This is a genomic window from Nonomuraea longicatena (assembly GCF_039525605.1).
Lineage (GTDB): Bacteria > Actinomycetota > Actinomycetes > Streptosporangiales > Streptosporangiaceae > Nonomuraea > Nonomuraea longicatena.
In genome coordinates this window covers 858-57,209 of sequence record NZ_BAAAHQ010000036.1, presented here as the reverse complement: position 1 = coordinate 57,209, position 56,352 = coordinate 858, and the positions used below count along the sequence as shown (strand labels likewise).

Annotated in this window: 50 protein-coding genes, 1 pseudogene and 1 riboswitch (1 of these 52 cut by a window edge); of the genes and pseudogenes, 31 read left to right on the top strand and 20 right to left on the bottom strand. The window is 72.4% G+C overall.

Features of this window, described 5'->3' with window-relative positions; genetic code table 11:
• Positions 1-158: the end of a glucokinase gene (glk, locus tag ABD120_RS28920; protein ID WP_343953305.1), read on the top strand. Its footprint begins 820 nt before the window's first position; 158 of the gene's 978 nt are visible here — the last part of the coding sequence; the start codon falls outside the window, past its left edge; the stop codon is at positions 156-158.
• A complete protein-coding gene (gene eda, locus ABD120_RS28915; protein ID WP_343953304.1) occupies positions 145-759 on the top strand; it encodes a bifunctional 4-hydroxy-2-oxoglutarate aldolase/2-dehydro-3-deoxy-phosphogluconate aldolase in 615 nt (204 codons plus the stop codon). Before glk ends, eda begins: the two co-directional genes overlap by 14 nt.
• Positions 760-829: 70 nt before the next feature.
• Here eda and ABD120_RS28910 read toward each other — a convergent pair whose 3' ends face one another.
• Complete coding sequence (locus ABD120_RS28910; RefSeq protein WP_343953303.1) at positions 830-1,612, bottom strand: IclR family transcriptional regulator; 783 nt, start codon at positions 1,610-1,612, stop codon at positions 830-832.
• 442 nt (positions 1,613-2,054) lie between these two features.
• Between ABD120_RS28910 and ABD120_RS28905 the strand changes: the two genes are divergently transcribed.
• The 7 genes from ABD120_RS28905 (at position 2,055) to ABD120_RS28875 (ending at position 13,030) form a co-directional block, all read left to right on the top strand.
• On the top strand, positions 2,055-3,806 hold the full coding sequence (locus ABD120_RS28905) for a peroxidase family protein (RefSeq protein WP_343953302.1): 1,752 nt from the start codon (positions 2,055-2,057) through the stop codon (positions 3,804-3,806).
• Positions 3,803-5,389: a benzoylformate decarboxylase gene (gene mdlC / locus ABD120_RS28900; protein WP_343953301.1), complete on the top strand. Its 1,587-nt coding sequence runs from the start codon at positions 3,803-3,805 to the stop codon at positions 5,387-5,389. The genes ABD120_RS28905 and mdlC overlap by 4 nt, the downstream gene beginning before the upstream one ends.
• An 11-nt stretch (positions 5,390-5,400) precedes the next feature.
• Positions 5,401-6,819: an FAD-binding oxidoreductase gene (locus ABD120_RS28895; RefSeq protein WP_343953300.1), complete on the top strand. Its 1,419-nt coding sequence runs from the start codon at positions 5,401-5,403 to the stop codon at positions 6,817-6,819.
• Positions 6,812-8,125, top strand: a complete 1,314-nt coding sequence (locus ABD120_RS28890) for a cytochrome P450 (protein WP_343953299.1) — start codon at positions 6,812-6,814, stop codon at positions 8,123-8,125. Before ABD120_RS28895 ends, ABD120_RS28890 begins: the two co-directional genes overlap by 8 nt.
• A gap of 4 nt (positions 8,126-8,129) precedes the next feature.
• Entirely contained in the window at positions 8,130-10,310 is a 2,181-nt protein-coding gene (locus ABD120_RS28885) for an acetoacetate decarboxylase family protein (RefSeq protein ID WP_343953298.1), read from the top strand.
• Positions 10,307-10,570: a hypothetical protein gene (locus ABD120_RS28880; protein WP_343953297.1), complete on the top strand. Its 264-nt coding sequence runs from the start codon at positions 10,307-10,309 to the stop codon at positions 10,568-10,570. The genes ABD120_RS28885 and ABD120_RS28880 overlap by 4 nt, the downstream gene beginning before the upstream one ends.
• 399 nt (positions 10,571-10,969) lie before the next feature.
• Positions 10,970-13,030 (top strand): protein kinase domain-containing protein, encoded by a 2,061-nt coding sequence (locus tag ABD120_RS28875; RefSeq protein WP_343953296.1) that lies wholly within the window; start codon positions 10,970-10,972, stop codon positions 13,028-13,030.
• A gap of 18 nt (positions 13,031-13,048) precedes the next feature.
• Here the strand turns inward: ABD120_RS28875 and ABD120_RS28870 are convergent, their stop codons facing one another.
• Both ABD120_RS28870 and ABD120_RS28865 read right to left on the bottom strand, forming a co-directional pair.
• Entirely contained in the window at positions 13,049-14,065 is a 1,017-nt protein-coding gene (locus ABD120_RS28870) for a LacI family DNA-binding transcriptional regulator (RefSeq protein ID WP_343953295.1), read from the bottom strand.
• A gap of 5 nt (positions 14,066-14,070) precedes the next feature.
• Positions 14,071-15,531, bottom strand: a complete 1,461-nt coding sequence (locus ABD120_RS28865; protein ID WP_343953294.1) for a glycoside hydrolase family 13 protein — start codon at positions 15,529-15,531, stop codon at positions 14,071-14,073.
• A gap of 200 nt (positions 15,532-15,731) precedes the next feature.
• Here ABD120_RS28865 and ABD120_RS28860 point away from each other — a divergent pair, with 200 nt between their 5' ends.
• Together ABD120_RS28860 and ABD120_RS28855 are read left to right on the top strand one after the other, a co-directional pair.
• Positions 15,732-17,018: an ABC transporter ATP-binding protein gene (locus ABD120_RS28860; RefSeq protein ID WP_343953293.1), complete on the top strand. Its 1,287-nt coding sequence runs from the start codon at positions 15,732-15,734 to the stop codon at positions 17,016-17,018.
• A gap of 528 nt (positions 17,019-17,546) precedes the next feature.
• A complete protein-coding gene (locus ABD120_RS28855) occupies positions 17,547-18,521 on the top strand; it encodes a LacI family DNA-binding transcriptional regulator (protein WP_343953292.1) in 975 nt (324 codons plus the stop codon).
• A gap of 4 nt (positions 18,522-18,525) precedes the next feature.
• On the opposite strand, the gene ABD120_RS28850 is transcribed toward ABD120_RS28855, so the two are convergent.
• Positions 18,526-19,989: an arylsulfatase gene (locus ABD120_RS28850; protein WP_343953291.1), complete on the bottom strand. Its 1,464-nt coding sequence runs from the start codon at positions 19,987-19,989 to the stop codon at positions 18,526-18,528.
• Positions 19,990-20,105: 116 nt separating this feature from the next.
• On the opposite strand from ABD120_RS28850, the gene ABD120_RS28845 reads away from it, so the two are divergent.
• Positions 20,106-21,134 carry an FAD-dependent oxidoreductase gene (locus tag ABD120_RS28845; protein WP_343953290.1) on the top strand — a complete coding sequence of 343 codons (1,029 nt, stop codon included), beginning with the start codon at positions 20,106-20,108 and terminating at the stop codon, positions 21,132-21,134.
• Positions 21,135-21,147: 13 nt separating this feature from the next.
• Positions 21,148-21,705, top strand: a complete 558-nt coding sequence (locus ABD120_RS28840) for a GrpB family protein (protein ID WP_343953289.1) — start codon at positions 21,148-21,150, stop codon at positions 21,703-21,705.
• A 73-nt stretch (positions 21,706-21,778) separates the two neighbouring features.
• On the opposite strand, the gene ABD120_RS28835 is transcribed toward ABD120_RS28840, so the two are convergent.
• Positions 21,779-22,369, bottom strand: coding sequence for an ACT domain-containing protein (locus ABD120_RS28835; protein WP_343953288.1), 591 nt, complete (start codon positions 22,367-22,369; stop codon positions 21,779-21,781).
• A gap of 321 nt (positions 22,370-22,690) precedes the next feature.
• Here ABD120_RS28835 and ABD120_RS28830 point away from each other — a divergent pair, with 321 nt between their 5' ends.
• From ABD120_RS28830 to ABD120_RS28820, 3 genes are read left to right on the top strand one after another with little or no spacing between them, the layout of a single operon-like run.
• The gene (locus ABD120_RS28830) at positions 22,691-23,029 is read left to right on the top strand and encodes an ArsR/SmtB family transcription factor (RefSeq protein ID WP_425564054.1); all 339 of its coding nucleotides are present in this window, start codon (positions 22,691-22,693) and stop codon (positions 23,027-23,029) included.
• Positions 23,026-23,529 (top strand): SRPBCC family protein, encoded by a 504-nt coding sequence (locus tag ABD120_RS28825; protein WP_343953284.1) that lies wholly within the window; start codon positions 23,026-23,028, stop codon positions 23,527-23,529. The genes ABD120_RS28830 and ABD120_RS28825 overlap by 4 nt, the downstream gene beginning before the upstream one ends.
• Complete coding sequence (locus ABD120_RS28820) at positions 23,526-23,936, top strand: VOC family protein (RefSeq protein ID WP_343953283.1); 411 nt, start codon at positions 23,526-23,528, stop codon at positions 23,934-23,936. Before ABD120_RS28825 ends, ABD120_RS28820 begins: the two co-directional genes overlap by 4 nt.
• Here ABD120_RS28820 and ABD120_RS28815 read toward each other — a convergent pair.
• Positions 23,920-25,074: an MFS transporter gene (locus ABD120_RS28815; RefSeq protein WP_343953282.1), complete on the bottom strand. Its 1,155-nt coding sequence runs from the start codon at positions 25,072-25,074 to the stop codon at positions 23,920-23,922. The genes ABD120_RS28820 and ABD120_RS28815 overlap by 17 nt on opposite strands.
• A gap of 74 nt (positions 25,075-25,148) precedes the next feature.
• On the opposite strand from ABD120_RS28815, the gene ABD120_RS28810 reads away from it, so the two are divergent.
• The gene (locus ABD120_RS28810; protein ID WP_343953281.1) at positions 25,149-26,159 is read left to right on the top strand and encodes an ROK family transcriptional regulator; all 1,011 of its coding nucleotides are present in this window, start codon (positions 25,149-25,151) and stop codon (positions 26,157-26,159) included.
• Positions 26,160-26,205: 46 nt separating this feature from the next.
• Here ABD120_RS28810 and ligA read toward each other — a convergent pair whose 3' ends face one another.
• The 8 genes from ligA to ABD120_RS28770 form a co-directional block, all read right to left on the bottom strand.
• Positions 26,206-28,293: an NAD-dependent DNA ligase LigA gene (ligA, locus tag ABD120_RS28805; protein WP_343953280.1), complete on the bottom strand. Its 2,088-nt coding sequence runs from the start codon at positions 28,291-28,293 to the stop codon at positions 26,206-26,208.
• Positions 28,294-28,329: 36 nt separating this feature from the next.
• Positions 28,330-28,959 (bottom strand): TetR/AcrR family transcriptional regulator, encoded by a 630-nt coding sequence (locus tag ABD120_RS28800; RefSeq protein ID WP_343953279.1) that lies wholly within the window; start codon positions 28,957-28,959, stop codon positions 28,330-28,332.
• A gap of 377 nt (positions 28,960-29,336) precedes the next feature.
• Positions 29,337-30,185: a sugar ABC transporter permease gene (locus ABD120_RS28795; RefSeq protein WP_343953278.1), complete on the bottom strand. Its 849-nt coding sequence runs from the start codon at positions 30,183-30,185 to the stop codon at positions 29,337-29,339.
• On the bottom strand, positions 30,182-31,096 hold the full coding sequence (locus tag ABD120_RS28790; RefSeq protein ID WP_343953277.1) for a carbohydrate ABC transporter permease: 915 nt from the start codon (positions 31,094-31,096) through the stop codon (positions 30,182-30,184). The genes ABD120_RS28795 and ABD120_RS28790 overlap by 4 nt, the downstream gene beginning before the upstream one ends.
• Before the next feature lie 7 nt (positions 31,097-31,103).
• On the bottom strand, positions 31,104-32,390 hold the full coding sequence (locus tag ABD120_RS28785) for an extracellular solute-binding protein (RefSeq protein WP_343953276.1): 1,287 nt from the start codon (positions 32,388-32,390) through the stop codon (positions 31,104-31,106).
• A gap of 87 nt (positions 32,391-32,477) precedes the next feature.
• Positions 32,478-33,395 carry an NAD(P)/FAD-dependent oxidoreductase gene (locus ABD120_RS28780; protein WP_343953275.1) on the bottom strand — a complete coding sequence of 306 codons (918 nt, stop codon included), beginning with the start codon at positions 33,393-33,395 and terminating at the stop codon, positions 32,478-32,480.
• 83 nt (positions 33,396-33,478) lie between these two features.
• On the bottom strand, positions 33,479-34,804 hold the full coding sequence (locus ABD120_RS28775) for a sensor histidine kinase (RefSeq protein WP_343953274.1): 1,326 nt from the start codon (positions 34,802-34,804) through the stop codon (positions 33,479-33,481).
• Positions 34,805-34,914: 110 nt separating this feature from the next.
• A complete protein-coding gene (locus tag ABD120_RS28770) occupies positions 34,915-36,237 on the bottom strand; it encodes a cation:dicarboxylate symporter family transporter (protein ID WP_343953273.1) in 1,323 nt (440 codons plus the stop codon).
• A gap of 100 nt (positions 36,238-36,337) precedes the next feature.
• Here ABD120_RS28770 and ABD120_RS28765 point away from each other — a divergent pair, with 100 nt between their 5' ends.
• The 6 genes from ABD120_RS28765 (at position 36,338) to ABD120_RS28740 (ending at position 42,493) form a co-directional block, all read left to right on the top strand.
• Positions 36,338-37,786 (top strand): sensor histidine kinase, encoded by a 1,449-nt coding sequence (locus ABD120_RS28765; RefSeq protein ID WP_343953271.1) that lies wholly within the window; start codon positions 36,338-36,340, stop codon positions 37,784-37,786.
• On the top strand, positions 37,783-38,451 hold the full coding sequence (locus ABD120_RS28760) for a response regulator (RefSeq protein ID WP_343953270.1): 669 nt from the start codon (positions 37,783-37,785) through the stop codon (positions 38,449-38,451). The genes ABD120_RS28765 and ABD120_RS28760 overlap by 4 nt, the downstream gene beginning before the upstream one ends.
• 145 nt (positions 38,452-38,596) lie before the next feature.
• Positions 38,597-39,412 carry an aldo/keto reductase gene (locus ABD120_RS28755; RefSeq protein WP_343953269.1) on the top strand — a complete coding sequence of 272 codons (816 nt, stop codon included), beginning with the start codon at positions 38,597-38,599 and terminating at the stop codon, positions 39,410-39,412.
• A 162-nt stretch (positions 39,413-39,574) separates the two neighbouring features.
• Positions 39,575-39,710, top strand: a riboswitch (cyclic di-AMP (ydaO/yuaA leader).
• 13 nt (positions 39,711-39,723) lie between these two features.
• Complete coding sequence (locus ABD120_RS28750; protein ID WP_343953268.1) at positions 39,724-40,413, top strand: CHAP domain-containing protein; 690 nt, start codon at positions 39,724-39,726, stop codon at positions 40,411-40,413.
• Between the two features lie 252 nt (positions 40,414-40,665).
• Positions 40,666-41,517, top strand: coding sequence for an aldose epimerase family protein (locus ABD120_RS28745; RefSeq protein WP_343953267.1), 852 nt, complete (start codon positions 40,666-40,668; stop codon positions 41,515-41,517).
• Positions 41,507-42,493, top strand: a complete 987-nt coding sequence (locus ABD120_RS28740; protein WP_343953266.1) for a phosphotransferase family protein — start codon at positions 41,507-41,509, stop codon at positions 42,491-42,493. The genes ABD120_RS28745 and ABD120_RS28740 overlap by 11 nt, the downstream gene beginning before the upstream one ends.
• Before the next feature lie 7 nt (positions 42,494-42,500).
• On the opposite strand, the gene ABD120_RS28735 is transcribed toward ABD120_RS28740, so the two are convergent.
• Positions 42,501-44,243, bottom strand: a complete 1,743-nt coding sequence (locus tag ABD120_RS28735) for an ABC transporter ATP-binding protein (RefSeq protein ID WP_343953265.1) — start codon at positions 44,241-44,243, stop codon at positions 42,501-42,503.
• 65 nt (positions 44,244-44,308) lie between these two features.
• On the opposite strand from ABD120_RS28735, the gene ABD120_RS28730 reads away from it, so the two are divergent.
• Genes ABD120_RS28730 through ABD120_RS28720 form a run of 3 tightly spaced genes read left to right on the top strand, consistent with a single transcriptional unit; the run spans position 44,309 to position 47,489 of the window.
• Positions 44,309-44,866 (top strand): TetR/AcrR family transcriptional regulator, encoded by a 558-nt coding sequence (locus ABD120_RS28730; RefSeq protein ID WP_343953264.1) that lies wholly within the window; start codon positions 44,309-44,311, stop codon positions 44,864-44,866.
• Between the two features lie 53 nt (positions 44,867-44,919).
• Entirely contained in the window at positions 44,920-46,149 is a 1,230-nt protein-coding gene (locus ABD120_RS28725) for an FAD-dependent oxidoreductase (protein ID WP_343953263.1), read from the top strand.
• Between the two features lie 2 nt (positions 46,150-46,151).
• A complete protein-coding gene (locus ABD120_RS28720) occupies positions 46,152-47,489 on the top strand; it encodes a class II 3-deoxy-7-phosphoheptulonate synthase (RefSeq protein WP_343953262.1) in 1,338 nt (445 codons plus the stop codon).
• Between the two features lie 60 nt (positions 47,490-47,549).
• On the opposite strand, the gene ABD120_RS28715 is transcribed toward ABD120_RS28720, so the two are convergent.
• Both ABD120_RS28715 and ABD120_RS28710 read right to left on the bottom strand, forming a co-directional pair.
• The gene (locus ABD120_RS28715; protein ID WP_343953261.1) at positions 47,550-47,924 is read right to left on the bottom strand and encodes a thioredoxin family protein; all 375 of its coding nucleotides are present in this window, start codon (positions 47,922-47,924) and stop codon (positions 47,550-47,552) included.
• A gap of 117 nt (positions 47,925-48,041) precedes the next feature.
• Positions 48,042-49,721, bottom strand: a complete 1,680-nt coding sequence (locus ABD120_RS28710) for an ExeM/NucH family extracellular endonuclease (protein WP_343953260.1) — start codon at positions 49,719-49,721, stop codon at positions 48,042-48,044.
• A 106-nt stretch (positions 49,722-49,827) separates the two neighbouring features.
• On the opposite strand from ABD120_RS28710, the gene ABD120_RS28705 reads away from it, so the two are divergent.
• Complete coding sequence (locus ABD120_RS28705) at positions 49,828-51,231, top strand: pentapeptide repeat-containing protein (RefSeq protein ID WP_343953259.1); 1,404 nt, start codon at positions 49,828-49,830, stop codon at positions 51,229-51,231.
• Here ABD120_RS28705 and ABD120_RS28700 read toward each other — a convergent pair.
• Positions 51,214-51,651, bottom strand: coding sequence for an SRPBCC family protein (locus ABD120_RS28700; RefSeq protein WP_343953258.1), 438 nt, complete (start codon positions 51,649-51,651; stop codon positions 51,214-51,216). The two genes, ABD120_RS28705 and ABD120_RS28700, sit on opposite strands and share 18 nt — an antisense overlap.
• Positions 51,644-51,961, bottom strand: a complete 318-nt coding sequence (locus ABD120_RS28695) for an ArsR/SmtB family transcription factor (protein WP_343953257.1) — start codon at positions 51,959-51,961, stop codon at positions 51,644-51,646. Before ABD120_RS28695 ends, ABD120_RS28700 begins: the two co-directional genes overlap by 8 nt.
• A 91-nt stretch (positions 51,962-52,052) precedes the next feature.
• Between ABD120_RS28695 and ABD120_RS28690 the strand changes: the two genes are divergently transcribed.
• Entirely contained in the window at positions 52,053-52,724 is a 672-nt protein-coding gene (locus ABD120_RS28690; RefSeq protein ID WP_343953256.1) for a permease prefix domain 1-containing protein, read from the top strand.
• Here the strand turns inward: ABD120_RS28690 and ABD120_RS28685 are convergent.
• The gene (locus ABD120_RS28685; RefSeq protein ID WP_343953255.1) at positions 52,696-53,031 is read right to left on the bottom strand and encodes a helix-turn-helix transcriptional regulator; all 336 of its coding nucleotides are present in this window, start codon (positions 53,029-53,031) and stop codon (positions 52,696-52,698) included. The two genes, ABD120_RS28690 and ABD120_RS28685, sit on opposite strands and share 29 nt — an antisense overlap.
• A gap of 94 nt (positions 53,032-53,125) precedes the next feature.
• On the opposite strand from ABD120_RS28685, the gene ABD120_RS28680 reads away from it, so the two are divergent.
• The 3 genes and pseudogenes from ABD120_RS28680 to cydD form a co-directional block, all read left to right on the top strand.
• The gene (locus tag ABD120_RS28680; RefSeq protein WP_343953254.1) at positions 53,126-54,295 is read left to right on the top strand and encodes a cytochrome ubiquinol oxidase subunit I; all 1,170 of its coding nucleotides are present in this window, start codon (positions 53,126-53,128) and stop codon (positions 54,293-54,295) included.
• 8 nt (positions 54,296-54,303) lie between these two features.
• Positions 54,304-55,035, top strand: coding sequence for a cytochrome d ubiquinol oxidase subunit II (locus ABD120_RS28675; protein ID WP_343953253.1), 732 nt, complete (start codon positions 54,304-54,306; stop codon positions 55,033-55,035).
• 6 nt (positions 55,036-55,041) lie between these two features.
• A pseudogene (gene cydD / locus ABD120_RS28670) lies at positions 55,042-56,352 on the top strand (thiol reductant ABC exporter subunit CydD); the annotation flags it as partial.

Here is a 56,352-nt window from a genome sequence, read left to right as displayed (position 1 = left end):
GCGACTTCCGCGCGCGCTTCGAGACCGGGCCGAACCTGCCCGGCTACCTGTCGGCCATCTCCACCACGCTGATCGTGGCGCCGCAACCGGCGCTCACGGGCGCGGCGGCGTGGCTGACCCAGCGGCTTTCCAGGAGAGGTGTCTATGAGCCTGCTTGATCTGGCCCCCGTGGTCCCCGTCGTCGTGATCGACGAGGCGGACTCCGCCGTCCCTCTGGCGCGGGCGCTCGTGTCGGGCGGGCTGCCCGTCATCGAGGTCACCTTGCGTACGGCGGCGGCGCTGGAGGCCGTCGCACGGATCGCGGCCGAGGTGCCCGACGCGGTGATCGGCACCGGGACGGTGCGGACACCGCAGGACGTGACCGCCTCCGTCGGCGCGGGCGCGCGTTTCCTCGTCTCGCCCGGCACGACGCCGTCCCTGGTGGCGGCGATGCTGACGTCCGGGGTGCCGTTCCTGCCCGGGGCGGCGACCGCGTCCGAGGCGATGGCGCTGGCCGAGCGGGGTGTCAAGGAGCTGAAGTTCTTCCCCGCCGAGGCCGCGGGCGGGCTGCCGTACCTGAAGAGCCTGGCCGGGCCGCTGCCGGACGTGCGGTTCTGCCCGACCGGCGGGATCCGGCCGGAGACCGCGGCCGCCTACCTGGCGCTGCCGAACGTCGGCTGTGTCGGCGGCACCTGGCTCACCCCGGCCGACGCGGTGGCGGCGGGCGACTGGGCGCGGGTGGAGAAGCTCGCCGCCGAGGCGGCGGCGCTGCGCCCCTGAGTGCCCTGAGGACTCTGAAAGCTCTGGACGGCCTGCGGCCCGCGCGACGACGCGGGCCGCAGGCCGTCGGTCAGGCGGCCCGGAGCAGGGCGGAGGAGATCGCCTGGGCGGCGCCTCTCACCGAGATGCCGAGGCGGGCCAGTGGGAGGGCCTGCGCGGGTCCGGCCACGGAGACGGCCATGACCAGGCGGCCGCCCGGCCCGAAGACCGGCGCGGCCACGCACGCCACCCCTTCGGCGAACTCCTCCTGCGAGTAGGCGACGCCGTAGTGGCGCACCCGGGCGAGTTCGCGATCCAGCCCGGTGAGGCTGGTGATCGTCCGGCGGGTGAGCCGCGCCGGGCTGCCCCGGTCGGCGAGCGCCTGCCGCAGCGACGGGTCGAAGGCGAGCATGGTCTTGCCCAGCGCCGTGCAGTGCATCGGCGCCCGGTCGACGCCGTCGGAGGGCGAGCTGACCCGGTTGTGCCCGTACACCCGCTCGACGTACTCGGCCTCCAGCCCGGAGGGGACCGCGAGGTTCACGGTCTGGCGGGTGGTCTCGTACAGATACAGCAGGTACGGCAGGACCGCCCGGCGGGTGCCGGGGATGCGCCCCCGGACGTCGCCGAGGCGGGCCAGCAGGTCGCCTGCCTGGTAGTCGGTTCCCACGCGCTTGGCCAGCGAGCGCGAGCAGAGCACCGCGAGGATGCGGTGGGCGGTGGACTTCGGCAGTCCGGTGATCCGGCACAGCTGCGACAGCCCGATGGGCTGGGTCGCCGCGCTGAGCGAGAACAGGATGTCGATACCCTTCTCCAGGCTTCCTGGCTGCGCTGTGTGGGTGTGATGCTTCCGGTGCGTGATCGTGTACCCCGGCATGGCCGACTACCCCTTTCCTCGCCGAGGAGAAGGAGGGGGCTCCCCGCACGTGATCGTCTTGGTTCCCGGTTTACCCGAAGGAAAGATCTAGCACACCCTCGGGGGAAACGTTTGCCAAACGTTCTGACCTGGCCGTTTGATGGCGCCGTAGCGGGGAAACACATGATTTTTCCCCTATCTGGCGGTTGACGGCCATCGCGCCCGACCCTCCGCCGTCCCACTCGTGGGATGCCGCTGTCGTACGACGCAGTCCGTCCACGCGTCGGCCACGGTGGCGGCCCTCGCGGCGATCGGGGCGCCGCGGTCCGTCCACGCGTCGGCCGACCTGGGGCACCCGGCGCAGCGCCTCTAGCGGAACACTCTGAAAGTTCTTCACGAAAGCGTTCCACCAGCCGAAACACCCGATTGACCAGTCGAGGCCAGGACCGATGCGATCGGGGCCATGAACCCCAGGCAGTGGCATGAACTCCCCGCGCCCTTGCAGCTGCTGAGACTCAGCGGCTTTCGCAGACAGTTGCGCGAGCAGAACCTGCACGACACGTTCGAGGCGGGCGGCGAGCAGCCGCGCCGCCCCGCGAAGAACCGGCCCGCGTACCGCACGTACGACGGGTCCGGTTACGATCCCGACGACACCGACATGGGGGCGGCGGGCACCCGCTTCGACCGCAACGTCCCCGTCGAGACGACCCACCCCGATCCGATGCCCGACCTGATGACACCGAGCCCGCGCGAGGTCAGCCGCCATCTGCTCGCGCGCGACTCCTTCATCCCGGCCAGGTCGCTCAACCTGCTGGCCGCGGCCTGGATCCACTTCCAGAACCACGACTGGTTCAGCCACGGCCGCAACCCGGTCTCCGCACCGCTGGAGGTGCCGCTGGCCGGCGACGACCCCTGGCCGGAACGCACGATGCTGGTGCGCCGCACCAGGCCGGACCCGGTGCCGCACGAAGGGGCGGCGGCGCCGACGTACCAGAACACCGTCACCCACTGGTGGGACGGCTCGCAGCTGTACGGCAGCAGCGAGAGCGTCGCGCGCAGGCTGCGCGCGGGCGAGGGCGGCCGCCTGGCGATGGACGGCGACCGGCTGCCGGAGGAGACCGACGACCACGCCAGCGGCGGCCTGCCCGGCATCGACATGACCGGGTTCGCCGACAACTACTGGGTGGGGCTGTCGCTGCTGCACACCCTGTTCGCCCGCGAGCACAACGCGATCTGCGCGATGCTCGCCCGCGCCCACCCGAGCTGGGACGACGAGCGCCTGTTCCAGACGGCCCGGCTGGTCAACGCCGCCGTCATGGCCAAGATCCACACGATCGAGTGGACCCCCGCGCTGCTCGACTCCCCCGGCCTGCGTCTGGCGATGCGGACCAACTGGCACGGCGTGGTCGGCTCGGTGCTGCGGCGGCGCACACCGTGGCGGTTCGGCGAGAACGAGGTGCTGTCGGGCATCCTCGGCTCGCCGATGAACCACCACGGCAGCCCGTACGCGATCACCGAGGAGTTCGTGAGCTGCTACCGGATGCACCCGCTGATCGCCGACGAGTGGCGGATCCACTCGCACCTGCGCGGCGAGTACATCGACACGACCGACTTCGAGCCGCTGCAGGGCCACTCCACGAGGACCGCCGTCGACAAGTACGGGATGTCGGACCTGTTCTACAGCTTCGGCATCGGCCACCCCGGCGCGATCACCCTGCACAACCACCCGGACGCGCTGCGCAACCTGCGGAACATGTTCGGCGAGCACATCGACCTCGGCGCGGTGGACGTGCTGCGCGACCGCGAGCGCGGCGTGCCCCGCTACGCGGCCTTCCGCGAGATGCTCGGCCGCGAGCCGGTCACATCCTTCCAGGACATCACCCCGGACCAGCGGATCGCCGCCGAGCTCGCCGAGGTGTACGACGGGCGCGTGGACCGGGTGGACACGATGGTCGGCATGTACGCCGAGCGCCCGCCCGCCGGCTTCGCCTTCTCCGACACGGCCTTCCGCGTCTTCATCCTGATGGCCTCGCGGCGGCTGAAGAGCGACCCGTTCTTCACCGACCTGTACAACGCCGAGGTCTACAGCCCCGAGGGCCTGGCCTGGATCGAGCGGGCCACGATGACCGGCGTCCTGCTGCGCCACCATCCCGAGCTCGCACCCGCGCTCGCCGGGACACGGGGCGCCTTCGGCCCCTGGCGGAGGCTGTCATGACGACGGTGCGCGAGGTCGTGCACGACTGGATGCGGCGGCGCGGCCTGACGACGGTCTTCGGCAACCCGGGCTCGACCGAGCTGACGCTGCTGAAGCAGTTCCCCTCGGACTTCCGTTACGTGCTGGGCCTCCAGGAGGCCGTGGTGGTCGGCATGGCCGACGGGTACGCGGCGGTGACCGGGCGTCCCGCACTGGTCAACCTGCACACGGCGCCGGGCGTCGGCAACGCGATGGGGGCGATCCTGTCGGCCGCCGCCAACCGCAGCCCGCTGATCGTGACGGCCGGCCAGCAGGTGCGGGCCATGCAGACGATGGAGGCGCTGCTCACGAACGTGGCCGCGACGACGCTGCCGCAGCCCGCGGTGAAGTGGTCGTTCGAGCCGCCGCGCCCGCAGGACGTGCCCGCCGCCCTGGAGCGCGCCTACCACGTGGCGATGGCGCCCCCGCGCGGCCCGGTGTTCGTGTCGCTGCCGATGGACGACCTGGACGCCCCCGCGGAGGGCCCCCAGCCGATCCGCGCGGTCGCCTCCGCCCCCGCGCCCGACCCGGCCGCGCTCGCCGAGGTGGCCGCCCGCATCGGCCAGGCCCGCTCCCCCGTCCTGGTCGTCGGCGGCGACGTGGACGCCTCCGGCGGCTGGATGGCCGCCGTCGAGCTGGCCGAGCGCTGCGGGCTGCCGGTCTGGGAGGCGCCGCTGGAGGGCCGGGTCGCCTTCCCGCAGACCCACCCCCACTACCGGGGCGCGCTGCTGCCCGGCATCGCGCTGGTCTCCCAGCAGCTCGCCGGCCACGACCTGGTGATCGTCGCGGGCGCCCCCGTGTTCCGCTACTACCCGTACGTCCCCGGCGCGTTCCTGCCGGACGGCGCGGACCTCGTGCACCTGACCGCCGACCCGGCCGAGGCGGCGCGGGCGCCCGTCGGCGACGCCGTCGTCGGGGACGTCAGGCTGGCACTGGAGGGCCTGGCCGAGCTGACGAAGTCCCGCGAGCAGCCGCCGCCCGGCCGCTGGCCCGCCCCCGGGCCGGTGCCGCCCGAGGGCGACGGGCCGATGAGCCCCGTGACCGCGCTGGCCGCCATCGCGGCAGGTGCGCCCGCCGACGCCGTCTGGGTCAACGAGTCGCCCTCCAACCGGCCGTCCTTCCACGACCGGATCCGCCTCGACCAGCCCGGCTCGTTCCTGTTCACGACGGGCGGCGGGCTCGGGTACGGGCTGCCCGCCGCCGTCGGCGCGCAGCTCGGCAAGCCGTCCAGGCCGGTCATCGCGGTGATCGGCGACGGCTCGCTGCAGTACGCCGTCCCGGCGCTCTGGAGCGCCGCCGCCTACCGCATCCCCCTCACCGTCGTCGTGCTGTCCAACGGCGGGTACGCGATCCTCAAGTGGTTCAGCCGCTTCGAGGACGCCCCCGGCGTGCCCGGCCTCGACATCGCCGGGATCGACGCCGTCTCCCTCGCCAAGGGGTACGGCCTGGCCGCCACCCGCGCCGACACCGCCGCGGCGCTCACGCTGGCCGTCTCCCTGTCCACGACCTCCGACCTCCCCATGCTCATCGAGGTGCCGGTGAGCACCGAACTGCCCTCCCTCTGAAAGGGTCCGTGATGGATCTACACTCCGCCCTGCGCGCGGGACTGCCACGAGACGCCGTGCTCGTGGACCGGGACCTGCTGGAGCCGTACTCCCGCGACAGCGCGCCCTTCTGCCCTGCCGGACGGCCCTCCGCCGTCGTGCTGCCTCGCACGGCCGAGCAGGTGCAGCACGTCATGCGGGTCGCGCACGCGCGCGGCGCCGCCGTCGTCCCCCAGGGGGCCCGCACCGGCCTGGCCGGTGCCGCCAACGCCGCCGACGGCTGCGTGGTGCTGTCGACGACGGCCATGGACCGCATCCTGGAGATCGACCAGGCCAACCGGCTGGTGCGCTGCCAGCCCGGGGTCGTCACCCATGACCTGGCCGAGTCCGTGGCGCAGTACGGCCTGTGCTACCCGCCCGACCCGGTCTCGCGCGAGGTGTGCACGATCGGCGGCAACATCGCGACCGGTGCGGGCGGGGTGTGCTGCGTGAAGTACGGCGTGACCGGCGACTACGTGCTCGGCCTCAGTGTGGTGCTGGCCGACGGCACGCTCATGCGGACCGGACGGCGCACCGTCAAGGGCGTCGCGGGCTACGACCTGACCCGGCTGTTCGTCGGCTCGGAGGGCACGCTCGGCGTGATCGTGGAGGCCACGCTGTCGCTGCGCCCGGCCAGGCGGGCGGCGCTGGCGATGCTGGCGCAGTTCCGGGGGGCGCGGGAGGCGGGCGACGCCGTGGCCGCCATCGTCGCCGCCGGGCACACGCCGTCCGCGCTGGAGCTGATGGACCGCACGACCACGCGGGCGATCGCCGACCTCGGGCATCCGCTGCTGGCGCGCGCCGACGCCGCCACGCTCATCGTCGAGTGCGACTCGGCGGACCCGGCGGGCGAGCTGGCCGAGATGGCGCGGCTGTGCGCGGAGGCGGGGGCCGTGCACGTGGAGACGGCCCGCGACGGCGCGCGCAGCGAGCAGATCCTGCAGGCGCGCTGGCTCATCGCGGCGGCGATGGGCCAGGTGATGTCCACGATGGACGGCAACCCGACCGCCTTCATCGAGGACGTCGCGGTGCCCCGCAGCAGGGTGGCCGCCCTCGTCGACGAGATCGAGGCGGTCTCGGCCCGCTACGGCCTGTACATCAGCGCGACCGGGCACGCCGGCGACGGCAACCTGCACCCTGTCGTGCTGTTCGACCAGGACGACCCCGGCCAGGTCCGGCGGGCGCAGGATGCCTACGACGCGATCATGGCGGCGGGCGCCAGGCTCGGCGGCACCATCACCGGCGAGCACGGCGTCGGCCTGCTCAAGCGCGACTGGCTGCGCAGGGAACTCGACCCGGCGGCCTTCGCCCTGCAGCAGGGGCTGAAGCGGCTGTTCGACCCGGCCGGGATCCTCAACCCGGGCAAGGTCGTCGATCTGTCCCCCGCGCTGGCGGAGGCGGCGCATGCGTGACGGGCTGCCGCGCGCGTCCGCGTCGGAGAACCTCCGCCTCGCGGGCACCCTGTTCGCCTCCGGGTTCGTGCGCGGCACCTTCATCCTGTCGGGGCCCGGGTGCGCGCTCACCGACCGCCTGGACACCCAGCGGCGCGCGCACGAGCTGCTCACCGAGCTGATCCGCAGGTACGGCGGGCGGCCCGTCCTCGCGCGCGGCCCCGGCGGGCCCACCCTGCTGCCGCTGTCCCGCGAGGACGTCACCCGGGTGCTGGCCGAGTCCGACGACGTGTACGCGGTCTCCACCAAGGACAAGCGCGCGGCCGTCTCCCCGTTCCTCGGCGGCAGCCTGCTGGTCTCCACCGGGGCGATGCGCCCGGTGCGGCGGGCCTACGTCGGCTCGGTCCTCGAACACGCCGCCCACCAGCTCGACCTCGGGCGGATCGCCGAGGAGGAGGCGCGGGCGGTGCGCGGCCTGGTCGACTACGACCGGCTCGAACAGGTCTGGCAGCGGGTCGCCCGCCGCTGCGTGTTCGGCTCCGGCGCCCGCGACGACACCGAGCTGACCGCGCTGCTGCGGCGGCTGCGCCGCGACGCCAACTGGCTCGGGCTCAACCCGCGCGCCACCCTGCGCCAGCGGGTCCTGTCACGGCGCCACGACGCCCGCGTCCGCGACCACCTCACCCGGGCCGAACCCGGCAGCCTGGCCGCGATCCTGGCCGCCTGCCCCGGCCCGCCCGAGGTGAACCTGATCAGGCAGGCGGCGTTCTGGCTGATGGGCATGTCCGTGACCGTCACCGGCCTGATCCAGACGCTGGCGCTGCTGGCCGCCCACCCCGCCCACTGCACGCGGGCCGCCGAGGACACCGGCTACCTGCGCGCCTGCCTGATGGAGGGGCTGCGGCTGTGGGCCCCGGTGCCGATGCTGGCCCGGGTGACGACGCGGGAGACGTCCTGGTATGGGCACGAGTTGCCGGCGGGCACCTCCGTCGTGGTGCCGGTCGGCGCGCTGCAACGCCACCCGGCGCTGCCGTACGCCGACCGGTTCTGCCCCGAGGCGTGGCCGGTGCCGGCGGCGGACGACTCCTGCCCGGCCGCCGCCGGGGCGGCACCCGCGCCGGACGAGCCGTGGATCGCGCCGTTCAGCCGGGGACAGGGCCAGTGCAAGGGCATGGAGATCGCACTGCAGACCGGCACCGCCTTCCTCGCGCAGATCCTCGCCACCCGCCAGCCCGAGGCCGTCGCCTCCCCGCTGCGGCCGCCCGGACCCCTGCCCCGCACCCTCAACCCGCTGCGACTGCGCGTCGCCCTGCACCCGAGGAGGTGAGCCCATGACCGTCACCACGACCACCGAACCCCGCGACCGCGAACTCCGCGCGGCCGCGGCCGAGGTCGCCGAGGTCGCCGAACGCGTCAAGGCGATCGGCGACCGGCTGACCGCCACCTTGCTCGACCCCGCGCTCACCGCGTCCGCGTTGCGCTCCCCCGTCACCGGGCTGCCCGCGCTGCGGGCGCTCGCGCGCGCGCTCACGCACGCGCGCGGGCTCGGGTTCGCCTTCGGCGGCGGCCTGGCCGGGGGGACGGCGTCCAGGATCGCCGGGTTCCTCGGCACCGACAGCCTGGCCGTCCTGATCGCCATCACCTCGCTGCGGCTGCGCATCTCGGCCGTCGGCGAACGGCACCCCGCGCTGTTCGGCGACCCGGTCACGCGCGGGCTCATCGACGCCGTCACCCGTGACCGCGACATCGAGACCGCCCGGCTGCTGCGTACGATGCTCAACCGGCGCGGCGTCTCCCAGACGCTGGCCACGCTCGCGCCCATCGCCATGGAGGTCATGGCGCTGAAGGCGCTGCTCGACGGCAACCCCTTCAACGACGGCGCGGCCTGGGCGCTGGTCACCGGGCGGCTGCCCGACACCGAGCCGCTGCTGGGCGTCCCCACCCGGGCGATCACCGCGTGGGACAGGGGCGAGGGCGCCGCCGAGCGGGCCGAGGACGACCCGGGGCTCGGCCGGACCGGGGGGCTGCTGGAGTTCCTCGCCGACCTCGCCGTGCTCGGCAACAACGGTCGGGCCGTGGTCCAGCAGGTACGGGGCCCGGACGGGGTGTGCCGCTACGTCGTGCTCGCCCCCGGCATGCAGGTGGGGCGGCCGATCACGCCGACGCCGCAGGACCTCGTCGGCGCCTGGCGCAACACCGTGCAGGGCAGTTCGCCGTACGTCGGGGCGCTCATGCGGGCCGTCGCCGACTTCGGCGTCCCGGACGGGGCCGAACTCACCCTCGTCGGGCACAGCGAGGGCGGCGCGGCCGTCATGAACCTGGCCCAGCATCCCGGCTTCTGCCGCCGCTACCGGGTACGGCACGTGCTGGCCGTCGGCGCGCCGGTCGACTTCAAGACCTGCGCCGACCCCAGGACGCGGGTGGCCTCGATCACCAACCAGAACGACCTGGTGCCCGCGCTCGACGGGCTCGGCGCCGGCAGCCCCTTCGCCCGCGACCCGTCGTGGTACGTCGTCGACTACACCGACACCAGGCGGCCGTTCCCGCAGTGCCACAACATCCGCGCCTACCTGGCCAACCTGCGCGACGACCTGCCGGAGGCGCGGGCGGAGCTGACCAGGCGGCTGGCGCCGTTCACGGGCCGGGCGGTACGGACGCAGGTGTACCGGCTGTGGGACCGGGCGCGGCCGCCGTCGGGGTTCCCGTTCCTGACCGTGCCGACTCACCCCGTCCCCACCTCCGCCGGGGAGATCCCCATGCCGGTGAAGCTCCTGGACGGGGCGGGGCTCGTGTGCGTCTTCGCCGTACCCGAGGAACTGGTGCCGGGCGGGCTGCCCGGCAGCGTGGTGCGGGTCGGAGGGCGGGCGCTGGTCGCGCTGTCGGTCTTCGAGCACCGCGACGGGACGCTCGGGGCGTTCAAGGAGATCTCGTGCTCGGTCGTCCTCCACGACCCGTGGCGGGAGCGGCCCCTGCGGGTCTGGCCGGACCTGCTCGCCCGCGCGGGCGGGCGCAGATCCGGCGTGTACGTCCTCGAACGAGCGCTGACCAGTGACAAGGCCATGGTCGTCGGGCGGGAGGTGTGGGGCCTTTCGTGTTCGCGGGCGTCGGTGACGCTGCGGATGGCCGGCGGCCGCGCCGCCGTCGCCGTCCACCCGCCCGATCGGCACCTGCAAGTGGTTCCGGCGGGCAGCGAGCGGGCCAAGGGCATGCTCGCCGTCCTCACGGGCACGCTCGGGCCCGGGGTGCCGCTGCCCCATCTGGACAGCGTGGTCTACTCCGAGCTCGCGGGGAGCACGCTCAGGTCGCACGTGGAGATCCACGGGACCGTGCGCGCCCACCCCCTGTCCGCGCTGCGCCTGCGCGTGGGGGGATCTCCGCACCCGTTCGCCGCGCTGCTGCGGGGGCTCCGCCTCGACGGCGCCCGGCCGTTGATCACCGTCGGCACGACGGCCTGCCAGGCCCGCCTCGGCGCGGGCACACCCATCGCCATACCGGACAAGGAGTTGCCATGATCCCCGAGGCCGTGCCTCAACCACCCGCCCTCCCCGCGCCGCCGCCGGTGCGGGAACACCGCACGCCGGAGGCGCTGAGCAGGGACGCGAAGGAGCTCGCCGCGCTGGCGCTGCGCCTGCGCGACCTCGCCACGCGGCTGCGCCGCAGCGGCGCCTCGCCCGCGTGGCTGGACCCGGTGCTCACCAACCAGGTCGTCCGGTGCGCCCACGCGGCCGAGCACCTCGACGACGCCGCCCGCCTGCTCGCGCTCCACCGCTAGTCCCTCTTCCGGTTCCTCCTCGGGGCCGCCGTGGCGGCTCCTCTCGCGCCTCGCGCGCCCGCCACCGCCCCGACAGCGCTCCCGCCCTGTTCACGGCCCTGTTCACGGCCCTGTTCACGGCCCTGTTCACGGCACTGTCACGGCGCAGCCGCTCCACCCCCACTCGCCGCACCAGGCCGAGGACCTCCAGGGAGACGCTCCTCGCCGATGCCGCCCCCCGCCGCGACGCCGCCCGGTCATCCTGTTCTCCGGCCTCCCGCCGAGGGCCACGAGAATGCGCCTGTCCGGGGCGGCGCCGAAGGCGCGGGCACCCGTTAGAGTCTTGGGGAAAGGGGCCTGCCGGGCGGAATCCGGCCGGTTTCGAGGCGACGGGACGACGAGGGCGAGAGGGCGGCGAGGTTGACACAGCGCGGTCCGCTGACCTCCGAGGACCCGGCTGCGATCGGCCCGTACGAGCTGGTCAGGCGGATCGGGTCGGGCGGCATGGGCCGCGTCTACCTCGCCCGCTCGCCCGACGGCGCGAAGGTGGCGCTCAAGGCGATCCGGCGCGACTTCGCGGCCGACCCCGTCTACCGGTCGCGCTTTCACGAAGAGGTGTCCAACGCCCGCAAGGTCGCCTCCTTCTGCACCGCCCGCGTGCTCGACCACGGCGAGCACGACGGGCTGCTCTACCTCGTCACCGAGTACATCGACGGGGTCTCCCTGGAGGAGCACCTCATCGAGCACGGCGCGCTGGAGCCGTCGGTGCTGCACTCCGCGGCCGTCGGGGTCGCCGCCGCGCTGACCGCCATCCACGCGGCCGGGCTGGTGCACCGCGACCTGAAGCCCGCCAACGTGATGCTGTCGCTGGCCGGGCCCCGGGTGATCGACTTCGGGCTGGCCAGGTCCTCCCACATGAGCTCACGGCACACGAACGCCGGGATGGTCATGGGCACGCCCGGGTGGATCGCGCCCGAGCAGGTCTTCGAGGGGCGCACCAGCCCGGCCGGCGACGTGTTCGCGTGGGGTTCGCTGGTCGCCTACGCGGGCCTCGGCGGGCATCCGTTCGGTGAGGGCGACGCCTACGTCATGGCCGCGCGGGCGCGGACCGCGCCGCCCGACCTGCGGGGGCTGCCCGCGCCGCTCGACCGGCTGGTGGCGGCGGCGATCCATCCCGATCCGGCGCGGCGGCCGGCGTCGCGTCAGTTGCTGCTCGAACTCGTGGGGGCGGCCGACGAGCCCGCCGCCCAGTTGGCGGCCACCCGTCATCTGACGTCCATGTGGAACCCGGCGGACCTGCCGCCGCTGGCGCGGCGTCCGGGACCGGCGTCCCCGCCGGGGTCCCCGCAGCCGTCCGGCCGCCGGGAGTCCGGGCGTCCGCCGGGCGATCCCGGTTACGGGTCGCAGCCGCCGGGCGGCCTGGCCATGCCTCCTCCGGTGGCCGGTCCCGGCCCGCACGCACCGCAGACAGGGCACGCCGCACCAGCAGGACCCGCATCCCAGGGAGGGCAGGCGGGGCGCGGGGCGCAGGGTTCGCGGGGCGCCGCTCAGGGCCCGCCGCCCAGCCACTCGGCAACCGGTCAAGGGCCACTCGCCGACCCCGGGGCCAGTCAGGGCCCGCCGCCCGGCCTGGGGGCAGGTCAAGGGCCTGGGGCGAGTCAAGGGCCGCCGCCCGGCCTTGGGGTGACCGGTCAGGGCCCGCTGCCCGGTGGGGGTGGTGCGGGGCGGGGGCCGATGCCGGGTGCGCCGTCCTCCGGCCGTGGGCCCAGCGCGTCCACGACCGGCCAGGTGCCGCTGCCCGGTCATTCCTCGACCGCGCAAGGGCCGCTTCCCGGCCGGGGAGCGCGCGGCCAGGCGCCCCCGGGGGCGGCGGGCCAGGGGCTGCCGGGCCAGGCTCCGCCGCCGGGCCGTCCTGTCAAGGGTCAGGGGCCGATGCCCGCGCGTGGGCCGATGCCCGCGCAGGTGCCGCCCGGTGTGGCGGGCGGGCCATCCGGTGTGGCGGGCGGGCCGCCCGCGCGGCGCATGTCCGGCTGCGCGATCGTGCTCGTCGTCCTCGTGGCGCTGTTCCTGCTGCTCGTCGGGCTGCTGATGTGGCTCCTGCGCGGGCCGTCCGCCGCCGGGGCCGACAGTCCGGTGCAGGACGGGCGGCTGCGGTTCACCGTGGCCGCCGCCAAGTGCGCCAAGGCCGCCAAAGGCGGGCCCACGCGGGTGTGCCGCCTGTCGGTGAAGGTCAAGAACGTCGGCGCGGAGGCCAGAGTTTTGTACCCGGGGCAGCAGAAGCTGCTCGGCGAGGACGACGACCCCCACCCCGGTCTCAGGCTGCTGGACGCCTCGGGCAAGGAGGTCACGCCGGTCCGCATCGACCCGGACGCCTCGTTCGCCGGGGCGCTGGAGTTCGAGGTGCCGAAGTCGGTCGAGCCGCAGCTCGTCGAACTCCACGACTCCGCGCTGAGCCGGGGCGTCCGCGTCGAACTGCCCTGATCGCGAGGTTTCAGCGGGTCAGGAGGGGCCGGGGCCGGTCGAGCCTCTGACGACCAGTTCGGGGCGGAACATCAGCTCGACGTGCCTGGCCGGGACGCCGTTGATCTCCTCCAGCAGCGCCTGGGCGGCGGCGGAGGCCATCGCGCCGATGGGTTTGCGCACGGTGGTGAGCGGCGGGTCGGTGAAGGCGATCAGCGGCGAGTCGTCGAAGCCGACGACCGACACCTTGCCGGGCACGCTCAGCCCGCGCTCGCGGCAGGCGCGGATCGCGCCGAGCGCCATGAGGTCGCTGGCGCAGACCAGTCCGGTGCAGCCCCGGTCGAGCAGTTGGGCGGCGGCGGCCTGACCGCCCTCGACGGAGAACAGCGAGTGGGCGACGAGAGAGTCGGTGTCGGTGACGCCGAGCAGGTCGGCCATGGCCTGCCGGTAGCCCTCGATCTTGCGGATGACGGGGACGAACCGGCGGGGGCCGAGGGCCAGGCCGATGCGCTCGTGGCCGAGGTCGGCCAGGTGCCGGACGGCGAGGCGCGCGGCGAGCCGGTCGTCGGGGGAGATGAACGGCGCGCAGATGTGCGGGCTGTAGCCGTCCACCAGCACGATCGGCAGGCCGCGCTCGACCAGGCGGGAGTAGCGGTCGACGCGGGCGGTGGTGTCGGCGTGCAGTCCTGAGACGAACACGATGCCGTCGACGCCCCGGTCGACCAGCAGTTCGGTGAACTCGTCCTCCGGCGCCCCGCCCGGGATGCGGGTGCACAGCACCGGCGTGTAGCCGTGCTGGGTGAGCGCCCGCTCGACGGCCTGGGCGAAGGCGGGGAAGATCGGGTTGTCGAGTTCGGGGGTGACCAGGCCGACCAGTCCGTTGCTGCGTTGCCGCAGGCGGGCGGGACGTTCGTAGCCCATGAGGTCGAGCGCCGTCATCACGGTCTGCCGGGTGGTGGCCGAGACCCCCGGCCGGCCGTTGAGCACCCGGCTGACCGTCGCCTCGCTGACTCCGGCCTGTGCGGCGACGTCGGCGAGGCGAGCGTGTCCGTTCATGGTGGTTACTCTACTTTCCACCACACTGCGGAATCGGCGGCGCCGGGCGTCGCGGAGGCGATCAGAACCTCGCCCGTGACACCGAAGTCGACGGGCGAACCGGTCAGGTTGACGCCGACGGCGTACCGGCCGCGCCGGAAGAGCAGGGTGCCCTCGGGGGAGGGCAGCCAGCGCAGGTCTCCGGACAGGTGGTGGCGCAGGGCGAGCGCGGCGCGGTAGAGCTCCAGGGTGGAGCCGGGTGCGCCCTGCTGGGCCTCGACGGACAGCTCCGACCAGTGCTCGGGGATGGGCAGCCAGGGCTGGTTCCAGCCGAGCGTCCGCGTCCACGGCAGGGGCACGCGGCAGCCGTCGCGGCCGCTGTCGGGGTCGCGCAGCCGCTGCGGGTCGCGCTGGACCTCCTCCGGCAGGTCGAGCACCTCGGGCAGGCCGAGTTCCTCGCCTTGGTAGACGTAGGCGGAGCCGGGCAGCGCGAGCGTGAGCAGGGCGGCGGCGCGGGCGCGGGCGAGGCTGCCGTACCTGGTGACGTGCCGTTTGACGTCGTGGTTCGACAGCACCCAGGTACAGGGGGCGCCGACGGAGGAGGCGGTGGCCAGCGAGGAGTCGATCGCCTCACGCAGGCGACCCGCCTCCCACGGGGTGCTCAGGTAGTGGAAGTTGAACGCCTGGTGCAGTTCGTCGGGCCTGATGTACAGGGCCAGGCGCTCGGGGGTGGGCGCCCACGCCTCGGCGACGCCGATGCGCTCGCCGGGGTAGGAGTCGAGGATGCGCCGCCAGTGCCGGTGGATGTCGTGGACGCCGTCGTTGTCGAAGTACGGCACGACGTCGCTGCCGATCATCCGGATCTGGTCGGCGTGGCCGATGTCGGGCAGGTCGCGCGGCTTGACCATGCCGTGGGCGACGTCGATGCGGAAACCGTCGACGCCGAGGTCGAGCCAGAAGCGCAGCACGGAGTCGAACTCGGCGCGCACCTCGGGGTTGTCCCAGTCGAGGTCGGGCTGCTCCTTGTCGAACAGGTGGAGGTACCACTGGCCGTCCTCGACCTGGGTCCAGGCCGGGCCGCCGAAGATCGACTCCCAGTCGTTGGGCCGGTCGCGGAAGATGTAGCGCTCGCGGCCGACGCCGCGCAGCGCCTCCTGGAACCAGGGGTGGGCGGAGGAGGTGTGGTTGGGGACGACGTCGACGATGATCCGCAGGCCGAGGCCGTGGGCCTCGTCGATCATCGCCTTGGCGTCGGCGAGGGTGCCGAACAGCGGGTCGACGTCGCGGTAGTCGGCCACGTCGTAGCCGAAGTCGGCCATGGGCGAGGTGTAGAAGGGGGTCAGCCAGACGGCGTCGACACCCAGGTCGCGAAGGTACGGCAACCGGTCGCGGACCCCTCGCAGGTCGCCGACCCCGTCGCCGTCGCCGTCGGCGAAACTGCGCACGTACACCTGGTAGATCACAGCGTCGCGCCACCAGCCGGTCATCCGACCCCCGTTTTGGTCTCGATCCTGACAGAACTTTCCGCAAGTTTACGCAAAGGCTTCCATGGATGGGGAGTGGAGATCCCTACTTGACCGAAGGTCTACACGGCTCGACGTTTTTCGCTGCCAAGGGTGGACATGGAGCTATAACCGCGATGTACTACCTCATCAATCACAGCGGAACCTGGTGCAAGGTGCTGCCCATGAGCTCGGTCGTCCTCGACAACGTCACCAAGATCTACCCCGGTCACCACTTGGCGGTGGATCGCATGAACTTGCAGGCGGGCGACGGCGAGTTCCTCGTGCTGTTAGGTCCGTCGGGTTGCGGCAAGTCCACGCTGCTGCGCATGATCGCGGGCCTGGAGGAGGTCACGAGCGGCGACCTGTGGCTCGACGGCAAGCTCGCCAACCACCTTCCGCCGCGCGAGCGCGACGTCGCCATGGTCTTCCAGAACGGTGCCCTGTACCCACACCGCAGTGTGCGCGGCAACCTGTCGTTCCCGCTGGAGATCGCCAAGACCGACCCGAACGTGGTCAACGACCGGGTCACCGAGCTGTCGCGGGCGCTGCACATCGACGAGACGCTCGACCGCCGCCCCGGCACCCTGTCCGGCGGGCAGCGGCAGCGCGTGGCCATGGGGCGGGCCATCGTCCGCCAGCCCAAGATCTTCCTGATGGACGAGCCGCTGTCGAACCTCGACGCGGGCATGCGCACCGAGTTGCGCATGGAGATCTCGGCGCTGGTGCGCTCGGTCGGCGTGACCACGATCTACGTCACGCACGACCAGGTCGAGGCGCTCACGCTCGCCGACCGCATCGCCATCATGAACAGGGGCGTGCTGCAGGACGTGGGCACGCCCGCGCAGATCTACAACGACCCGGCGACCGCGTTCGTGGCCGCGTTCCTCAACTCGCAGCAGCTCAACCTGCTGGCGGCGACCGTGCGGACGCCGCAGAACCAGTACGTGATGCTCGACTTCGGGCCGCACCAGCTGACGGTCCCGTGGAGCGATCCCAGGGCGTACGCGATCTCGCAGTACACCGGGACGCAGGTGCTGGTCGGGCTGCGGCCGGACGGGCTGGCGCCGGTTCCGGAGAGTTACGACGGGCCGTCCTTCCTCGGGCGGGTGCGGGCGCTGGAGTACCACGGGCACGAGTGGCTCGCCTACGTGGAGTGCGGGGCGCCGGGCATGCCGGTGCCGGAGCCGCCGGATCCGCGCGCCGCGTTCAACGGGAACGGGCGGGAGCGGGGCGGGCTGGGCGGGCTGGTGAAGCGGCTGTTCACGACGCGGGCGCAGGCGGAGGAGCGGCCGGAGCCGGAGCAGCCGGGCAGCGGCATCCACCGGCGCACGGACCTGATCGTGCGGCTGGGGGTGCGGCCGGCGTGGCGGGTCAACGACGCGGCCAAGGTGGCGGTGGATCTGGCGCGTCTCATGATCTTCACGATGGACGGCACCCGCATCGACTCCACCCGCCGCGCGGGGAAGTAGATCCGGTTCGTCTCCACTCACCGGGCGGGGAAGTAGATCCGGTTCGTCTCCACCGACCGGGCGGGGGAACAGATCAGCTCCGCCTGTCACGGCGAAGCCGCCCCACGGCCTCCCGCCGTCCTCGGCGAGGGCCTCTTCGAGCGCCACTCCCCTGACCCGGCATCGCGCCGCGACGCCGCCCGGTCACGCGCGGCCTCGGCTGCCCTTTCCCGCCGTCCGAGTGCGCCGGACTCCACCACCCGGCTCCTCACCGTCCCGGCGCCGACAACCCACCCGGTAGGAAGCCAGTGCAGGGCATCCCGCTCACTTCAGGAACTGCGCGGCCCAAGCCGCCTCCGGCTCGTGTCCGCAAGCCACGGAGTCGGCCGGCGGGGCGGCGTCGCGGTGGGGTGGGGTCGGAGGAGTGGCGCTCGGAGAGGCCGCGAGGGGGCGGCGGCGGGCGGCGGCGGGGCGGCCTCGCCGTAACAGGGGACAGACAGGGGGTTGGGTTTGGAGAGGGCGGGGCGGAGCCGCTAGCGTCCTGGGACTGTGACGGGGCGGGCGACGATACGGATGGTGGCCGAGCGGGCCGAGGTGTCCGTGGCCACGGTCTCCTACGTGCTCAGCGGGCGCGCGGGCGGCAACACGCGGATCAGCGCGGCCACGCGGCGGCGGGTCGTCGCCGCCGCCGACGCACTCGGGTACGTCCCCAACCGGCAGGCGCAGAGCATGCGCACCGGCCGTACCCATCAGGTCTGCCTGGTGCTGCGCCACCCGCACACCCCCTGGAGCCGGGCCATGGCCCAGGAGGTGTCCGGGACGCTCGGCCCGGCCGGGTTCAGCACGCTGATCCTCGTGGACGGCGACTGGGAGACGTTCCTGCTCAGAGGCGGCGCCGACGGGGCCGTGATCGAGGCGTCCGCCGACGCCGTCCCCCGGCTGGAGGCGCTGGCGGCGCGCGGCGTGTCCCTGGTCGTGCACGGCGCCGGCGCCCTGGAGCCGCGCGGGTTCGACGCGGTCGTCTCGGACGAGAGCGCGGCCTGCGCCGCCGCCATGGACCTGCTGACCTCCCGGCACCGCCGGGTGGCCTGCCTCGGCGGCACGGACGGCGCTCGCCACACCGCCTACCTCCAGGGTCTGGCGCGCGCCGGGCTGCCGGTGGACCCCGGCCTGGTGCGTTTCACCGGTCCGTCGCGCGAGGTCGCCTACCGGGCGGCGATCGACCTGCTGAGCGGCGCCGACCGGCCGGGCGCGATCTTCGCGCAGAGTGACCTGGCGGCCATGGCCGCGCTGTGGGCGGCGCACCGGCTCGGCGTCGCCGTCCCCGGCGAGCTGGAGATCGTCGGCGCGGGCAACACCCCGGAGGGCGCGGCGGCCGATCCGCCGCTCACCTCGGCGGGTCCCGAGGCGATCTTCGCGACGATCGCCGGGCTGCTGCTGTCGCGGCTGTCCGGTGAGGCGTCGCTCCCCCGGGTGCGCGCGGTCCCCTGGACCCTGCACGAGCGGGCCACCACCCTGCCGTGACAGCTCAGATCCGGGCCCGGGTGTGTTCGAGGACGGTGGTCACCGGCCGTCCGGTGACGAGTTCGCCGTCCTCGACGAAGCCCTCCTCCCGCCCTTCCAGCGCCCGCGCGAGCCGGTCCCGCCACAGGGCGCGCGTGGCGGCGTGCTCGGGCAGCCCGGACAGATCGCGCAGCTCGTGCGGGTCGGTCTCCAGGTCGAAGAGCTGCTCGACGCCCTTGGCCGAGCCCCACACGTACTTCGTCCTGCCGTCGGTCATCCACTGCAGCGACTGCCCCCAGTAGACGTGCTCGCCGTGCAGGTACTCGCGGCGCGGGCCGGGCTCGCCCCGCAGGTGGCCGGCCAGGCTGCGGCCGTCCACGGTCTCGGGGACGGGCAGCCCGGCGAGGTCGAGCAGCGTCGGCATGACGTCCCGCAGTTCCACGACCTCGTCGGCGACAGAGGCCGGGCCGCCCCTGCTCGGGGCGTCGGCGACGATGAACGGGATGCGCGCCGAACCCTCGTACGGGACGCCCTTGCGGAACATGTGGTGGTCGCCCATCATCTCGCCGTGGTCGGAGGTGAAGGCGACGACCGTGTCGTCGTACAGGCCGAAGTCGGCGAGGGACTCCAGGATCCGGTTGATCTGCAGGTCGATCTGGGTCATCAGCCCGTAGTAGCCCGCTCTGGCGCGGTGGACGACGTGCGGCGGGATGCGGCCGATGCTCGCCTGGTAGTCGCCGTCGCGGCGGAACTCCGCCCACGCCTGCTCCCAGTCTCCGACGACGGGCTCGTACGGATCGATCCCGAGGTACTGCTCGAACGCCCACGCCGGCGGGTCGTACGGCGGATGCGGCCGGTGGAAGGACAGGTAGAGGAAGAACGGCCGGGTCGGGTCGCGCCGGTACATCCACTCGATCGCCTGGGTGCCGATCCAGTGGGTGGGGTGCAGGTGCTCGGGTTTGTCCCAGGGCCTGGCGACGATGGAGTTGCAGTTCACGCCGTGGTCGAAGTAGTCGGCGTCGGGTGAGACGCCGGGCTGCCTGCGCAGCCAGGGGACGTAGTCGTCGAAGAAGGCGAACTGCTGGCGGTGGGCGCGGCGGGAGTGGTGCAGGAACCCGTCGTGCAGGACGACGTCGTCGAAGCCGATGCGGCTGCGCTCCGGCCAGACGTGCATCTTGCCGATGGCCTGCGTGTGGTATCCGGCCTTGGCGAACTCCCTCGGCAGGGTCACGGGGTGGGCGGCGTCGAAGGGGATGCCGTCGTCGTAGCCGACGCGGCCGTGCCGTTCCTGCGACTGGCCGGTGAACAGCGCGACCCGGGCGGGCGCGCAGGTCGGGGTGGCGGAGTAGGCGCGCTCGAAGCGGGTGCCGCGCCGGGCCAGTTCGTCGAGGTGCGGGGTCTCGACGTGGGGGTGCCCGGCGGCGGACAGGCAGTCGCCGCGCCATTCGTCGACGCAGATGAGGAGCACGTTCGGCCGATCCACGGGCACCGCCAATCTCTGGGTTAAACGTTTAGCTAGGCATGATCCCGCGCGACGTGCGCATTTGCCAAGTTCACCCCATCCGTGGTACCACAAATGGGGTAAGAACTTCTGAGGAGGACGACATGGGCGGCAAGGCGGTCATCGTGGGTGCGGGCGTGGGCGGGCTGGCCACCGCCGTCGGGCTACGGCGCGCGGGCTGGGAGATCACCGTGATCGAACGCCGCGCCGAACTCGACGGGTTCGGCGGTGCGGCGTTCGGCATCAACCCGCCCGCGCAGAAGGCCCTCGACCGGCTCGGACTGGGCGAGGCGTTCCTGCGCAAGGCGGTGCCGTACCGGCAGGCGGCCATCCGCGAACCCGGCGGGCGGACGCTCACCCGCCTGCCGCTGGATCGCGTCGAACGAAGGGGCGGGCGGCCCGAGCGGCTCATCGCGCGCCCGCACCTGCTGCGGATCCTGCTCGACGCGCTCGACGGCATCGAGATCAGGTACGGCGAGCGCGTCGGCGATCCGGCCGAGCTGTCCGGCTACGACCTCGTCGTGGGGGCGGACGGCATCGGCAGCGGTGTGCGGGCCGCCTACTTCGGCGGCCGGACGGCCCAGCGGGAGGTCGGCACCATGGCCTGGATCGGCGTCGCCGACACCGACGTGGACGTCCACGGCGAGACCTGGGGCGACGGCGCGTTCTTCGGCTACACCCCCGTCGAGCCCGGCCGCACCAACTGGTACGCCGTACTGCCCTCCCCCGCCGAGGCGGCGTCGGTGCGGCCGTACTTCGCGAGCTGGCACGACCCGATCCCCCGGCTGCTGGCCGCGACCGACCCGGCGACGTGGATCGGCTACCGGATGCGCTACCTGCACCCCGCCCTGCCGACGTACGTGCACGGCGGGCGGGTGGCGCTCGTCGGCGACGCGGCCCACGCCATGACGCCGAACCTCGGACAGGGCGCGTGCTCGGCCATCCTCGACAGCGAGGCGCTGTCGAGGGCCGTCGCCACGCACGCCGACCTGCCCGCCGCGCTGCGCGCCTACGACGCCGAACGGCGCCGGCCGTCCCAGCGGGTGGCCCTCGCCTCGCGCAGCCTGCACCGGTTCATCACCACCCGGCACCCCCGCCTGCGCGACGGCGTGCTCCGGATGCTGCCCGTCTGACACCATCGCTCCCATGAGCATGAGCGAAGAGGAGATCCGCAAAGCCCACGTCGGGGCGCCGACGCGCCTCGACGGGCAGGTCACGCTGGTCGATCACGACCCCGCCTGGCCCCGCCACTACGCGGTCACCGCCGCCGCCGTCCGGGACGCGCTGGGCGAGGTGGCCGTCGAGCACGTCGGCTCCACCTCGGTGCCGGGCCTGCCGGCCAAGCCGATCCTCGACGTCCTGCTCTGCCTGGACGACCCGGCCGACGAGAGCGCCTACGTGCCCGCGCTCGCACCCCTCGGGTTCGCGCTGCACATCCGCGAGCCCGAGTGGTACGAGCACCGGGTGCTCAAACGCGAGGCCGGTCCGATGCCGGTCAACCTGCACGTGCTGCCGACCGACTGCGAGGAGGTGCGCCGCATGCTGGCCTTCCGCGACCGCCTGCGCTCCGACGAGCGGGACCGGGAGCTGTACGCGGCCACCAAGCGGGAACTCGCGGGACGCACCTGGGCCTACGTCCAGAACTACGCCGACGCCAAGAGCGAGGTCGTCGAGGCCGTCCTCGCCCGCGCCCTCGCCACCTGAGCCCCCCGGTACCGGCCGACCGGCGGCGGGCCCCGCTCACCGGGTCGACGCGGGCGTGTTCGCGGGCCGGCGCTCAGGCGAGCGTCAGCCGGGAGACCATGTCGCAGATACGGGTGGCCCGGTGGAGTTCGGCGCGGTGGAAGGCCGGGCCCTGGGATCTGGCCACCACCACGTGCATGGCCTCGACCGGGATGACCATCAGGAGGATGTCCTCCCCCGGGCGGGCCACCGCGCGCGGCGGCGGGTCCGGGAGGGCGTACTCGCCCGGGGCGCCCATGCTGGCGTGCCTGACGCAGCCCTCGGCCAGCGCCACGGCCCAGTCGGCGCCGCACAGCGCGGGCAGCGCGTCCACCAGGGTGGCGTAACCGCGCCCCGGGTCGGCGACGACCTGGATGAGCAGGTCGTAGTCGGGCGAACTGCCGGGCGTCTCCCGCGTGGGCCAGACCCCTTCCACCCGTACGCCGGGGACGCCGGTCAACCGGTCGGCGACGTCCGACGCGCTGCCCGGCCAGTCGAGCGTGAACTCGTCCACCGCCCGCCCCGACTCCCGTTCCAGCACCGTCACCTGCAGGATGTCGGCGCCCAGTGTCCCGAGCGCGCGGGCCAGTTGCCCCAGCCCTCCAGGCCGATCCGGCAGCGACACCCGCAATCGAAGCAGCATCATCCGCCCCCTTTCCCGGCCCACCCTGCCGTGTCGAGGTTTCCACGGTGTTCCATGCGTATTTCACATCCTTCCCTCACCATCCCCACCCTTTCCTCACGAACACCCCCGAACTCCGCATTCGGTCTTGATGGCACCCGCTCCGGCCTGCCCGAAGACCGGCGCCCGCGCCTATGACGACCGGCGGACGAGGAAGCGTCGTCACGGCGGCGTCCGACTTCCGGGGCGGCATGCTTCCCCGGAGGCCGCCCGGCGAGGCACAGCGGGGCGGGCTCCGCCGCAGGGCGGATTGACAGTGACCCTCCGGCCAGGATACAAAACCATATGGTTATTAAACCTGCTGGTTTGGATGCCACGTTCGCGGCGCTGGCCGATCCGACGCGCCGGGCGATACTCGCCCGGCTGCGGCACGGGGAGGCCACCCCGACCGAGCTGGCCGAGCCGTTCGCGATGAGCCAGCCCGCGATCTCCAAGCACCTGCGGGTGCTGGAACGCGCCGGGCTCATCACCCGCGGCCGCGACGCGCAGCGCCGCCCCTGCAGGCTGCGCGCGGCCCCCCTTGAGGAGGCCACCGACTGGCTGGCCGCCTACCGCGCGTACTGGCAGGAGAACTACGGACAGCTCGACGCCCTGCTGGACGAGCTGAAGGGAGAAGGCCCGTGAGAGCAGTGACCGTATCGGCGCCCGGCGCCCGCGACCTGGTCGTGGTGCGCTCCTTCGACGCACCCCGCCACCTGGTGTTCGACGCGCTGACCCGCCCCGAGCTGCTCGTGCGCTGGCTCGGCGCCCAGGGCTGGCGGCTGGTCGAGTGCGAGGTCGACCTGCGCCCCGGCGGCGCCTGGCGGTTCGTGTCCACCGGGCCGGACGGCCAGAAGATGGGGCACGGCGGCCACTACGTGGAGGTCGTGCCCGGCGAACGGCTCGCCTACACCGAGTCGTACGACGACCAGTGGGTGGAGGGCGAGGCGCTGGTCACGGCCGAGCTGGCCGAGAGCGGCGGGCCGCCTGAGCTGCCTGAGCTGCCTGAGCTGACTGTGCTGACCACCACCATCCGCTTCCCCTCGCGCGAGGTGCGCGAGGCGGCCCTGCGCTCACCGATGGAGAGCGGGCTGGCCCACGGCTACGCCCGCCTGGACGAGATCCTGGAAGGACTCACCGCATGAACTGGACTCTTGAGGTCGTCGTGGTCCCCGTCTCCGACGTGGACCGGGCCCGGACGTTCTACGAGAAGGGCTTGGGCTTCGCCGTCGACCACGACACCGGCGCGGGCGAGCGACGCTTCGTCCAGCTGACGCCGCCCGGCTCCGGCTGCTCCGTGGTGATCGGCACCGGCCTCACCGAGACGGCGCCGGGCGCGCTGCAGGGCCTGCAACTCGTCGTCAACGACGTCCGCAAGGCCCGCGCGGAACTCGCGGGCCGGGGCGTCGAGGTCTCCGAGGTACGGTTCGCGAGCCCTGACGGGTTCCGCGCGGCAACGGACGACGACGACCTGAACAACGCGGGGTTCGTGTTCCTGTCCGACCCCGACGGCAACGGCTGGGCGGTCCAGCAGATCACGTCGCGGCCGTGACGTTCTCCCTTTCATCGCCCTTGGGACGCAGCACGCCCGCGAAGACCGTCATGCCCACCACCACCAGGGTGATCAGGGCGAAGGCCAGCGGATAGGAGAAGGTACCCGCCGCCCATCCGGTGACGGCGGGCGCGATCAGCCCGGACAGGTACGTGATCGTCGCGACGCCGGCGACACCCTCCGCGGGGGTGTCCCCGGCGCGGGAGGCGGCGAGGAAGACCAGCGGCACCACCACCGCGAGCCCCGCCCCCATGAACCCGAAGCCCACCATCGACAACGCGGGCACCCGCGAGAACACGACGATCACGCCGCCGACGATCGCGAGCACGCCGCCGAGCCGTACGACGGTGTCGGCGCCGACCCGCCGCACGAACCGGTCGGCGACGAGCCGGCAGCCCGCCGTGAGCAGCATGAAGACCGTGTACGCGGCGGCGGCGGTACCCGGCCCGGCCTCGGTGACCTTGGTCATGTACACGGCGGCCCAGTTGGCGGTGGCGCCCTCGGCGAAGGTGCCGCAGAAGCCGACGAGGCCGATGCCGACGATCGCCCGCGTCGGCAGCGCGAACCTGCGCGGGACGGGTCCCTGGGCACTGGCCGTGTCGTGGTGGAGTCCCCTGCCGACGGCCAGTGCCGCGCCCAGCAGGATCGCCGCCATGATCGACAGGTGGATACGGGCGTCGACGGCGTAGTGGGCGGCCGCCACGCCGACGCCGCCGGCCACGAGGCTGCCGACGCTCCACATGCCGTGGAGTCCCGCGATGATCGAGCGGCCCAACTGGCGTTCGAGGGCGACGCCGTGGGCGTTCATGACCACGTCGGAGGTTCCGGCGGCCATGCCGTACAGGACGAAGAAGCCGAACAGGACGGCGGGCGTGGGAGCCAGTGCGGGGGCGGCCAGCATGGCGCACCACACCGCGATCAGCAGGCGGGTGGCGGTGCGCCCGCCGATGCGATAGCTGAGCCGGCTGGCGGTCGGCATCGCGATGAAGGCGCCGATCGGCTGGCACAGCAGGACGAAGCCCAGCATCTGGGGGCTGAGCTCGAAGTGGTCCTGCAGCCAGGGGATGCGGGTGGCGAGGCTGCCCGCGACGGCGCCGTGAAGGGCGAAGACGAGGGCGATGGCGCGGTGGGGAGTCACGCCTGAGAAATTAACAGGTAGGGTTCCTGATGAAAAGACTTTATCCGGCAGGATCCCTGACTAATATGTCTGACATGAAGACGGCGACCCCGGCGACGGCGCGCGCGATCAACGATCGGCTCGCCCTCGACCTGCTCCTTGACCAGGGGCCGCTCACCGCCCCGCAACTTCGCGAGCTGACCGGGCTGAGCCGGCCGACGATCTCCGACCTGATCGACCGGCTGCGCACCGCCGGGCTCATCGAGGTCACCGGCGAGTCCGGCGGCGACCGGCGCGGCCCCAACGCCCGCTGCTACGGCCTCGTCGCCGAGCGCGCCCACGTCGCCGGGGTCGACATCCGCCGCACCGGCCTGAGGGGCGCCGTCGCCGACCTCGTCGGCCGCACCGTAGGCGAGGCCGACCACCCGGCCGGCACCGACCTGGCCGGCGCGCTCGTCGCCACGCTCGCGCGGGCGGCGGACGGCCGCCCGCTGCAGAGCGTCGTGCTCGGCGCTCCCGGCCTGGTCCACCCGCACACGAGCGGGCTGACCACGGACAACGGCGTGCCCGGCTGGAGCGCGGACGTCCTCGACCGGGTGCGAGCCGGCACCGGCGCCCACGTCGTCCTCGACAACGAGACCAACCTCGCCGCCATCGCCGAGCACCGCCTCGGCGCCGCCCGCGACCGGGCCGACTTCGTGCTGCTGTGGCTCGACGACGACGGCGTCGGCGGCGCGGTCTTCCTCGACGGCCGGGTGCGCAAGGGCCGCTCGGGCGGCGCGGGGGAACTCGGCCTGATCGAGGCGGCGGGCCGCACGCTGTGCTGCGCGGTCGAGCCGCCGGCCGTGCCGTACGACGAGCTGGCCTGGCAGGTCGCCCGGGGGCTGTTCCCCGCCGTGGCCGTGGTCGATCCGGGTCTGGCCGTCATCGGCGGCAGCCGGGGCCGCGCGGGCGGCGAGGAGTTCGCCGCCCTGGTCGGCGAGCGCCTGGCGACCCTGTCACCGGCCCCGACGGAGGTGCTGGTGAGCACGGTCGAGGGCAACGCCATCCTCCAGGGCGCCGTACTGACCGCCCTCGACCTGGCCAGGGACGCCGTCTTCGGCTGACATCGATGATGGGGACGCGCGCCGGCTTCCGTGACGACGACCGCGCTCAGAGCAGAGCGGCGACGAGGTCGGCGAACTCCTCGGGGGTCGTCACCCGGACGCCCAAGCCCTCGGCCTTGGTCCGCTTGGAACCGGCCTTCTCCCCCGCCACCAGCAGCGACGTCTTGGCCGACACGCTGGAGGACGCCTTGCCGCCCGCCCGTTCGATCAGCTCGTTCACCTCGTTGCGGGACAGGGCGGCCAGCGGGCCGCTCATCGCGCCCGTGACGACCACCGACATCCCGCTCAGCGGCAGGGCGGAATCGGCACCGGGCTCCACGCCCTCTGGGGCCTCGGCGCCGGGCTCGCGCGCGGTGACGCCGGGCTCGGTCATGTTGACCCCGGCCAGGACCAGTTTGTCGATCAGTGGGCCGACCTCGATCAGTTCGGCCACCACGACCGGCGCCTTCTCCGGGCCGATGCCCTCGACCTCCTGGATCGCCTCGGCGTCGGCGGCCCTGATGGCGGCCATGGTGCCGAAGTGGCGGGCGATGCGGCGGCTCATCGACCGGCCGGTGCCACGGACGCCGAGCGCGGTGAACACGCGGCTCAGCGGCCGGGCGCGGGCCTGGTCGATGGCGGCCAGCAGCTTGTCGGTGGAGATCTCCCCCATGCGTTCCAGGTCGAGCAGCCGGTCGCGGTCGAGGGTGAACAGGTCGGCGAAGTCGGCGATCATCCCGGCTTCCAGCATCTGGAGGATGCGGTTCTCCGCCAGGCCCTCGATGTCGAGCTGGTCGCGGCCGGCGGCGTAGACGATGGAGGCGATGGCGCGGCAGCCGCGCCCGCGCACGCAGCGCCACCGTTCCTGCGAGGTGTCGATGGCGTCGCCGCACGAGGGGCAGACCTGCGGGATCTCGATCGGCTGCTCGTCGCCGGTGCGCAGGTGGACGACGGGTGACTCGACGCGCGGGATCACGTCGCCCGCCTTGTAGACGACGACGCTGTCGCCCAGCATGAGCCCCCGGCGGCCGATGTCGGCGACGTTGTGGAGGGTGGCGTAGGTGACGACGGAGCCGTCGAGCTCGACCGGCTCCAGCACCGCGCGCGGCGCGATGATGCCGGTGCGGCCGGTGTTCCACTCGACGGAGAGCAGCTTGGTGATCTTCTCGGTGGCGGGCAGCTTGTAGGCGACCGCCCAGCGCGGCGCCCGCGAGCTGAACCCGGCGGCCTCCTGGTCGGCGGCGAGGTCGCACTTGATCACGATGCCGTCGATGCCGAACGGCAGGTCGGCGCGGGCGGCGGCGATCTGCTCGACCCGTCCGAGCACCTCCTCCAGGGTGGTGGCGACGATGCCCGCGACCGAGGTGACCTCGGTGGTCTGGACGCCCTGCCCGGCCACCCAGCGCATGACCTCGCTGTGGGCGAGCGTGCGCAGCGAGGCGGCCTGCTCGGACTCGTCGTCCTGTGGCGGCAGCGCGCCGTACCCGAAGAAGGTGAGCTCGCACACATACGGCCGGTCCTGCGCGCGCAGGGTGCCGGCGGCCGCGCTGCGCGGGTTGGCGAAGGTGGTGCCGTCGTGGGCCTGACGTTTGGCGCAGGCGTCGGCGAACTGGGCCGAGGTCATCATGACCTCGCCGCGCAGTTCGACGGTGAGCGGGTCGGCCAGGCGCTCCGGCAGGCCCACGATGGTGCCGATGGCGTGGGAGACGTCCTCGCCCGCGGCACCGTCGCCCCTGGTGACGAGCTGGGCGAGGCGGCCGCGCTGGTAGCGGGCGGAGATGGCGAGACCGTCGAGCTTGGCCTCGACCGACCAGGTGGCGACCGGATGGCCCAGCCTGCGTTCGAGGGAGGCGGCCCAGTCGGCGAGCTGCTCGGCGCCGAAGACGTTGTCGAGGCTCAGCATGGGCACGGTGTGCGGGACGTCGCCGGTGACGGCGCCGCCCGCGACCTTGCCCGTGGGCGAGCCTGGCAGCACCTCGCCCGGGTGCTCGGCCTCGTAGGCGGCGATGCCGCGCACCAGCCGGTCGTAGGCGTCGTCGTCGAGCGGCGAGGTGCCGTCGCCGTAGTAGGCGGCGGAGGCGTCGACGGCCAGCTGCACGGCCTCGGCGTAGGCGGCCTGGTCGGCGAGCGCGGTGATCGGAGGTGCGTCGGTCATGGTCCCATCATCCAGGTCGGGACCGACAGAATCGGGTCAGGCGGGAGCCTGGTAGTAGCGGAGGAACATGTCCACCCCCTTGTCGATGAGCGCCCGGGTGGTCTCGGCGTCGAAGGTCTCGCCGTAGGCACTGTGGATGATGTGCGGGTAGAGCACCAGCGCGTAGAACTGGATGACGGCCAGGCGCATGTCGGGGATGTCGAGCCCGTCGTGCCGGCTGAGCGCCTCCGACAGGACGGCGGTGAACCGGGCCGGGCCCTTCTCCCGCCAGGCGCGGCCGAGCTCGGGGAACCTGCGGCCCTCTCCGGCGATCAGGGCGCGCAGGGCCAGGACGTCCGGCTGGGCGATCCCCTCCACCCAGCCCTCGGCCGTGGTGGTGAGGATCTCGCGGATCTCGTCGGCGACCTCCAGCCGCTCGCGCATCTTCACCATGGTGTCGTGGAAGGCCTGTTCGAGGGCCTCATGGACGATCTCGGCGAACAGCTCCTCCTTGCTGCTGAAGTGGTTGTAGACGGTCACCTTCGACACGCCCGCCTTGGCGGCGATCACATCCATGCCGGCGTTGAACCCCTTCCGCAGGAACTCCTGACGCGCGGCCCGCACGATGGCGGCCCGCTTCCGCGCGGCGCGTTCTCCGGACGGGGCATCTCGCGAGATCGGGGTCATACCCCTCATCCTAACCACGATCTGAACTGTACGGTTGAGTTCATGCGAACTGATCTGTACAGTTCAGATCGGTCGACGACGGATCACCCCACCGCAGGAGGGAACGACCATGCCCAGACGCATCCTGATCACCCTGACCAGCGCCTCCGCACTGGACGACACGGGTCGTACCACCGGCTTCTACATCGCGGAGGAGATCGAACCGTGGGAGATCTTCGGCCGTCTCCGCGACGGCGAGGATCGGCCGGACCCTCCCTCCCGGCAGCCGGAGGTGGCCGCCGGCATCGCGGTCAGCGGGTACGACGCGGTGTTCTCCGCCGGCGTGACGGCCGCGTGGGCGGCGCCGGACTCAGGCCGGGCGCCCGGAGCCGCCGTCCTCACATCGTCGTGGCCCCCGCCGTCAGCCCCTTCACCAGATGGCGCTGGACGAGCAGGAACACCGCGGCCGCGGGGACCGCGATGAGGACGGCGGCCGCGGTGAGCAGCCCCCAGTCCGACCAGTGCTGGCCCACGAACCGCTGGAGTCCGGCGCCGAGAGTGCGCCGCTCCTCCTCGTTCATGAAGACGCTCGCGTAGGCGATCTCACCCCAGGCGGTCATGAAGCAGTAGAAGGCGGTCACCGCGAGACCGGGCCTGGCCAGCGGGAGCACGATGCGCGCGAACGCGCCGAACGGGCCCAGCCCGTCCACCATCCCCGCCTGGTCGATCTCTCTGGGGATCGCGTCGAAGTAGCCCTTCATCATCCACGCGCAGAACGGCACCGCGACCGTCATGTACGCGACCACCAGGCCGGGCAGCCGGTTGAGCAGCCGGAGCGCGGCCATCAGGTCGTACAGCGGCACGATGAGCACGGCCACCGGGAACATCTGCGTGACCAGCAGCGTCCACATCACCCACCGGTGCCCGGGGAAGCGGAACCGGCTGATCGCATACCCCGTGGTGGCGGCGAGGAAGACCCCGGCCACCGTGGTCAGCCCGGCGACGAGCACCGAGTTGAGCAGCCACGAGGGAAAGGCCGTCTCGGTCAGCACCCGGCCGTAGTTGTCCAGGGACGGGCTGTCGAAGACCCTCGGTTCGCTCGACAGCCACCCGTCGCGCGGCTTGAGCGAGGTCAGCACCAGCCAGACGACCGGGAAGACGGACACGAGCGAGGCGGCCACGAGCGTCGTGTGCAGCACGAACGACGCGAGCGGCCCCCTCTCACCCCTCGGGCGCGGACCTCTCACCACACCTCCCCTGTACGGCGTAGCGCCCGCCGGTAGCCCACGGCCATCACGACGAGCAGCAACAGGATGACGACGCCCCAGGTGGCCGAGCCCGCGTAGTCCCGGACCCCGGTGAAGGCCTCGCGGTAGGCGTAGGTCACGAGGATCTCGGTCTCGCCGCCCGGCCCGCCCCCGGTGACCAGGAAGATCACCGGGAACATGTTGAACGTCCAGATGGTGCCGAGCAGGATCACCGTGCTCGACACGGCCCGCAGCGACGGCAGCGTCACGTGCGCGAACCGCTGCCGAGGCGAGGCGCCGTCCACCTCGGCCGCCTCGTGCAACTCCTTCGGGATCGCCTGGAGCCCGCCGAGCATCGCGATCATCGTGAACGGCACGCCGAGCCACACGTTGACCGCGATGACCGCGATCCGCGCCGTGAACGGCTCGTCCAGCCAGCCCACGGGCCCCAGCCCGGCGGCCTTCAGCATGGCGTTGAAGACGCCGTAGTCGCTGTTGTAGAGGTAGCGCCAGACGAAGGCGGCGACGAACGAGGGCACCGCCCACGGCAGCACGAGCAGCACCCGGTAGAGGGAGCGCAGCCGCATGCGGCGGTTCAGCAGGACGGCCAGGCCAAGGCCGAGACCGTAGTGCAGGCCGACGCACGCGAGCGTCCACACGGCGGTCCAGCCGAGCTTGGCCCAGAACAGGCCGCTGCCGAGGACGGCGAGGTAGTTGTCCAGACCGACGAACCCGTAGCTCGGCGGGACGACGTTGACGCCGATCGTGCGGCCCACGGTGGCCTCGGTGGCGTCGGTCAGCGACAGGTACAGGCCGCGCGCCAGCGGCCAGCCGACCAGCACGGCCATGACGATCAGCACCGGCGCGGTCATGGCCCAGGCGTACCAGTGGCGGTGCCGGAGGAGGCGCACGCCGGGGTCAGCTCCAGCCCTTGAAGATGCTCCGATACTTGTCCGCGACGGTCCTGGTCATCTGCTCCGGGCTCTCCTTGCCGCCGACGAGCGCCTGGTAGCCCTGCAGCAGCGGCTCGAACAGCCGCCCGCCTTCGGGGATCCAGGGTCTCGGCACGGCGGCGTCGAGGACGGGTTTGAAGGCGGTGACGTCCTTGTTGGCGACGACGGCGAGGTCGGTGAAGGCCGAGGCGCGCGGCGGAAGCAGGCCGAGCTTTCCCGACATGCGGGCCAGGCTCGTCCTGGACGTCATGAAGCGGACGAACTCGTAGGCGGCCGGCAGGTTGCCGGAACCGGCGTAGATCGCCAGGTTGTGTCCGCCGGTGGGGGCGCCGGCCCGCACCGATCCGGCCGGTACGGGCGCGATGCCGAGGTTGGCCCGGTCGGCGAACTCCTTGCCCTGGTAGACCTCGGACAGCGCCCACGGGCCGTTGTAGATCATCGCGGTCCTGCCCTCCTTGAAGGCGGTCATCGCGTTGACGTAGCTGTCCTGGACGGCCGGCTTCGCGGCGGCGCCCGAGGAGATCAGGTCGGCGACCGAGGCCATGGCGCGCACGTTGGCGGGCGAGTCGACGACGATCTTCTTGTTGGGCACGTCGAGGGTGTCGCCGCCTTCGCCGTACATGAAGGGGAGCAGGAAGTAGGCGTCGACGTTGAGAGCGAGGCCGGGGACGCCGGCCTTGGCCCTGACGTCGAGCGCGACCTGTTTGAGCTCGGACACGGTCCTCGGCGGTGTCCGGTGCCCGGCCTTCTCCAGCAGCCTTCGGTTGTACAGCAGCGCGAGCGTGTCGGTGACCTGCGGCACCGCGTACGTCCTGCCCTGGTACCTGGTGCTGCTGAGGGGGCCGGGCAGGAAGTCGTCCTGCTCCGCGACGGCCCTGGTGCCGTCGAGCGGCTGCAGGTAGCCGAGGGAGGCGAACTGGGAGGTCCAGGCCACCTCGGCGCGGATCACGTCGGGCGCGCCCGAGCCCGCCTGGGCGGCGGTCTGGAACTTGTTCTGCGCCTGGTCGAAGGGGACGTTGACGTACTTCACCCGGGTTCCGGGGTTGGCGGCCTCGAACTCCTTGATCAGCTCCTGGAAGACCGGGCCCTCGCTGTCGGGCCGGGTGGTGTCCCACCAGGTGATCTCACCGGGGGTCCCGGTGTCGGCCCGGGGCGGGACGGCGGTGCGGCCCACCGGGCCTGGCACCCCTCCGCCGCCGCAGGCCGACACCGCGAGAACCAGGGCCGCCGCGACCACGATGGCTTGCCGCATGCTCGATCTCCTCAGAAACGAAACGGTCAGCAAGCCGGACGCTACGCCCGCATCCGGAGATCGGGAAGATCCTTCCGGGGTCCGCTCCTACGGGCCCTCGGCGATGAGGTCGGCGTTGATCGCGGCCCCGGCCCGCATGCCCGCGGCCGCGGACACGATGACCTGGGCCATCGGGTCGGACACGTTGCCGGCCACCCACACTCCCGGCACCCGCGTGGCGCCGGTGGGGTCGGCGGCGACGCGCTCGCCGACCACGTGCCCGGCCATCTCCAGCGGGACCGGCTCCAAGCCGAGGCCGCTCAGAAGACCACTGTGCACGACGGGGCGGGGGGCGACCACGAGCGCCTCCAGCGGCACCTTCCGGCCGCCCGCGAGGGTGACGCCGGTGAGGCGGTCGCCGGCGACGTCGAGGCCGCTCACCTCGCCGTCCACGACGCCGATCCCCCGCGCGGCCAGCAGTCCGGGGTCCTTCGGCGCGGGGCCGGTGTGGGTGAGCAGGACCAGGCGCGAGGTCCACTGCCGCCACTGCAGCACCGTGTGCTCGGCCAGCGGCCCGGTGGACAGGACGCCGACCGGCCGCTCGGCCACCTCGGTGCCGTGGCAGTACGGGCAGTGGAGCACGTCGCGGCCCCAGCGTTCGGCCAGTCCAAGCAGCTCGGGCATCTCGGGCAGTTCGTCGCTCACGCCGGTGGCCACCAGCAGGCGGCGGCCGCGCACCGCGCTCCCGTCGGCGAGGGTGACGGTGAAGCCGCCGCCCGCGCGCTCGGCGCTCACGGCGGTGCCGTCGAGGATCCTCCCGCCGTACGAGCGCACCTCCTCTCGCCCGATGCGGAGGAGTTCGGCGGGCGGGGTGTTCTCCCGGCCCAGGTAGTTGTGGACGCCGCCCGCCGGGGCGTTGCGCGGGCTGCCGGAGTCGATCACGAGGACGGCGCGGCGGGCACGGGCCAGGGTCAGCGCTCCGCTGAGCCCGGCCGTGCCGCCGCCGATGACCAGGACGTCGTTCATGCCTCAGAGCGTCGGCGATGAGCGCGCCTAGTGACAAACTTCGTTGCCGAAACGGCAAAACAAGGGGATGGACGACCTGAGTGTCACGGGGCGAGCGGCAGGCGCAGCACGAAGCGGGCGCCGCCGGTGCGGTCCTCGACGGCGATCGTGCCCATGTGGGCGAGTGCGATGGCGCGCGCGATGGCGAGACCCAGCCCGGTGCCGCCCGCCTCGCGGCTGCGGGCGGCGTCGAGGCGGGTGAAGCGCTCGAAGATGCGCTCGCGGTCCTCCTCCGGGATCTCCGCGCCGTCGTTCTCGACCACGAGTACGGCCTGGCCCTCGTGCGCGCTCAGGTCGAGGGTGACGCCGCTCTCGGCGTACCGTACGGCGTTGTCGAGCACGTTGGCCACGAGCCGGGCCAGTTGCAGCCGGACACCGTCCACGACCACGCCCTCCCCCAGCTCCGGCTCGACGGGCACCCGGTCCCTGCGGCGGGAGATCTCCTGGCGCACCAGTTCGGCGAGGTCCACCCGCTCCTTGGCCATGTCGACGCGGGAGCCGATGCGCGCCAGCAGCAGCAGGTCGGTGATGATCGCCTCCAGCCGGTCGGTGTCGCGCAGGGCGCCGTCGGCCAGTTCGCGCACGTCGGTGTCCTCCGGGTAGAGCTGCGCGCTCTCCAACTGGGTGCGCAGTCCCGCGATCGGGGTGCGCAGTTCGTGGGAGGCGTCCGAGGCGAACTGACGTTGCTGCTCGGCCGAGCGTTCGAGGCGGGCGAGCGTGCTGTTGATGGAGGCGGCCAGCCCGGCCACCTCGTCCTCCCCCCTCGGCTGGGTGACCCGTCTGCTGAGGTCGCTGATGTTGACCTCGTCGAGTTCGGCGCGGATCGCCTTCACCGGGCGCAGCGCGCGCCCGGTGACCAGCCAGGTCGCCCAGGAGGCGAGGCCGACGAGGACGGCCACCTGGCCGAGGACGACGGCGTCGAGGACCTGGCTGGACAGGACCTTCGGCGAGGACTCCGCGGCGTAGACGACGGCGGAGTCGGGGGACAGCGACATCCGGACGGCGGTGACATGGCGGCAGGTGCCGTTCGAGCAGCTCGTGGTGTCGACGACCCGGTCCCGCTGGGTGGGCCAGACGTCGGACAGCGGCGGCAGGCTCTCGGCGGCGTCGGAGGCGGCGACGACGCGGGGTCCCGGTTTCACGACCTGGATCAGGTCGACGTGCGGGTTGGTGACCTTGAGGTCACCCGGAGGGAGGCCGTACTCGCGCACTTCGGCGGAGGTGCGGGCGGCCGTCTCGCGCGTGGCGTTCCAGACGCCCGCCTCGATCACCGCCTTGGCCACGGCAACCCCGCCGACGCCTGCGGGGATCAGCACCGACGCGGCCGCAACGGTGGTGATGAGCGTGACCCGTCCACGGAGGGACCTCACCCATATCCGTCGCACGTCCTGAGACTACTGGGCGTTATGTGTGCAGGTGGGCGTGTAGGCGAAAGGTTTGCGCGTTCCACACCCACCTTGTACTGCGGAGTACTGCGGCATCATCCGACCGGCGCGGGCTCCTTGGCGGGCGGGTGCTCCTCGTCCTCGTCGAGGAGGGTGGCCTCGTCGAAGGGGGCGCCTCCGGAGAGGACCTGGGCCGCGCGGTCGCGGTCGAACTCGCCGGTCCAGGTTCCCACGAGCACGGTCGCCACGGCGTTGCCGGCGAAGTTCGTCAGCGCCCGCGCCTCGGACATGAAGCGGTCGATGCCGACGATGAGGCCGACGCCGTCCACGAGTTCGGGCCGGTGCGACTGGAGCCCGCCCGCGAGCGTGGCGAGCCCGGACCCGGTGACGCCGGCCGCGCCCTTCGAGGCGATGATCATGAACAGGAGGAGGGAGATCTGTTCGCCGAGCCCCAGCGGAGAGCCGGTGGCGGAGGCGACGAACAGCGTCGCCATCGTCAGGTAGATGGCGGTGCCGTCGAGGTTGAAGGAGTAGCCGGTCGGCACCGTGATGCCCACCACCGGACGGCTGACGCCGAGGTGCTCCATCTTGGCGATGAGCCGGGGCAGCGCGGACTCCGACGACGAGGTCGACAGGATCAGCAGGAACTCGCGGCGCAGGTAGGTCAGCAGCGACCACAGGTTGACCCGCGCGACCAGCCACAGCAGCGGGCCGAGGACGATGCAGACGAACAGCAGGCAGGTGACGTAGAACCCGATCATGATGACGGCGAAGGAGCGCAGCGCGTCCACGCCGGTGGAGCCGACGACCGCGGCGATGGCCCCGAACGCGCCCACCGGCGCCACCCACATGATCATGGCGAGGATACGGAAGACCAGGCGCTGGATGTGGGCGACGCCGTTCAGGATGGGGGCGCCCTTGGCGCCCATGGCCTGGAGCGCGAACCCGGCCAGCAGCGCGACGAGCAGCGTCTGCAGCACCTGGCCCTCGGTGAACGCCGACACGAGCGTGGCCGGGATGATGCCGAGCAGGAAGTCGACGGTGCTGGCCTCGCTGCCCTTGGCGGCCTCGGCCTCGGCGCTCTGCCGGGCCGCGTCGCTGAGCTGGAGCCCCGCGCCCGGGTCCAGCAGGTTGCCCACGACAAGGCCGATGACCAGGGCGACCGTGGACATCGCGATGAAGTAGCCGAGGGCCAGTCCGCCGACCCTGCCGACCTTGGCGGCCTTGGTCACCGAGCCGACGCCGAGCACGATCGTGCAGAAGATGATCGGGCTGATCATCATCTTGATCAGGGCGACGAAGGCGGTGCCGAGCGGTTTCAGTTCCTTGCCGAGGTCGGGCCAGACGAGGCCGATGGCCACGCCCGCCACCACCGCGACGATGACGGCCAGGTAGAGATATCGGGTGCGATCACGCATGGGAGTCTCCGGCTTGGGCTGGGAGTTCTGCTTGTGCGACTATGCGGTGCGGAGTGACCCAGGTCACCATTGCGTTCATTTCGTAAACCGGGAGGGTGACATGCGGCGCTGGAGCCTCGCGGGTCAGATGCTCCTGCTGCAGTCGCTGGTGGTCGCGCTCACCGTGGCGGGCGGGGCGGTACTGGCCGTCGTGCAGGCCCACGACCTGCTCAACGACGAGGCCGACCGCACCGCGCGGGCCGTCGCCGTGAGCGTCGCCGCCTCCCCCGAGGTGCTGGCCGCGCTCGGCGACGCCGAGCCCAGCGGGCGGCTGCAGCCGTACGCGGAGCGGGTCCGGGTGCGGACCGGCGTCGACTTCGTCACCATCATGGAACCGGACGGGACCCGCTACACCCACCCGAACCCGGCGCAGATCGGCCGCCGTTTCCTCGGCAACACCGAGCGGGCGCTGGCCGGGGAGACGTTCACCGAGACGTACACGGGCACGCTCGGCCCCTCCACCCGGGCCGTCACCCCCGTCGTGTCCGGCACCGAGGTGAAGGCGCTGGTCAGCGCGGGCATCACGGTCGAGCACATCACCGCGAGGCTGTACAAGCAGCTCCCGTGGGGGCTGCTGGTCGCGCTCGTCGCCCTCGCCACCGGCGGCGCGGGCACCCTGCTCGTCACCGCCCGGCTGCGCAGGCAGACCCACGGGCTCGGTCCGGTCGAGCTGGCCCGCATCCACGACCACCACGACGCCGTCCTGCACACGGTCAGGGAGGGGCTGCTGCTGGTCGGCCGCGACGGACGGCTGGCGTTGTGCAACGACGCCGCCCGCGCGCTGCTCGGGCTGCCGCCCGACGCCGAGGGCAGACCGGCGCCGGACCTCGGCAAGGGGATCCACCTGGTCGGCGACCGGGTGCTCGCCGTGGACAGCGCGCCCAGCAGGCTCGGGACCGTGGTGACCGTCCGCGATCACACCGAGTTGCAGGCGCTGACCGGGCAACTCGACGCCGAGCGCGGGTTCGCCGAGTCGCTGCGCTCGGCCGCGCACGAGGCGGCCAACCGGCTGCACACGGTGATCACGTTGGTGGAACTGGGCCGTACGGAGCAGGCCGTCGCCTTCGGCACCGCCGAGTTGCGCGCCGCGCAGGAGCTGACCGACCGGGTCGTCGGCTCGGTGCGCGAGCCGGTGCTGGCCGCGCTGCTGCTCGGCAAGAGCGCGCAGGCCGCCGAACGCGGCGTGGAACTGGTGATCTCGGAGGACAGCGAGCTCGGCGACCTCGGCGTGCCGCCGCGCGACCTGGTGACGATCGTCGGAAACCTGCTGGACAACGCGATCGAGGCGGGCACTCGGGTGGAGGTGGGCCTGCGGGCCGGACAGGAGGGCATCGTGCTCACGGTCGAGGACGACGGCCCGGGGCTGCCCGGCCCCGAGGCGTTCACGAAGGGCTGGACCACGAAGGGCGACGGGCACGGGCTGGGCCTGGCGCTGGTGGGGCAGGCCGTCCGGCGGCTGGGGGGCAGGGTGGAGACACGCGGCTCGCTCGTCAGGGTGCTGCTGCCGTGATCTCCGTGCTGGTCGTCGAGGACGAGGAGATCACCGCCGAGGCCAACCGCCTGTACGTCGGGCGGGTGCCGGGCTTCACCGTGTCGGGGGTGGTCCGCTCGGGCGGCGAGGCGCTGCGTTTCCTCGGCGGGGCGCCCGTGGACCTGGTGCTGCTCGACATGTACCTGCCCGACCTGCCGGGCCTGGAGGTGTGCCGGGCGATCCGGGCGCGCGGGCTGCTGTGCGACGTCATCGCGGTCACCTCGGCGCGCGATCTGGAGATGGTGCGGGCGGCGGTGTCGCTGGGGGTGTCGCAGTACCTGCTGAAGCCGTTCACGTTCGCGGCGCTGAAGGAGAAGCTGGAGCGGCACGCCAGGTTCCGGCAGGAGGCCGGGCAGATCGTGGGCCAGGGGGACGTGGACCGGGTGCTCGGGACGCTGCGCGGCACCTCCCGGCTGCCGAAGGGGCTGCAGCAGGACACGCTGGACGTCGTCGCGGCGCTGCTGCGGGAGCGCCCGGAGGGCCTGTCCGCTCAGGCGGCGGGCCTGGCGGCGGGGGTGTCGCGGGTGACGGCCCGGCGCTATCTGGAGTACCTCGTGGACATCGGCCAGGCGGCGCGGGTGCCCCGCTACGGCGGCGTCGGACGGCCGGAACTCCTCTACCGGATGACCCCGCGAAGTTCATGAGGGCCTGCATCGAACCGGCCGACCTCGACGCGGCGTAGAGCAGCTGGAGCGGCGATTCCCCCCAAGCCCATCGCTTCTTCACGACCGGTTCAAACCGGCCCGGCGGCCCTGAGCCGGGGGGAACCCGGCGTGAACAATGGGGATTATGAACTCGCTGCTGCTCAACACCGACGGCGTCCAGATCCCGCAGCTCGGCTTCGGCGTCTGGCAGGTGCCGGACCACGCCGCCGAGCAGGCGGTGACGACGGCCTTCGCGAACGGATACCGGCACATCGACACCGCCGCCCTCTACCACAACGAGGAGGGGGTGGGGCGGGCCGTCCGGGCCTCCGGCCTGCCCAGGGAGAAGGTGTTCGTTACCACCAAACTCTGGAACGACGGTCACGAGCATGCCGAGCGGGCCTTCGACGAGAGCCTTCTCCGGCTCGGGCTCGACCATGTGGACCTCTATCTCATCCATTGGCCGGCCCCCAAGAACGACAAATATGTACAGGCTTGGCGAACGCTGGAAAAGATCTACCGAGACGGCAGGACGCGCGCGATCGGCGTCTCGAACTTCGGCATCGCCCACCTCCAGCGGCTCATGGACGAGACCGACATCGTCCCGTCCATCAACCAGATCGAGCTCCACCCCAACCTGCCCCAGAAGGAGCTGCGCGCCTTCCACACGGCCAACGGCATCCTCACCGAGGCGTGGAGCCCGCTCGGCCAGGGCAAGGGCCTGCTCGAAGACCCCGCGCTCGCCGCGCTCGCCGACAAGCACGGGAGGTCGCCCGCGCAGATCGTGCTGCGCTGGCACATCCAGCTCGGCAACGTGGTGATCCCGAAATCCGTCACTCCCTCCCGTATCAAGGAGAACATCAATGTCTTTGATTTCATCCTTGACCACGAGGACCTCGCGGCCATCGGCGCGCTGAGCAACGGCAGGCGTCTCGGACCCGATCCCGAGACTTTTAACTAACGCGCAATCCCCGGCCGGTGCGGGCTTTTCGCCGCACCGGCCTTCACCTGCGCTTTCCGGGAGTTGTCAGGCTCTTGCCTGGTGTATTACCTTCGGCGCATCGAACACATACGACTGGGCTACCAGATCGTTGCCAGACCGACACGAACAAATCGCAGGCTTTGCCTGTGAACGCTGAATCCGCACCATCGCGGAACCGGGGACCCAGTCCTTCGGGGTGAATCGGCGCACTGCGCCGTAGGGCAGCTTCCACGCCCGAACCCGTCAGCTAACCCGGTAAGCGTCATGGAAGCAAGGAGTTGTCCTTTTCGATGGCGAAGAATCTTCTGTCTCGCACCCCCAAGATTCACATTGCCCGCGCCCTGCTCGGTGCGGCGATCGCGGCCTCCGCGTTCGCGGCCCTGCCCGCCCAGGCCGACAGCCCGGTCGGCGCGGCGGCGGCGGGCGCCGTCCCCGCGGCCGTGGCCGCCAAGCAGCAGCCGCCCGTCGAGGGCACCGGAGACGTCAAGCCCACGGCCGCGCAGGTACTCACGCTGGCCAAGCAGCAGATCGGCACCACCGAGAACTCGCTCGGCGGCGGCACCAAGTTCCAGAAGTGGTACATGAACTCCCAGCGCGCGGCCGAGACCATCGCCCGCGACGGCGGCAACCGCCAGGCGTACCTGAACGCCGCCTGGTGCGCGATGTTCGTCTCCTGGGTCGGCGAGAACACCGGCGCCCGCTCCACGATCGGCTGGGACGCCTACACCGTCACCCACGCCAAGTGGTTCAAGGACAACGCCCGCTGGGGCGTCGAGCCCAAGGAAGGCTCGGTCGTCTTCTTCGCCTGGAACGGCAGCAAGAGCCTGACCTCGATCGAGCACGTCGGCTTCGTCGTCAAGGACAACGGAGACGGCACCCTGACCACCGTCGAGGGCAACACCGGCAACGGCAAGGTCGAGGAGCGGGTGCGGCCGAAGTCGCAGGTCGTCGGCTACGGCTACCCGGAGTACCGGGCATAGGTCCCCATCCCTCGGGAGAGTCCCCCGCCTCTCCCCACCCCCTGGAACGGCGCGTCCTCTCCCCTCGGACGCGCCGTTCCGCGTTGTCCGGGACGGGGGTGAGAGCGGAGTCGTCGCGGCGGGTCGGCGGCGGCGGGGAGGAGCGTCACCCTGGAGGCCGTCAGCCCTTCGTGGCGGGTGGGGTCAGAGTGGCTGGCCGTAACCGATAGAAAGGGTTGTCACAGAAACACGGCGGCGGAAGGCGGGGGCGCGGTGCTCATCGGGGGCGGATACACGGCTGAGGTCAGCGTGCGGGGAGCGGCCGTGCGGGCGCTCGGCCACCACGGGCGGGAGCTGATCACGAGCTGGCCCGAAGGCGGCCCCGTCCCCCACCATGCCGGGACGGTCCTCGCCCCCTGGCCCAACCGCGTCGCCGCGGGCCGGTACGTCTTCGACGGCGACACCCACCAGCTCGACCTCACCGAGCCCCGCCGGGGCAACGCCATCCACGGCCTCGTCGCCGCCGTCGACTGGGAGCCCGTCGAGTCCGGCGCGGCCCACGCCGTGCTGGCGCACACGATCACCCCGGCCCCCGGCTACCCGTTCACGCTCGCGCTGCGCGCCGAGCACCGCCTCACCGAGGACGGCCTCACCACCACGCTCACCGCCACGAACCTCGGCGAGCGCCCCGCCCCCTACGGCTGCGCCCCGCATCCGTGGCTGCTCGGCGACGACCTGCTGCGGGTACCCGCCTCGCGGGTGCTGCTGACCGACGAGGCGCTGCTGCCGCTCAAGCTGGCCGACGTCCACACGACCTTCTACGATTTCCGCGACCCCCGTCCCACGTCCGGCCTGGACGTGGACCACGCCTTCACGGGCCTGTCGGCGGGCGAGGTCCGGGTCGGCGCGACCAGGATCACCTGGGACCCGGCGGTGATGCCGTGGGTGCAGGTGTGCACCGGCGCCCAGCTCGGCTACCCGGGGGTCGCGGTCGAGCCGATGACCTGCCCGCCCGACGCCTTCAACTCGGGCACCGACCTGGTCAGGCTGGCCCCGGGCGGGAGCCACTCCGCCTCCTGGACGATCTCCGCGGTGGACGACAGAATCAGATCCCGTGGAAAGTAGGACAAAACGGCGGCTCACCCCCGCCGAACTCGACGACCTGACACGACGAGCCGTGGGAGCCGGAGTCCGCACCGCCGAAGAACTGACCGACGGGTACGCCAACGCGGTCTGGCGGCTGCGGCTCGACGACGACCGCGACGTGGTCCTCAAACTCGCCCCCCATCCCGATCTGGAGCTGCTCTCCTTCGAGCGCCACATACTGCGCATGGAGGCCGAGTCGATCGGCCTCGCGGCGGGCGTCGGCGTGCCGGTGGCCGAACTGGTGCGGGCGGGCTTCGACGACCCGGTGCTCGGCGGCGACTACCTGGTGTTCGAGACGCTCACCGGAGTCCCGTGGAACCAGGTCGAGCCCGACTCCCCCGCCGAGCTGCGCCGCGAGCTCGGCAGGCTGCTGGCGACCCTGAGCACCGTCACACAGCCGCCCGGCGCGGAGCCGGTGTTCGGCGCCCCCCACGCGGGGCTGTCCGGCCACACGTGGCGTGCGGCGTTCCTGACGATGCTCGACGCCCTCCTGTCCGACACCGTACGGTTCCCGACACCCCTGCCGGTCCCCGCCGAGGAGATGCGCGAGGTGGCGGAGCGGGCGGCGTGGGCCCTGGAAGAGGTGGAGCAGCCGAGGCTGGTGCACTTCGACGTGTGGCTGGGCAATGTGTTCCTGTCGCCCGGCGCGCGGGCGCCCATCCAGGCGATCATCGACCACGAGCGGGCCTTCTGGGGCGACCCGCTCGCCGAACTGCTCATGCCGACGCTCTACCAGGGGCTCGACGAGGCCGATCCGCTGGTGGCGGGCTACCGGGAGGTGGCGCCGCTGGACCTCGGCCCGGCCGCCCGCGTCCGCCTGCTGCTCTACAAGATGTACCTGTACACGATCTTCCTGGTGGAGAACGGCCCCCGTCAGTACCCCGAGGAGGACTACGCCCCGATGCGGGACAACGCCATCGCCCGCCTGGGCGAGACCGTGGCCGCGCTCCGCTGAGACCGGCTCAGGCCGCGGCAGGGGCGGCCTCCGCCAGGCTGAGGGCCTCGACCAGGCGGCGGTACAGCTCGTCCGAGGCCATCAGCTCCTCGTGGGTGCCCCTGGCGCGGATCCCGCCGTCCTCCATCACGATGATGGTGTCGGCGTCGATCACGGTGGACAGCCGGTGCGCGATGGTGACGACCGCCCCCTTGCGGGACCGGTCGGCGATGCAGTCGTGCACGGCGGCCTCGGTGAGCCCGTCGAGCTGGGCGGTGGCCTCGTCGAGCAGCAGCACGTCGGGGGTCCGCAGCAGCGCTCTGGCCAGCGCGATCCGCTGCCGCTGGCCGCCGGAGACCGAGGTCGCCGACAGCTCCGAGTCCAGCCGGTCCTCGATCTCGCCGAGCCTGACCTCCTCCATGACCCGCTTCAGCTCCTCCTCCGTGGCCTCCGAGTGGGAGAGCAGGAGGTTCTCGCGGACGGTGCCCGGGATGATCGGGGTGTCCTGCTCGACGTAGGCCAGCCGCCGCCTGACGGCGTCGTGCGAGTACTCCCGGTACGGCACCCCGTCCATGAGGATCTCGCCGTCCTGCGGCTGCAGGAAGCGCAGCAGCAGGGAGAGGACAGTGGTCTTGCCCGCGCCGGAGGGTCCGACGATGGCGGTGTGGCCGAGGCGGGGGACGGCGAGGTCCACGCCGCGCAGGGCGGGTTCCGCACCGGGCGCGTACGCGGCGGTGACACCGCGCAGTTCCAGGATCGGCCCGTCCGTGCCGGGGCGGGCGCTCGCCGCACCCTCGGTGCCGCCGGTCTCCTGCTCCAGTTCGTCGAGGCTGCGGATGCGCTCGGCGGCGGCCATACCGGACTGCAGGGCGGTGACGTTCTGGCTCAGCTCGGTGACGGGCTCCATGAGCGCGAACGCGTACAGGAGGAAGGCGATGAGGCTGGAGACCTCCAGCAGGCCGAGGCCGACCCGCCAGGCGCCGATACCGAGGACCATGATGATGGCGAGCTGGATTCCGGCCCAGGCGATGGTCCACGCGACCGCCTCGTGGCGGACGGCGCGCACGGCGTGGGCGGCCGAGGCGCGGGCGTCGGCGATGATGCGCTCGGCCTGACGTTCCTCCGCCCGGCTCACCTTGACCGTCTTGATGGCCCGCAGGGTGCCTTCGAGCAGGCCGCCGAGCCGGCCGACGTGCTCCTGGGCGCGTTCCTGCGCCTTGGCGATGCCGGGCATCAGCGTCATGAACAGGACGGCCACCACGACCACCGCGCCGACGGTGGTGCCGAGCAGCACCATGTCGAGCACGCCCATCATCACCAGGGTCCCGACCAGCATGACGACGCCGTTGAACAGGCCGATGACGCTGGAGGAGGCCGCCTCGCGCAGGAGCACGGTGTCGGAGGTCACCCGGGTGACCAGCTCACCGGTCGACCGCTTGGTCACCGCGGGCACGGTCGCCCTCAGCAGCCGCCGCACGACGGACACGCGAGCGCCCAGCACGACTTCCTCGCCCACCTTGCCCAGCATGATCCACTGGACGGTGAACAGGACCACACCGGCCACGAGCAGGCCCAGCAGGGCGCCGACCGGCCCGGCGAGCGAGGCCGAGGCGTTCAGCGTGTCGAGGACCCACTTGGTCACCATCGGCGTCGCGAGGCTGAGCCCCGAGCCCAGCAGGGCGAGCAGCAGCCCGACGAGGAGCTTGACCTTGTGCGGCCTGGCGAACGACCACAGTATTCGGAGCCTGGGGAACTTTTTCGGATCGCTCATGCCTATAGTGGAACACGATTGTTCCGTTGTGGGCAAATCGTTTTCGTCGGTGATAGCTTCGACCCATGACTGTCGCCGACACCGGATTGCGGGCGCGGACCCGGCGGGCCATCCTCGACGCCGCCTTCGCCACCCTCATCAAGAACCCCAGCGCGTCCCTCAGCGACGTGGCCGCCTCGGCCGGGGTCGGCCGCACGACCATCCACCGCTACTTCCCCGAGCGCTCGGCCCTGCTGACCGCCATGGGCCAGGACGTCCTCGACAAGATCGGCGCCGCCACCCTGAAGGCGCGGCCGGAGGAGGGCCCGGCCCTGGCCGCGCTGGACCGGCTCTGCCAGGAGTACTTCGAGCTCGGCGACTACCTCATGCTCGCCTTCATGGAACCGACGCTGACCTCGCCGGAGTGGGAGGAGGAGAGCGAGTCCGACCGCATGGTCGCGAAGCTGATCTCGCGCGCGCACCGCGAGGGCTCGATCGACCCCGCGATGCCCGCCTCATGGGTGCACCAGGTGCTCTGGACGCTGATGTACGCGGGATGGCAGCACGTCAGGGAGGACGAGGCCCCCAAGCACGACGCGCTGACCCTGTGCCTGCGCTCGCTGCGCAAGATACTGGCCCCCTGACGGCCTTTGCGGATCGGCGGGCGTGTGCGATCCTATTCATTGGGTGATGAATTATGGACTGCGTCATCGCGGGTGGCGGACCGGCGGGTGCCATGCTGGCCCTGTTGCTGGCCAGGTCGGGCGTCGAGGTCACGCTGCTGGAGAAACACGCCGACTTCCTGCGCGACTTCAGAGGCGACACCATTCACCCCTCCACCCTCCAGGTGCTCGACGAGCTCGGCCTGGCGCGGAAGTTCCTGAAACTGCCCCACCGCAAGTCGTACGGCCTGTCGATGGTCACCGACCGGGGCGTCGTGCCGATCGCCTCGCTGCGCGGGCTGAAGGGCAAATACGACTTCATCGCCTTCGTCCCACAGTGGGACTTCCTCGATCTGCTGACCGGGGCCGCCGCCCGGTATCCCAACTTCCACCTGCTCATGAACTCCGAGGCGTGCGGCCTGATCCGCGAGGACGGCGTCGTGCGCGGGCTGAGGTACCGCGACGCCTCCGGCGAGCACGAGTTGCGGGCCCGGCTCACCGTGGCGGCCGACGGCAGGGGTTCCACGCTGCGGGCCGCCGCCGGACTGGTGCCCAAGGAGTTCGGCGCCCCCATGGACGTGCTGTGGTTCCGGCTGCCGCGCGTCGAGGGCGACCCCGTGGCGGCGTTCCTGCGGGTGTCGCAGCGGCACCTGATGGTGGCCCTCGACCGGGGCGACTACTGGCAGCTCGCCTACGCCATCCCGAAGGGCGGCTACGACCTGCTGCGGGCCGGCGGCATCGACGCCCTGCGCGAGCCGGTGTCGCGGCTGCTGCCGTTCCTCGGCGAGCGGGTCGCCCTCCTACGCGGCTACGACGACGTCAGCATGCTCACCGTGGTCCAGAACCGGCTGCGCCGCTGGCACCTGCCCGGCCTGCTGTTCATCGGGGACGCCGCGCACGCGATGTCGCCGGTGTTCGGGGTCGGCATCAACCTCGCCGTGCAGGACGCGGTCGCCGCCGCGAACCTGCTGACGGGCCCGCTCCTCTCCGGCGCGCCCGTCCCCGAGTCGGCGCTGCGCCTGGTGCAGAAGCGGCGCATGCTGCCCACGTGGCTGACCCAGCTCGCCCAGCGGGTGGCCCAGGACCGTCTCATCGTGCCCGCCCTCAGCGGCCGCCTGCGCACGCCTGGACACACCCGTGACCTCACCCGGCTGCCGCTGCCGAGGGCGCTCGCGCGCCGCTTCATCGGGCTGGGGGTGCGACCCGAGCACGTCCGTACCATGCCGGGGGTCGGCGTGCGGACCGAAGTGGAATACCCTCGTTAATCGTGAGCGCTCTGAGCAACCTCGAATCCTGGCGGTCGCTACCCGCCGCCCAGCAGCCTGACTGGCCCGACCACGCCGAGCTGGACAAGGTCGTCGCCGAGCTCGGCACCCTGCCGCCTCTCGTCTTCGCCGGGGAGTGCGACCAGCTGAAGGACCAGCTGGCCGCCGTGGCCCGGGGTGAGGCCTTCGTCCTCCAGGGCGGTGACTGCGCGGAGACCTTCGCGGGCGCCACCGCCGACAACGTGCGCAACAAGCTCAAGACCCTGCTGCAGATGGCGATCGTCCTCACGTACGCGGGCAGGGTCCCGGTCGTGAAGATCGGCCGGCTGGCCGGGCAGTTCGCCAAGCCGCGTTCGAAGGGCACCGAGACCCGCGACGGAGTGACGCTGCCCGCCTACCGGGGCGACATGGTCAACGGCTTCGAGTTCACCGAGGAGTCGCGGGTGCCCGACCCGTGGCGGCTGCTCAAGGCGTACCACTCCTCGGCGGTCACGCTCAACCTGGCCCGCGCCTTCACCAAGGGCGGCTACGCCGACCTGCGCCAGGTGCACGCGTGGAACCAGGACTTCGTCGCCGAGTCGCCCGCGGGCCGCCGCTACGAGCAGCTGGCCAGGGAGATCGACCAGGCGCTCGCGTTCATGCGGGCCTGCGGCGCCGACCCGGAGGAGTTCCACACGGTCGAGTTCTACTCCTCGCACGAGTCGCTGATCCTCGACTACGACCAGGCGCTCACCCGGATCGACTCGCGTACGAACCAGCCGTACGACGTGTCCGCTCACATGGTCTGGATCGGCGAGCGCACCCGCCAGCTCGACGGCGCCCACGTGGAGTTCTTCTCCCGCATCCGCAACCCGATCGGGGTCAAGCTCGGCCCGACCACCACGCCGGACGACGCGCTCACGCTGATCGAGCGGCTCAACCCGCACAACGAGCCGGGCAGGCTGTCGTTCATCACCCGCATGGGCGCCGCCAAGATCCGCGAGCTGCTGCCGCCGCTGGTCAAGGAGATCACCGCCTCCGGCGCCCAGGTGGCGTGGATCTGCGACCCGATGCACGGCAACACCTTCGAGGCGCCGAGCGGCCACAAGACCCGCCGCCTCGACGACGTGCTCGACGAGGTCGCGGGCTTCTTCGAGGTGCACCGCGCGCTCGGTACCCACCCGGGCGGCATCCACATCGAGTTCACCGGCGACGACGTGACCGAGTGCGTGGGCGGCGGCAGCGAGATCGTCGAGGACGACCTCGCGCTGCGCTACGAGACGGCCTGCGACCCGCGCCTCAACCGGGGGCAGTCGCTCGACCTGGCCTTCCGGGTGGCCGAGCTCTACCGCTCGGCCTGAGCCCGCTCATACGCGAAGGGACCCGCCCCATGGGGGCCGGGTCCCTTTCCGCCGCGCGGCTCAGTTCTGGTCGGCCTTGTTCAGCTCCTCGGCCAGCTCGGCGCGGATGGAGTCCATGTCGAGGGCGCGCACCTGGCCGATCAGGTCCTCCAGCGCGGGCGCGGGCAGGGCGCCGGGCTGGGCGAAGACGACGATGCCGTCGCGGATGGCCATGATCGTCGGGATCGAGGAGATCTCGAAGCCCTGCGCGAGGCCGGGCTGCGCCTCGGTGTCGATCTTGCCGAAGGTGATGTCGGCGTGCTTCTCCGACGACTTCTCGAAGATCGGCCCGAACGTGCGGCACGGCCCGCACCACGCGGCCCAGAAGTCGAGCAGGACGATCCCCGTGTCGGCGATGTCGTTGAAGTTGTTCTCGGTTACTTCGATGGTCGCCACCAGGGCTCCTCGTCAGTCGTCGTCGTCAGATGATGCACCGATGTTCAACCATCTACCCCCGGGCGACATTCCGTATCCTGGGCCCTCCCGCCCCTTTCGGGGCGGGAGGGCGGCGGCTCAGCGGAGCGAGAGGCCGATCAGAACGGGGTCGTGGTCGGAGGCGCGGTAGGCGTCGGGCCGGTACAGGTGGGGCGGGTTGTACTCCGTGTTGTAGTCGAGGATGCGCGGTTCGTCGGCGTTGATGTGCCAGATCGTCGCGCCCGTCACCCGCTTGGCCAGCTTACGGCCCGCCAGCGCGTGGTCGAGTTCGCCGGACCGGCCCTCGAAGACGTAGCTGTAGCGCTGCGCGGCGGGGACGAAGCGCTTGGTGAGGCTGGTGAAGCCGCCCGCCTGGAAGGCGTCGATCGGGTCCTCCTCGCCGTAGGCGTTGAGGTCGCCGAGCACGAGCGGGTTCGGCCGGCTGCCCGCCAGCGCGAGCACGGCCTGCGCCTGCTTCACCCGGGTCGGGTTCCAGCAGCCCTGGCCGTCGCCCTGGTCGGCGTCCGGGCCGCTCGCGGGGCAGCTGCCCTTCGACTTGAAGTGGTTCACGATCATCGTGACCTCCTGCCCGCCCCCGGCCGGGCGGAAGGTCTGGACCAGCGGCGGACGGCTGAAGACCGGGTCCTGCGAGGAGGCGGCCGCGCCGACCGGCCGCAGGACGCGCGGCTTGTAGACGATCGCGACCTGGATCTGGTCGGTGCCCGGGTACGGGTGCGTCAGCGCCGCGTACGTGCCCGCGCCGACCTCGGCGTTGAGCGCGTCCACCAGGGCCCGCAGGGCGGTCTGGCCGTTGTTCTCGACCTCCATGAGGCCGACGGCGTCGGCGTCCAGGCCCTTGAGCGCGGCCACCAGCTTGGCGAGCTGGCGCTCCTGCTCGGCGGCGTTGCTCGCACCGCGCGAGCCGAGGGTGGTGAACCAGTTGAGCGTGTTCATGCCCGCGACGCGGACGTCGCCGCCGACGCGCTCGGGCCGGGCCGGGCGCGGGTTGGCGGAGGCGGTCCTGAGCGGCTCGGTGGGCTGCAGGCGGTACTTGCCGAAGCCGTAGCCGAGCACCCCGGTGGCCTCCACGACGTGGTCGCCCGCACGCACGACCGGCGGCAGCGCGGCCGGGTTCTCGCGGGTCGAGCCGTCGTCGAGGAGCAGGGTGCGGCGTGCGTCGGCGGCGGGGTCCACGCCTGGCCGGTCGGTGGGCTGGAAGAGGCGCCCGCCCGCCGCGACGGTCATCTCGCCGAACCGGCCGAGGTTGTAGTGGTCGGTGACGGTCAGCGGGCCGGGGAAGGTGAGGAGCATGTTCTCGACGTGCTCCAGGCCGTCGCTCGGCAGCCGGTACGGCGTCGCCGCGACCGTCCCGGTGCCGCACACCTCGACGGCGGTGACCGGCGACAGCTCCGTCCAGCCGTTGAACTCGATCACCCTGCCGGTGACGAGCACCCGGTCACCGGCCTTGACATCCTTGAACGTGGCTCGGGCGAAGGCGAACAGGCCCTCCGCGGTGGCCGGGTCGGCGTCGGGGGTCGGGTCCTGGAGGAAGAACCCGTTGAGCTGGTCGGCGTTCTGGAAGTCGCCGGTGACGACGCCTTCGACGGTGACGGTCTGCCCGGCGAGGGGGCTGGCGTCACCGCTGCCCTGCACCTGGGCGATCTGATGGGTCGGCGGTGTGTCGCAGGCGGCGGGCACGGGGCTCACCGCGAGCGCCGGGGTGGCCGTCAGGGCGAGGACGGCCACGGCGCCGAAGGCCGCTCGGGATAAAACGCGCATGACGCGCACTTTACGGGCTGTTGTGCTCGCATTTTTCGACATGAATGTGGACAGAGCGTTAAATCATCTAACCTTGACACTCTCCGGCGTGGGGTATGACCAGTGCATGGACTGGGTCACCTGCACACAGGCTCCTGCTTGTACCGGCTTGGCCTACCGGCCCTCCGGTCTCTGCCTCTACCACCAGTCTCCCGCCCAGCGCGCGGAGATCCTGCGTACCTTCGCCCCCGGCCGCCTGGTCGACCTGCGCGGCACCACGCTCGACGACGACCTGCTCACGCAGGTCCTGGCGGCCACCGGCAGCCGTCCCGGACGTACCAGGCTCGACCGGGCCAGGTTCACCGCCGACGCCCGCTTCGGCGGCGTGAGCTTTCTCGGCGACGTCTCCCTCGACGGCGCCCGCTTCGACCGGCTCGCCTCCTTCTTCGGCGCCCGCTTCGAGGGCAACGTCTCGCTCGCGGGCGCCGTCTTCGCCCGCGAGCTGTCCTTCCACGGCGTCGGCGTGCGCGGGCACGCCTCGCTCGACCGGGCCGTGCTCGCCCGCGACGCGTTGTTCAGCCAGGCCGCCTTCGGGCGGGGGCTGTCGTGCGAGCGGGCCAGGTTCGACGGCTACACCGTCTTCGACGACGCCCGGCTCGGTGAGACGACGAGCTTCAGGGGCGCCCGCTTCGGCCGTACGCTGTCGTTCCGCAAGGTCAGCGGGGGCGCGGGCTTCGACACCGCGCACTTCGCCGGCAACGCCTACCTGTCGATGACCGGACGGCTGTCGGCCTCCCGGGTGCGGGCGGACGCCGGGCTCGACGTGTGCGTCACCGGCTCCGGCGCCGACTTCCGGCGGGCGGAGATCGCCGGCAGGCTGCTGCTCAAACTCGCCGACTCCCAGGCCGATCTGGAGGGGGCGGTGCTGCACGGCCCCGCCAGCGTGACCGGGCGCGGCCAGGCCGCGCTGCACTCGTTGCGCGACGTGCGCGCGCCGGAGCTCTCGCTGGCCGGGCTCGACCTGTCGTGCTGCCGTTTCGCCGGGTTCGCCCATCCGTCGGGGCTGCGGCTGAAGGACTGCACGTTCGGGCTCACGCCGCGCGGGGTGCGGGTCGGGCTGCACTGGCCGCCGCTGCGCTGGTTCACGCGGCGGCGCTGGCTGGCCGACGAGCACGGCCTGCACGAGCACGCGCCGGACGGCGGCCCGCAGTCGGCCGCCGGGCAGGCCGACGCCGAGCGCCTGGCCGCGCTGTACGCGGAGTTGCACCGGTGTATGGACGACCGCAACACCGCCAGCGACTTCGCCTTCGGCGCGATGGAGATGCGACGGATGGCCACCCGCCGCTGGTGGCTGTCGCTGTCGTGGCTGCTGTGGGGGTACGGCCTGCGGATGGGCCGCACGGTGGTGTGGTTCACGTTACTGGCCGCCATCGCCATGGGGGCGGTCTTCGTGGCCACCGCCTCGCACGCCACCCGCCGAAGCAGCCCGCCGCCCGCGCCCCGCCCGCCGGAGTCAGTGCAGTTCCGCTAGCGTCCGCTCGATCCCGGCCATGACCCGGCCGCGCCAGCCGCCGCCCATGATCTTCCTGCTGAGCTGCTGCGCCGGGTCGTCGGGGTCGAAGCCCTCGTGATCGAGCAGGAGCCTGGTGCCCCTGCCCTCGGGCACCAGGCGCCAGGTCACGGTCCAGTCGGCGGCCGAGCCGCCCCGCCAGCTGATGCGCAGCAGCCGTTCCGGCTCCAGTTCCAGGACCTCGCAGTGCACGACGCCGTCGAACCCCGTGGCGGCCACGGGGTCGGTGGTGAAGGTGAAGGCGTGCCCGACCTCGGGCTTGAACGTGTTCGGCATCAGCCACCTGGCCACGAGTTCGGGCTCGGTGAGCGCCCGCCACACCTTGGCCGGCGGGTGGGCGAGGTACTGGTCCAGGTGGATCGCGGTGCGGTCTTCAGTCATCGTCTTCCATCTCGTCCAGGACGCCGGCGAGCCCGATGAGCCGTTCGCGCCAGAACCGTTCGTACGGCGTGAGCCAGTCGCTCAGTTCCATCAGCGGCGCCGCCTCCAGCCGGTACACCCGTTCTCTGCCCCGGCGGCTCTCGGTCACCAGCCCGGCCTGCCTGAGGACCCGCAGGTGCTCGGAGACGCTCGGGCGGCTCATGTCGAAGCGCTCGGCCAGCCTGCCCGCGGGCAGTTCGCCCTCGTCGAGCAGCAGCCGGAGCAGGCGCCGCCGGGCGGGGCTGGCGAGGGCGCCGAAGACGTCGGTCATGCCGCGCACAATACGTAGGGAATATCCTACGTGTCAATCTCCGGGATGTCCCCGATGGGGTCATGAGGGGCGGCGTCCGTAGACTTGGCACATGCGGATCGACGACTACGTGGCCGAACTCGAGCGGGCCATGACCGGCCCCGCGAGGTTCAAGCGCGACCTGGTCGTCGAGGCCCGCGACAGCCTGACGGACGCGGCCGACGCGATGGAGGACGGGGGTCTCGACCGCGCCGAGGCCGAGCGGCTGGCCGTGCTGGAGTTCGGCGAGGTCGAGGAGATCGCACCCGGCTACCAGGCCGAGCTCCAGGCGCACGCCGGCCGCAGGCTCGGCGTGCTGCTGTTCGTCAGCGTGCCCGCGATCACCCTGTGCTGGGGTTTCGTGTGGCACTTCTTCCCCGCCGACCAGTCGGCGTGGGCGCAGGCCCCCGGCTGGTACTCGGTGGCCTCCAAAGTCCTCGACTACGCGCAGCTCGCGATCGGCGTCGCGGGCGGCCTCGCCGCGCTGGCGCTGGGGCGCGGGGCGCGGCTGCTCGGCCGGGCCCGGCTGGTCACGCGATCGCTGGGCGGCGCGGCGCTGTCGATGCTGGCGCTGACGGCGGTGCTCGGCACCGCGCTCTCACTGGGCTCGCACGGCCCGGAGGGCTTCGCCTCCTATCTGCCCGGCCTGGTCGTCGCGGTGGCGACGTACGCGCTGGCGGGGTTGCAGCTCCTCGGCGCGGTGAGCTGCCTGCGCGTCACTCGGCCCGCCGCGCGGCGGGCCTGAGCACTCCGCCGATGGCGGAGGTGAACTCGCGCCAGGCGGACCGCTCGCCCTCGAGTTGCCGCCTGCCGGAGTCGGTGAGCCGGTAGGTGCGCCTCCTGCGTCCTCCGACGGTGGCCCATTCGCTGGTCAGGTAGCCGACGCGCTCCAGCCGCCGCAGGGCCGGGTAGACGGTGCCCGTGGGCACGCTGAGCGCGCCCCCGCTGCGTTCCTGCAGCGCCTCGATGATGGCGTAGCCGTGCAGCGGCTCGCTCTCCAGCACCGAGAGCAGCAGGGCGTCCATGTGGCCGCGGAGCGCGTCCGGATTCATGGGCCCAATCCTAGATTCCCGTTCGTCATGTAGACAGCCTACAGGTAGTGTCTCTATATGTAGATAGACACACTATAAAGAAGGTTGGGGAGACATGGAGGCACTGGATCTCGCGCGCCTTCAGTTCGCGCTCACGGGCAGCCTGCACTTCCTGTTCGTCGTGCTGACCCTGGGACTGGCGCCGGTCGTCGCCGTTCTGAACACCCTGTGGGTCCGCTCGGGCAAGCCGCTCCACGAGCGGATGACCCGCTTCTGGGGCCAGATCTACGTGATCAACTACGCTCTGGGCATCGTGAGCGGGCTGGTCATGGAATTCCAGTTCGGGCTGTCGTGGAGCGGGCTGTCCCACTACGCGGGCGACGTGTTCGGCGCGCCCCTCGCGATGGAGACGCTCATCGCCTTCTTCCTGGAGTCCACCTTCCTCGGTCTGTGGATCTTCGGATGGAACCGGCTCCCGCGCCGCCTCCACCTGGCCTGCGTCTGGCTCGTCACGCTCACCGCCTACGCCAGCGCGTTCTTCATCATGGTCGCCAACTCCTTCCTGCAGAACCCGGCGGGAGCCGTGGTCGCCGACGGGCGCATGCGACTCGTCGACTTCGGCGCGCTGCTCACCAACGAGACCCTGGTGTTCGCGCTGCCGCACGTCGTGAGCGCCGCCATGGTCGCGGGCGGGCTGGTGATGGCCGCCGCCAGTGCCTACCGGCTCATGCGCCGCACCCGCGAGCACGAGTTCTTCGTCAAGTCGATGCGCACCGGCGTCGTGGTCGCCGCCATCGGCTCCATCGCCGTCGTCGGCTTCGGCTACGCCCAGTTCTCCGCCATCGACACGGACAAGTTCTCCCGAAACCCCACCGCCGGCGCCGCGCTCGGCTTCATGGACCTCATCGGCAGCCTGCTCATGTTCGTCCTCGCCGTCGTCCTGCTGCCGCTGATCGCCTGGCTGCCCCGATGGCGCTGGACCCACCCCATCGTCATCCTGCTCACCCCGCTGCCGTTCATCGCCTCGATCCTCGGCTGGATCGCCCGCGAGGTCGGCCGCCAGCCCTGGATGATCTCGGGACGGCTCACCGTCGCCGACGCCATGTCACCCGGCCTCACGCCCGGCATGGTCACCGCCTCGCTGATCGGCTTCGTCGGCGTGCTCGGCCTGCTCGCCGTCGTCGACTACGTCCTCATCCTCAGAGCCGTCCGCCGCGGCCCCATGGAACCCGACCTCGGCGCACCGGCCGTCCCCGACCCGCGCCCGCAGCCCGCGAGCCTCTAGGAGCCCCGATGGAACTCATCTGGTTCGTCCTGTTCGCCGCCCTGCTGGCGGGCTACTTCGCCCTTGAGGGCTTCGACCTCGGCGTCGGCATGCTCATGTTCGGCCGCAAGCAGGGGCGCCGCGACGAGATGGTCTCCGCGATGGCGCCGTTCGTGCTGGCCAACGAGGTGTGGCTGGTCGCGGTCGCCGGAGCCCTGTTCGGCGTCTACCCCCACCTGGAGGGCAAGGCGCTGTTCGGCCTGTACCCGATCGTCGTCACGATGCTGCTGGCGTGGATCGTGCGCGACGCGGGCCTGTGGTTCCGCCGCCGGATCGGCGGCCCCCGGTGGCGCGCGTTCTGGGACCTGCTCGTCTCGGCGGGCTCCCTCGCCCTCGCCTTCGGCTGGGGCCCGGCCCTGTACGGCGCCGCCACCGGCTTCACCGCCTCCCCGCTGCACCCGCTCGGCCTGCTCCTCGGCGCGGCCGTCGCCGGGTTGTTCCTCCTGCACGGCCGCGCCTTCCTGGCCTGGCGCGCGGGCGGCAGGGCACGCACCCTCCTCGCCACCGCCGCGCTCGCCGCCCTGCCCCCGCTGGGGCTGCTGGCCGGCGCCATGCCGTACATGCTCGACAACACCGCGCCCTCGCCTACCCTGAGTGTGCTCAGTTTCATCGTGTTGCCGCTCGCGCCGGTCATGGCGGGCGCGCAAGTATGGGTGTGGCGCACCTTCCGGCGCGCCGACCGAACACCGTCGTTCTTCTGAGGACCCGTGCACAAGGATCTCCTGCGGCTCATGCGGGCCGAGCAGTCCGTACGGCGGCACCTCGCGGTCACGCTGGCCGCCGCCGTACTCGCCGGACTGCTCGTCCTCGTCCAGGCGGAAGTCCTGGCCGGGGTGTTGTCCGGCCGCTTCACCCTCGCCGCCCTCGGCGTCCTCGCGGCCGTCGTCGCGCTGCGCGCCCTCCTCGGCTGGACCCAGGGCGTCGTCGCCGGGCGCACCGCCACCGGGGTCAAGAGCGCGCTGCGCCACCGGCTGCTCGGCAGGCTGGGCGAACTCGGGCCCGCCCGGCTGTCCGGCCACCGCTCCGGCGAACTCGTCACCCTCACCGGACGCGGGCTCGACCGGCTCGACCCCTATCTCACGGGCTACCTGCCCGCGGCGGCCGTCGCCGCCGTCGTGCCGGTCGCGGTGCTCGTCCGCCTGTTCTCGGCCGACCTGGCCAGCGCGGTCATCGTGCTGGTCACCGTGCCGCTCATCCCGATCTTCGGGGCGCTGGTCGGCATGCACACCAAGGCCGCCACCGAGCGCCAGTTCCACGCGCTGTCGCGGCTCGGCGGCCACTTCCTCGACGTCGTGCGCGGGCTGCCCACGCTGCGCGCCTTCGGCCGGGCCCGTCACCAGGCCCGCGTCATCGAGCAGGTCGCCGACGCCCACCGGGGGGCCACCATGCGCACCCTGCGCGTGGCCTTCCTGTCGGCGCTGGTGCTGGAGTTGTGCGCGTCGTTGTCGCTGGCGCTGGTCGCCGTCCCCGTCGGGCTGCGGCTGCTCGGCGGCACCCTCGATCTGGAGACCGCGCTGCTGGTGCTGCTGCTGGCGCCGGAGGCGTACCTGCCGCTGCGGATGATGGGCACCCGCTTCCACGCCTCCATGGAGGGCGTGGCGGCGGCGGACGCGGCCTTCGCCGTCCTCGACGGGCAGGGCGCGCCCGAGGCTGCCTCCGGCCGGGGCCGCGACGGCACGCGCCCGCCGGAGATCCGGCTGGAGAACGTCACCGTCCGCTACCCCGGCCGCGACACCGACGCCCTCACCGACGTCTCCCTCACGATCGCGCCCGGCGAGCGGGTGGCGCTGGTCGGCGAGAGCGGCGGCGGCAAGAGCACGCTGCTGCACCTGATCCTCGGCTTCGTCACCCCCGTCTCCGGACGGGTGCTCGTCGACGGCGAGGAGGTCACCGACCTTGAGCGCTGGCGGGCCGAACTGGCGTTCGTGCCGCAGCGGCCGCACCTGTTCGCGGTGTCGGTCGCCGACAACATCCGGCTCGGCCGGCCGTCGGCGTCCCTGGAGGACGTACGGCGGGCC

Excerpts from the sequence above, each read along its gene's own strand:
- ABD120_RS28785 (WP_343953276.1), bottom strand. The coding sequence starts at position 32,390 with ATGCGGCAAGCCATCGTGGTCGCGGCGGCCCTGGTTCTCGCGGTGTCG.
- ligA (WP_343953280.1), bottom strand. The coding sequence starts at position 28,293 with ATGACCGACGCACCTCCGATCACCGCGCTCGCCGACCAGGCCGCCTAC.
- ABD120_RS28845 (WP_343953290.1), top strand. The coding sequence starts at position 20,106 with ATGGGCGGCAAGGCGGTCATCGTGGGTGCGGGCGTGGGCGGGCTGGCC.
- ABD120_RS28905 (WP_343953302.1), top strand. The coding sequence starts at position 2,055 with ATGAACCCCAGGCAGTGGCATGAACTCCCCGCGCCCTTGCAGCTGCTG.
- ABD120_RS28765 (WP_343953271.1), top strand. The coding sequence starts at position 36,338 with ATGCGGCGCTGGAGCCTCGCGGGTCAGATGCTCCTGCTGCAGTCGCTG.
- ABD120_RS28735 (WP_343953265.1), bottom strand. The coding sequence starts at position 44,243 with ATGAGCGATCCGAAAAAGTTCCCCAGGCTCCGAATACTGTGGTCGTTC.
- eda (WP_343953304.1), top strand. The coding sequence starts at position 145 with ATGAGCCTGCTTGATCTGGCCCCCGTGGTCCCCGTCGTCGTGATCGAC.
- ABD120_RS28810 (WP_343953281.1), top strand. The coding sequence starts at position 25,149 with ATGAAGACGGCGACCCCGGCGACGGCGCGCGCGATCAACGATCGGCTC.
- ABD120_RS28780 (WP_343953275.1), bottom strand. The coding sequence starts at position 33,395 with ATGAACGACGTCCTGGTCATCGGCGGCGGCACGGCCGGGCTCAGCGGA.
- ABD120_RS28860 (WP_343953293.1), top strand. The coding sequence starts at position 15,732 with ATGAGCTCGGTCGTCCTCGACAACGTCACCAAGATCTACCCCGGTCAC.
- ABD120_RS28750 (WP_343953268.1), top strand. The coding sequence starts at position 39,724 with ATGGCGAAGAATCTTCTGTCTCGCACCCCCAAGATTCACATTGCCCGC.
- ABD120_RS28680 (WP_343953254.1), top strand. The coding sequence starts at position 53,126 with ATGGAGGCACTGGATCTCGCGCGCCTTCAGTTCGCGCTCACGGGCAGC.
- ABD120_RS28730 (WP_343953264.1), top strand. The coding sequence starts at position 44,309 with ATGACTGTCGCCGACACCGGATTGCGGGCGCGGACCCGGCGGGCCATC.
- ABD120_RS28890 (WP_343953299.1), top strand. The coding sequence starts at position 6,812 with ATGCGTGACGGGCTGCCGCGCGCGTCCGCGTCGGAGAACCTCCGCCTC.
- ABD120_RS28910 (WP_343953303.1), bottom strand. The coding sequence starts at position 1,612 with ATGCCGGGGTACACGATCACGCACCGGAAGCATCACACCCACACAGCG.
- ABD120_RS28895 (WP_343953300.1), top strand. The coding sequence starts at position 5,401 with ATGGATCTACACTCCGCCCTGCGCGCGGGACTGCCACGAGACGCCGTG.
- ABD120_RS28800 (WP_343953279.1), bottom strand. The coding sequence starts at position 28,959 with ATGACCCCGATCTCGCGAGATGCCCCGTCCGGAGAACGCGCCGCGCGG.
- ABD120_RS28755 (WP_343953269.1), top strand. The coding sequence starts at position 38,597 with ATGAACTCGCTGCTGCTCAACACCGACGGCGTCCAGATCCCGCAGCTC.
- mdlC (WP_343953301.1), top strand. The coding sequence starts at position 3,803 with ATGACGACGGTGCGCGAGGTCGTGCACGACTGGATGCGGCGGCGCGGC.
- ABD120_RS28870 (WP_343953295.1), bottom strand. The coding sequence starts at position 14,065 with ATGAACGGACACGCTCGCCTCGCCGACGTCGCCGCACAGGCCGGAGTC.
- ABD120_RS28685 (WP_343953255.1), bottom strand. The coding sequence starts at position 53,031 with ATGAATCCGGACGCGCTCCGCGGCCACATGGACGCCCTGCTGCTCTCG.
- ABD120_RS28705 (WP_343953259.1), top strand. The coding sequence starts at position 49,828 with ATGGACTGGGTCACCTGCACACAGGCTCCTGCTTGTACCGGCTTGGCC.
- ABD120_RS28865 (WP_343953294.1), bottom strand. The coding sequence starts at position 15,531 with ATGACCGGCTGGTGGCGCGACGCTGTGATCTACCAGGTGTACGTGCGC.
- ABD120_RS28710 (WP_343953260.1), bottom strand. The coding sequence starts at position 49,721 with ATGCGCGTTTTATCCCGAGCGGCCTTCGGCGCCGTGGCCGTCCTCGCC.
- ABD120_RS28885 (WP_343953298.1), top strand. The coding sequence starts at position 8,130 with ATGACCGTCACCACGACCACCGAACCCCGCGACCGCGAACTCCGCGCG.
- ABD120_RS28820 (WP_343953283.1), top strand. The coding sequence starts at position 23,526 with ATGAACTGGACTCTTGAGGTCGTCGTGGTCCCCGTCTCCGACGTGGAC.
- ABD120_RS28840 (WP_343953289.1), top strand. The coding sequence starts at position 21,148 with ATGAGCATGAGCGAAGAGGAGATCCGCAAAGCCCACGTCGGGGCGCCG.
- ABD120_RS28880 (WP_343953297.1), top strand. The coding sequence starts at position 10,307 with ATGATCCCCGAGGCCGTGCCTCAACCACCCGCCCTCCCCGCGCCGCCG.
- ABD120_RS28770 (WP_343953273.1), bottom strand. The coding sequence starts at position 36,237 with ATGCGTGATCGCACCCGATATCTCTACCTGGCCGTCATCGTCGCGGTG.
- ABD120_RS28830 (WP_425564054.1), top strand. The coding sequence starts at position 22,691 with ATGGTTATTAAACCTGCTGGTTTGGATGCCACGTTCGCGGCGCTGGCC.
- ABD120_RS28675 (WP_343953253.1), top strand. The coding sequence starts at position 54,304 with ATGGAACTCATCTGGTTCGTCCTGTTCGCCGCCCTGCTGGCGGGCTAC.
- ABD120_RS28690 (WP_343953256.1), top strand. The coding sequence starts at position 52,053 with ATGCGGATCGACGACTACGTGGCCGAACTCGAGCGGGCCATGACCGGC.
- ABD120_RS28695 (WP_343953257.1), bottom strand. The coding sequence starts at position 51,961 with ATGACCGACGTCTTCGGCGCCCTCGCCAGCCCCGCCCGGCGGCGCCTG.
- ABD120_RS28700 (WP_343953258.1), bottom strand. The coding sequence starts at position 51,651 with ATGACTGAAGACCGCACCGCGATCCACCTGGACCAGTACCTCGCCCAC.
- ABD120_RS28835 (WP_343953288.1), bottom strand. The coding sequence starts at position 22,369 with ATGATGCTGCTTCGATTGCGGGTGTCGCTGCCGGATCGGCCTGGAGGG.
- ABD120_RS28725 (WP_343953263.1), top strand. The coding sequence starts at position 44,920 with ATGGACTGCGTCATCGCGGGTGGCGGACCGGCGGGTGCCATGCTGGCC.